We start from the raw sequence: 44,474 nt of genomic DNA, 5'->3' as shown, positions 1-44,474 counted from the left end.
TACGGCTCGACGTACTCCCACTCCTCATCGCTCAGTTGCGCACGCGTCATACATCCCTGACTACCGGAGCCGCCCTCGCCAGGAGGGCGAATCCCGCACATTGATCACGACCAAATACAAGCCCTAGGGCAGGTTGCGCGCCATGACGATGCGCTGCACCTGGTTCGTGCCTTCGTAAATCTGCGTGATCTTCGCGTCGCGCATCATCCGCTCGACGGGGTAGTCACGCGTGTAGCCGTAGCCGCCGAGGAGCTGCACGGCGTCGGTGGTGATCTCCATCGCGGCGTCGGACGCGTAGCACTTGGCCGCCGCACCGAAGAAGGTCAGGTCCTCCTTCTCGGCGCCCTGCGAGACGCGCTCGGACCTGGCGGCGGCCGAGTAGGTGAGCTGGCGGGCCGCCTCCAGCTTCATGGCCATGTCCGCGAGCATGAACTGCACGCCCTGGAAGTCCCCGATGGGCTTGCCGAACTGCTTGCGCTCCTGGACGTAGCCCTTGGCGTAGTCGAGTGCGCCCTGCGCGATGCCGAGTGCCTGGGCCGCGATGGTGATGCGGGTGTGGTCCAGGGTCTTCATCGCGGTGGCGAAGCCCGTGCCCTCGGCGCCGATCAGGCGCTCGGCGGGGATGCGGACGTTGTCGAGGTAGACCTCGCGGGTGGGGGAGCCCTTGATGCCGAGCTTCTTCTCGGGGGCGCCGAAGGAGACGCCCTCGTCGTCCTTCTCCACGACGAAGGCGGAGATGCCCTTGGTGCGCTTGTCCGGGTCGGTCACGGCCATCACCGTGTAGGTGTCCGAGACGCCCGCGTTGGTGATCCAGCGCTTGACGCCGTTGAGGACCCAACTGTCGCCGTCCCGCACGGCCTTGGTCTTCATGCCGCCGGCGTCCGAGCCCGCGTCCGGCTCGCTCAGGCAGTACGAGAACATCGTCTCGCCCTTGGCCAGCGGCGTGAGGTAGCGCTTCTTCAGCTCGTCCGATGCGGAGAGGATGACGGGGAGCGAGCCCAGCTTGTTCACGGCCGGGATGAGCGAGGACGAGCCGCACACGCGCGCGACCTCCTCGATGACGATGACCGTGGCGAGCGCGTCGGCGCCCGCGCCGCCGTACTCCTCGGGGACGTGAACGGCGTGCAGGTCGTTGGCGACGAGTGCGTCCAGCGCCTCCTGCGGGAACCTGGCCTCCTCGTCCACCTCGGCGGCGTACGGCGCGATCTTCGCTTCAGCGAGCGCGCGCACCGAGTCGCGGAGCATGTCGTGCTCCTCGGACGGCCGGTAGAGGTCGAATTCAGACGCCAAGGTGTCTCACTCCTCTGAGGGTGTGCATGCTAGTTACCGTTAAGTAACTCAATTTTAGTGGGCGAGGGCCGAGGTGGGGTACGTGAGGTTCGCGACAGGAGAGGCCCCGTTATGCTCGCGGGCAGCGTTCTGCCGTAGCAAGGAGTAACCAGCATGGCTTCGCCCAAGATCACCGTGATCGGCCTCGGATACCTCGGCGCCACCCACGCCGCCGCCATGGCCGAGCTGGGCTTCGAGGTGCTCGGCCTGGATGTGGTGCCCGAGAAGATCCGCAAACTGGAGCAGGGCACGGCTCCCATGTACGAGCCGGGGCTTGAGGAACTGCTGCGTATGCACGTTCCCGGCGTCGAGGGCTCCACGGGACGGCTGCGCTTCACCGAGTCCTGGGAGGAGATCGGCGAGTTCGGGGACGTGCACTTCGTGTGCGTCAACACCCCCCAGAAGCATGGCGAGTACGCCTGCGACATGTCCTACGTCGAACGGGCCATGGACTCCCTCGCGCCGCATCTGACGCGCCCCGCGCTCGTCGTCGGCAAGTCGACGGTCCCGGTCGGCAGCGCGGACCGCATCGCCGACCGCATCGCCGCGCTGGCCCCGGCGGGCGAGGACGCCGAGCTGGCCTGGAACCCGGAGTTCCTGCGCGAGGGCTTCGCCGTCCAGGACACGCTGCACCCCGACCGCATCGTCGTCGGCGTGCGCGGGCCGCGCGGCGAGGAGACGCTGCGCGAGGTCTACGCGCAGCCCATCGCGGAGGGCTCGCCCTTCCTGGTCACCGACTTCCCGACCTCCGAGCTGGTCAAGACCTCGGCCAACTCGTTCCTGGCCACCAAGATCTCGTTCATCAACGCCATGGCGGAGGTCTGCGAGGCCGCAGGCGGCGACGTGGTCAGGCTCGCCGAGGCCATCGGGCACGACGACAGGATCGGCAAGAAGTTCCTGCGCGCCGGCATCGGCTTCGGCGGCGGCTGCCTGCCCAAGGACATCCGCGCCTTCATGGCGCGCGCGGGCGAGCTGGGCGCCTCCGAGGCGCTGACGTTCCTGCGCGAGGTCGACTCCATCAACATGCGCCGCAGGTCCCAGATGGTCGAGCTGACCCGCGACGCGGTGGGCGGCACCCTGCTGGGCAAGCGCATCGCCGTGCTCGGCGCCACCTTCAAGCCCGACTCGGACGACGTACGCGACTCGCCCGCACTCAACGTCGCCGGACAGCTCCACCTCCAGGGCGCGCAGGTCACCGTCTACGACCCCAAGGGCATGGACAACGCCCGCGCCATCTTCCCCACCCTGGGCTACGCGGACACGGCGCTGGAGGCGGTACGCGCGGCCGACGTGGTGCTGCACCTGACGGAGTGGAACGAGTTCAAGGAGCTGGACCCGGGGGAGCTGGGCGACGCGACGGCCACCCGCCACATCCTCGACGGCCGCAACACCCTCGACCCCGCGCTGTGGCGCAAGGCGGGCTGGACGTTCCGCGCCCTGGGCCGCCCCACGGCATGAGCCGCGCCGCGTTCCCGTGAACCACGCCCCGCGCCCCGAAGGGGCGCGGGGAACCGCGCGACCAGCCACAGCGAACCCGCAGCCGGCAACGCACCCACAGCCGACGACACACCCACAGGGGCACACGCTCACTCGCCCCTGCGCGCCCGGTAGGCCCGCATCTTCGCGCGGCTCCCGCACAGGTCCATCCGGCACCAGCGGCGCCGCGCGCCCGGGCTCCTGTCGTAGTACACCCACAGGCAGTCGTGCGCCTCGCACGCCTTCAGCCGCTCCCAGGTGCCGTCCGCAGCCGCGGCGGCGATGCCCGCTGCCACCTGGGCCGTCAGCGCCGCGAGCCCGGTCAGCCCGGGGGCCGGGCGCAGCGCAGCCGTACCGTCGGCCCCGAGGCGCAGGACGAGCGGCGCGCGGGACAGCTTCCGCTCCAGCACGGCCTCGAACCCGGCTTCCGCACCGGCGTCCTGGGGCACCGTGCCGCCCGTGTGCGCGAGACAGGCGGCACGCAGTGCCTCCCGTAGCTCCCGCAGCCCCTCGATGTCACGTGTGCCGAGCCGGATTCCGGTCAACCCGTTCTCACGTGTGAACCGGTCCAGGTCCCCGGGCGACGCCAGGCCGTCCGCACCCGTCTCGACGTCCAGGGTGTTCACCAACTCCTGTACGAGGGCGAGCGGTTGCGGTGCCTGTCTGTCTCCCACCCTTGCCACGTTACCGGCACGCCGCCATCATGAGGTAACCGTCCTCGTTACCGCTTGAGTCTCTATGGTGGTAACGGGCGCCATGGCGCGACCGTACACGGGCACACGGAACGCACCACCGAGGAGAGGAAACACGATGGCCATCGCCAAACTGGGCGTTGTCGTCCTGGACTGTCCCGACACCCGGCGGCTCGCCGAGTTCTACGCGAGCATGCTCGACTGGAAGATCGACCCCCACAGCGACTCCGAGTGGACCGAGGTGGTGGATCCCGACTCCGGCAGGCGGCTCGCCTTCCAGGAGTCCCCGGGCTTCATCCCGCCCCAGTGGCCGAGCCTGGAGCACGCCCAGCAGCTCCACCTCGACTTCGACGTGGCCCCCGAGAAGATCGACGAGGCCGAGCGCGGCGTCCTCGACCTGGGTGCCCGCCTCGTGCAGACCAACGACGAGGGACGGGACTTCCGCGTCTACCTCGACCCGGCCGGGCACCCCTTCTGCCTGTGCCTCACGGACAGGGGCTGACCGCGGGCACGCGCCGCTTCCGTACGGGTCCCGGCACGAGACTCGGTACGAGGCTCTGGAGGAAACACGAGTGGCCGGACCCCCGGTGGGGCCCGGCCACTCGTGTGTGCGCTCGGCTCAGCGGTCCGAGCTGACGGTCACCTTCTCGTCGTTGTTGAGCTGGTCGACGAGCTGCTTGACCTTCGCCTTGTCCCAGGCGAGGTTGCCGCCGGGCGCGGGGCCCGCGATCGGCATGTTCATCGACTTGCCCTCGCCGCCGGAGACGCCCTTCATCGCCCAGAACATCGAGGCGACGTTCCACAGGCTCATGTCCTTGTCGACCTTCAGCGTGTCCAGGCCCGCACCCATCGTGGGGTAGAGCTTGAACGGGTTGAGGACGGTGGACGGCGTCGCCGCCTGGTTCGCCAGCGCGGCCAGGAACTTCTGCTGGTTCTTGGTGCGGTCCAGGTCACTGCCGGGCAGCGCGTACCGGGTACGGACGAACGCCAGCGCCTGCCTCCCGTCGAGGGTCTGCGTGCCCTTCTTCAGGTCGGCGCCGGACTTCTCGTCCTTGATGTCGCGCGGAATGTCCATCTCCACGCCGCCGACGGCGTCCACGATCTTCGCGAAGCCGCCGAAGCCGATCTCCGCGTAGTGGTCGATCTTCAGCCCGGTGTTGTGCTCGACCGTACGGACCAGCAGCTCGGGGCCGTCCTGCGCGTAGGTCGCGTTGATCTTCGTGTGCTTGCCCTGGCCCTCGTAGTGCTTGCCGCTGTCGGAACCGGTGAAGGAGGGAACCTCGACGTCCGAGTCGCGCGGCAGCGAGATCATCGTATTCCCGCTGCTGCCGACGTGCAGGATCATGATCGAGTCGGTACGGCCCTCGTCCGTCGGGCCGCCCGTGTGCAGGTCCTTCTTCTCCTGGTCCGACATGCCCTCGCGGCTGTCGGAACCCACGATCAGATAGTTGGTCCCGTCGCCGCTCTCGGGGCGGTCCTCGACGATGCCGAGGTCCACCTCCTTGCGCAGCTTGGAGTCGGCCCAGAAGTACGTGCCGATCGACCAGACCAGCACGACCACGACCAGCACGATCAGGCCGATCTTGATTCTGCGGCCCCAGTTCGGGCGCGGCCGGTCGTCGTACGGGCCCTGCCCGTCGTCGCGTCCGCCGCCCCCTCCGTACACCTGGCCCGTGTTGTACCCGGAGTCGTACCCCTGCTGTCCTCTGGACTGGGGGGGTACACCCGGCCTCTGTGTATGGGGCATGACACGTGTGGGGTCGGGCCGGGGCGCGTCGCTTCCGCGTCCCTCCCGGCCCCGGGGGCTGTCCGTCCAACCATCGGGCCACTGATTCATGCACGGAAGTGTGCCTGTCCAGGGGGGCGCGAACACAGGGCGGGTACCGCTTCGGGTGCAGGCTGTAGCAGTTCTGATGCAAATACTCAGGTCGGAGCGCCGTCATCTCCCCGCATAAGGTGGCGGGCGTGACCGACCAGGCCCTTCAGGCAGAAGGCGAGCTTCCGGGCAGGCCGGCGTCACCGCGGGCCGGTGACCTCGCCGGATCACGAGGTCGGGGCCGCCCGCTTATGGTGGTGACATGACTGATCAGGGCCCTATATCGGCGGGGGACGACCTCCCCGGAAAGCCGACATCGGCGTCACGTACGACGCTGTCGCACATCATGACGGCGGGTGACACCAACCTGTACGGGACGGTGCACGGGGGCGTGGTCATGAAGCTGGCCGACGACGCGGCAGGCGCGGTCGCGGGGCGGCACTCGGGCGGGCCCGCCGTGACGGCGTCCATGGACGAAATGGCGTTCCTCTCCCCGGTCCGCGTGGGCGACCTGGTCCATGTGCACGCGCAGTGCAACTGGACGGGACGGACATCCCTGGAGATCGGCGTGCGCGTCATGGCCGAACGCTGGAACGAGTCGACCCCCGCGACACAGGTCGGCTCCGCCTACCTCGTGTTCGCCGCGGTCGACGAGAGCGGAAAGCCGCGCTCCGTCCCACCGGTGATCCCGGAGACGGACCAGGACAAACGCCGTTTCCAGGAGGCCCAGATCCGCCGCACACACCGCCTCGCCCGCCGCCGAGCCATCCGCGACCTGCGCGAAGGCCGCACCGACGGGTGAGGGGCGGCGCCGGGGCGGCGAGCGCTGACGCGGGGCCCGGGGGAGCGCCGCGCGAGAGGTTCGGTCGGCGGCCGGAAATGAACTGAACGAGTTTTAGCCACGTTTGCACGGGGTCTAGCGGATACAGGTGGAATCACCAGGATGTCTGGTGTCCCGCGAGCCTTGAACCGGTGACATCGCCCGGCCCAGGTCCGTACGTCCACCAAGGGGGGACCCATGGCGAACGAACTCAAGTACGGCGATCAGATCCATCTGCAGAACGGCTACAACGGCTGGCAAGGTGGCTACCTCGACACCATCGGCCACAGCACCGAAAGCGGTGCCAAGTACAACGTGGCGACCGCCGACACTCCCACCCGCGGCAAGGGCACCGGCACGTGGGAGATCCTCTCCGCGACGGGCAAGGCCGCAGGACAGCCCGTCACGAGCGGTGACCTCGTCCACCTGCGCAACCTCTACGGCGGCGACGGCGGATACCTGGACACCAACAACCACGCCAGGGCCGAGCAGAAGAGCGCCGGAGCGAAGTACGACGTGTCCACCTCCCAGGCCAAGGACCGCGCAGCGGGTACCGGCCGCTGGCGGATCTTCGCCCGGACGTCCGCGCCCGCCGACCAGAACGTCCGGGTGGGCGACGTGGTCCTCCTGTGGAACATCTACGGCGACAACGGCGGCTTCCTGGAGACCAATCACCACAGCCCCGTCCAGGGCGCCAAGCTCGACCTGTGCACCAACGCCTACTTCAACCGCAGCTCCGATGTGGCCGATTGGAAGATCCACAAGGCGTGAGCCACGGCGTGAGTCCGCTCAGTGACCGGGCCCGGCCGCCACTGGCGGCCGGGCCCACCTGCTGAGCGGGAGCGTCAGCCGCAGCCGACCTTGTCGCCCCGGATCGGGGCGCCCTCCTGGGTGTTGGCCAGGGACGTGGCGCGTACGGGGCGTACGCGCTGGGAGGTGTCGGCGACGGTGACCTTCATGCGGGGGCCGTGGCCCTCGGACTTGGTGAGGGTCGCCCCCGGCAGTGCGGTCGCCAGGGCGCGGGCCGAGCGGTCCCAGCCCGGGTCGTAGGTGATGGTGGTGCCCTCGGAGGAGCCGGAAGGCGCGTTGCCCGGGGTGCGGGTGGTCGCGAAGCCCGTGTCGCGGAGTTCGCGGTCGATACGGCGGCCGAGGCCGCGCTCGCCCGTGGCGTTCTCCACCTCGACGCGGATGTCACGCGGAGGGACCTCGACGCGCGCCGTGACGCCGGGGCGCGGCTTGCGTACGGCGAGCGGGCGGTCCTCCCTGACGGCCGTGAACAGCTGGTCGGCCTTCTTCCTGTCCCACTTGACGGTCGAGCCGAGCCCCGGCACCGGGTGGTCGTGGTCGGCGAGCGGTACGGAGGCGAACTCCGAGGACGCGGGGCTGAATCCGCGCATCGCCTGGCCGAGCGCCAGCATCTGGTCGCTGCCGAACCCCCGGTCGGCGCGGACCGATTCGAGCAGGGTGCCGGCGACCCTGTTGAAGCGGACGGGGTTCATCAGCACGCCGCTGTCCGTCGCGCGCGAGATCACCGAGGCGAGGAAGCGCTGTTGGCGCTTCATCCGGTCCAGGTCGGAGCCGCCGTCGAGGTGCCGGGCGCGTACGTACTGGAGGGCCTGGCCGCCGTTGAGCCGCGTGGTCCCCTTCGGGAGATCGAGACCGGAATGGCTGTCCTTGAGGGGTTTCGTGGTGCAGACCGGAACCCCGCCGAGGACGTCGACCGTGCTCATGAAGCTGGTGAAGTCGACCTCCAGGTAGTGGTCGATGTGCACATTGGTCATGCCCTCGACCGCACGGACGGTGAGCGAGGGCCCGCCTGTCGTATAGGCGGAGTTGAGCTTTCCGCCCTGTGCCGGGAGCCGTTTGCCCGTGGACCTGTCCCTGTGCGCGGGGAGGCGGGTGTAGGAGTCGCGCGGCAGGCTCACGACGCTGGCCCGGCCGCGGTCGGCCGACAGGTGGACGAGCAGCAGGGTGTCCGTGCAGTCGCAGGCGGTGCCACCGAGGTGGTACTTCTCCTTCTGCGAGGCGGAGATCGTGTCGCGTCTGTCGGTGCCGACGACGAGGATGTTGGAGCCGTTGCTGCCCTCGGGCCTGTCGGTGAGGCCATGGAAGGGGTCGACCCTGCGTACGTCCGCGTTCAGGCCCGTGACCATGGCGTGCCCGATGCCGGCCGCTGTCAGCAGCAGCACGGACAGCCCGGTGGCGATCCGTACCCCCCAGCGCGGGCGGCGCCCCTTACGCGCGGGACCACCGCGGCCCGTACCGCCGGGTCCCGTACCGCCCGGCCCCGTGCCCCCGGGCCCGTTGCCGCTGTTGCCGCCGTATCCCGCACCGCTGCCATATCCCGCACCGCCGTACCCGGCGCCCCCGCCACCCCGGCCGCCGTTGCCCCTGCCGCCGGGGCCCGTACCGCCGTTTCCCGGTCTGCCGCCGGCCGGGGGACGGGGCCGTGCGGTGCGGGTGCCGGGGGTGGAGGGCCGGGGCCAGGCTGTGGGGGGACGGGGGGACTGTGCGCGGTCGGGCAAAGGGAGATCACCTTCTTCGCGGGCGGGACCCGCCGGACAGTACTCCCGGTGACGCCCCGCTGACTTACGGTCTCCGCACCGTAGGCCAGTACGATCTGCGCATCGCGGACACACGCCGCCCCGGCCGCCGCCGGGCACCCGGGCGGGGTGCGGGCGGTGCGGGAGGTTCCCCCGTTCGCGGTACCGTGAGGCCGTGAATCGCGTGACTCAAAGCTCCTCGAAGCCCTCCGGGGCCTCCGGAAATACCGCCCCCGACGCGCTCCCCGCCGTCTCCGTGATCATGCCGGTCCTCAACGAGGAACGGCATCTGCGCACCTCGGTCCAGCACATCCTGGAGCAGGAGTACGCGGGCGAGATGGAGGTGGTGATCGCGCTCGGCCCCTCGGCGGACCGTACGGACGAGATCGCGGCCGAACTCGTGGCCGAGAACGCGAACCGTTCCTGGGGGCGCGTGCAGACGGTGCCCAATCCGACCGGCCGCACGCCGGCGGGGCTGAACGCCGCGATCAAGGCGTCCCGGCACCCCGTCGTGGTCCGCGTCGACGGCCACGGCATGCTCTCGCCCAACTACATCGCCACGGCCGTACGGCTCCTGGAGGAGACCGGCGCCGCGAACGTCGGCGGCACCATGCACGCCGAGGGCGAGAACGCCTGGGAGCACGCGGTCGCAGCCGCCATGACGTCGAAGATCGGTGTGGGCAACGCCGCGTTCCACACGGGAGGCGAGGCGGGCGAGGCCGAGACCGTGTACCTGGGTGTCTTCCGGCGCGAGGTGCTGGAGCAACAGGGCGGCTACAACGAGGAGTTCATCCGCGCCCAGGACTGGGAGCTGAACTTCCGCATCCGCGAGGCGGGCGGGCTCATCTGGTTCTCGCCCGAGCTGCGGGTCTCCTACCGTCCCCGGCCGAGCGTGCGCGAACTGGCCAAGCAGTACCGGAACTACGGCCGTTGGCGCCATGTGGTCGCGCGTTACCACGCGGGCTCCATCAACCTGCGCTACCTCGCGCCGCCGGTGGCCGTGTGCGCCATCGCCGCCGGTGTCGTGGTGGGTGTCGCGGTCACCCCGTGGGCCCTGGTCGTGCCGGGCGGCTATCTGGCGGCCATCGTGGCGGGCTCGCTGCCGGCGGGCAAGGGCCTGGGGCTCTCGGCGCGCGCACAGATCCCTGTCGCGCTCGCCACCATGCACATGTCGTGGGGGTGGGGCTTCCTGACCAGCCCCAAGAAGCTGGCCAGGAAGGTGATCGCGAGCCGTCGCGCACCCGTCCTCACCACACGTAGTTCGGGTTGACCTCCATACACGCCTTCTTGTCGTTCCCGTTCAGCGCGTCCGCGCTGTCCGGTGCCTTGTGGTCGTCGGGGTCGTCCTGCGAGCCCTTGGCGCCGCCGCCCTTCTCGCCCTTCGGGTAGGCGGCGCCCTCACGCCAGTCGGCGCCGACCACCAGCGTGACCTCCTGCGCGGCCGAGGAGTGCTTGACCAGCCGCTCGGGGATGCCCAGCGTTCTGGCGACGGCCAGCGCGTCCCCGCGCTCGCTCTCGCGCGGGTAGCTGATGGTCGTGTCCGCCTGCGACTTGGGCGTCTGGTCGGACACAGCCCGGCTGAAGCCCTTGCGCGTCAGGGTGCCCGCGATGACGCTCGCGCGTCCCGTGACGGGGCGCTGGAGCGAGGTGCCGGTGCCGTTCATGACGCGTACGGGGAGAGTGGCCTTGGGCTGTGAAGGTGCCGTGGGCTGGGCCTTCTTGCTCGCCTCGGCCTTCTTCTTGTCCTTGCCGTCGAGCGCGACATCGTTGCGTACGAGCGAGAAGATCTTGTCGGCGTCGTCCTGCTTGGGCAGCACATAGCCGTTGGGCCCGTACTCCCACGGCATGGTGGCCATGGTGATGCGCTTGGTGGGGACGCGCTTGAGGTCGTTGCCCAGGTCGTAGAGCTTCTTGACCGAGCCGATGTGCTCGTCGACCGTGAGCGCCTTGGTCGCCGCCTCGGCCAGGTCGCGCAGCTTGCCCGGATCGGTGAGCTTCGTACCGGACTTGAGCTGGCGGACCATCGCGTTCATGTACATGTGCTGCGCCTTGGCGCGGCCTATGTCGGTGCCGTCGCCGAAGCCATGCCGGGTACGCAGCCACTGGAGGGCCTGCTCGCCCTTGACGACGGAGTCGCCCTTCTTGAGCTTCAGTTGCGACTTGGGGTCGTGAACGTTGTTGTTCACACAGACCGGGACGCCGCCGACGGCGTCGGCCATGGAGACCACGCCCTCGAAGTCGATCATCATGAAGTGGTCGACCGGGATGCCTGTCATCTCCTCCCAGGTGGCGACCGTGCAGCCAGGACCGCCGTGCTGGAGGCTGGTGTTGATGCGGTCGGTGGTCTTGGGGTAGACCTTGCCGTCCTCGCCGTCCGTGCACTTGGGGATCGTCGCCTTGGTGTCACGGGGTACGGAGACGACCGACATGTTGCTGCGGTCGGCCGAGACATGGAGCAGCATCTGCACATCGGCGAGCGGCGGCCTGTCGCGGTCGGCGCGGGAGCCGCCCAGCTTGATGTTGGCCTTGGACGCGCGCGAATCGGAGCCCAGCAGCAGGATGTTGAGGGGCGTCTGGCCCGCCGCGTTGGGGTCGGTCCTGTCGAGCTTGCTGTCCCCGAGGTTCAGCGGGTCCTTGTCGAGGTTGTTGTTCAGATGCCGGTAGTAGAGGTAGCCCCCACCAGCGGCGGCGAGTATCAGCAGCGCCAGGACGATGACGAACCAGCGGAGCACGCGTCTTTTGCGTTTCGGGCGGCGTCCGTCGTCCACCGTGCTGTCATCCACCGTGCTGTCATACCTGTCGTCGTGGCCGCCGTTGTCACCCGCTGCATGCGCGTGCCGGCGGCGGCCGGCCTGGCCTTCTGGTCCGCCAGGTCCTGGCGTCTCGGCGTCCGTGCGACGCGTGGGCGGGTCCTCCGCGTAGAGGCTCTCGTCCCATCCCCGGTCTGCGGCCGTGGGCGCGCTCTTGCGCGCCCCCCTGCCGCGGATGCTGTGCTGCCGCACGGGACCTCCCCGTCGTGATCAGGTTGTGCTTCCCCCGGGGGTCTGGCGGGACGTGCCGGAGGGGTAGTTATCACTTCGCACACATGTTTTTGTCGTCCGCGTTGACCTTCTTGACGCCTGCCGGAGCCTTGTCGGGTGAGGTGATGGGCTCTCCGGCGCCGGAGTAGTCCCGGCCGAGGGTCAGCTTCATGCCGCCGTCCGAAGCGGGGCTCTCCGCGACCCTCTTGAGCGCCGAGGCGGGCAGACCCATCATGTCGGCGACGCGGGCCGCCTGTCCTTCCTGGTCGGGCGCGTACTCCAGCTTGGTCTTCTTCACCTGGGGCGCGTTGTCGCCGACGGACGCCTTGCCCGCGCCCTCGCCGAGCAGCCAGCCCGCGGTCTCGCGGGCCGCGCCCGCGGGGCCGCCGCCGTTCCACACCTGCACCTCGACCTCGGACGCCGGTGCCTTCTTGGCCTGGGAAGCGGCCTTGCGCTTCTGGTTCTTCTTCACCTGGGTCATCGACTTGTCGTCCCTGACCATCTTGAACAGCGGCTCCGCCTTGGCCTTGTCGAGTACGACGGTCGCCGGGTCGTCCGGGTTGTCGAGGACGGGCACGGTGGTGAAGGTGATGTTCTTGGTGTTGACCCGCTTGAGGTCGTTGGCCAGGGACATCAGCTTCTTGACGCTGCCGATGCCGGTGTCGACCGTCAGCGCCTTGGTCGCCACATCGCTCAGGTCGAACAGCTTGGACGGGTTGGTGAGCGTGTCACCCGACTTCATCTTGCGGATCATCGCGCTGAGGAACTGCTGTTGCAGCCCGATCCTGCTCAGGTCGCTGCCGAAGCCGACCGAGTGCCGGGTACGAACGAACGCGAGGGCCTGCTCGCCCTGCACGACGTGCTTGCCCGCCTTGAGCTTCAGATGGGACTTGGGGTCGTTTATGTCCTTGCCGGCGCAGACCTCGACGCCGCCGACCGCCGTTGACAGCTCCTTGACGGCGTTGAAGTCGGCCATCATGAAGTGGTTGATCTTCACTCCGGTCAGCTTCTCGACCGTGCGCCAGGTGCACCCCGGGTCCCGTTCCGACTGCCCCAGGCTGGTGTTGAACCGTGCCTGTGCCTGGCCGGGGATGCTCTTGGTGGAGCCGTCCTTCTGCTTGGTGGGGCAGTTGGGGATGCTGGTGATCATGTCGCGCGGGATGGAGAGCGCGGTGGCGTTGGAGCGGTCCTTGGAGACATGGAAGAGGAACGTCGTATCCGCGTGCCCCACGCTGCCGTTGTCGCCGTAGCCGGTGTTGCCCTTGCCCTCGCGTGCGTCGGTGCCGATCACGAGGATGTTCACGGGCCCGTCGCTGACGGCGTCGTTGTTCATGCCGACATCGACCTTGTTGATGTTGCCGTTGAGGCGCTGGTAGTAGGCGTAGCCGCCCACGCATCCCGCGATCAGCAGCAGTCCCAGTCCGCCGCAGCTCCAGCACAGAGCCTTCTTCTTGCCGGACATCCGCGACTTGGCTTTTCTGCGGCCGTGTCCGCCGCCTTTGCCCTCCGCGTGCCCGGACTTGGTGTTCCCGCGCGCCCGGCGCTGCGAGGGCAGCCGGGGTTCGCCACCCGGCCCCTGCCCGTCGTCGTCCGTGGCCGGCTCGGCGGGGGAGGGGCTCTCGTGCCGGGCCGAGGATCGTCTCTGGCGGGGCGCGGAGGGTCGCTGGGTGCCGTACTGACTCGGGGAGTCGTCGGCGGCGTTCAGTCGCAGCTCGTAGCTGCCGGTGTTCGGGTTGAACACCCACTGATCCGCGGGATCGATATCTCCCGCTTGCCCACGGCCTTGCGCGTCCACGATTGCGTAAGTCCTCCATTTAACCGGCTGCTGCTGCCGCTCCGGGACTGACCGGAGCGCTCACACTATCCGGCAGGTTCTGCGGGTAGCGACGTCGGTGACACATTCCACGAACCCAGAAACGGTCAATTCGCCTCATTCTCAGCCTCATTCGTGGAGCAGATGTCGTGCGCGGCTGTCGTTCCCCGGTATGCCTGACCTGGTTCGCGCTTCCCGTCTCCGCCGGTGTCTGTCTCTTCACCGTTCTCCTTCTTCTTCTCCCCTTCTCCGTCGCTCTTGCGATCCCCGGATTTCTCGTCTTTCTGCGCTCCGTCACGCTCTGCGGACTCCGCGTCAACAGCCTCTCGCTGCTCGCCGCGTACGCGTACCTGGCGGTCGTGGCGGAGCGCGGAGAAGAGCCGGTCGGCTTCGGGCTGGACCAGTTCATCGCGATTGATGTCCAGTTCGTACGACTGTCGGGGCACCGTAAGAAAACGCACGTGGTCTTCCGGGATATCCCGCACGCTCCGTGCGAGTTCGTACAGCTCAGTGAGGGAATCCAGCCCTGAATCGGCGGTGAGTGCCGAGGTCGCCGCGTCGAGGACCGGATAGACCTTCCCCGGATTCAGCAGCACACCGTCGCTGCGTACCTTCTTGACCAGAGATCCAAGAAACTGCTGTTGCCGGTCGATGCGTTCCGTATCGCTGCCGTTGCCGAGGCTGTGCCGTGCACGTACGTATCCGAGCGCGTCCTCGCCGTGCAGGGTCTGCCGTCCGGCGGGGAGGTCCAGCTTGGCGTCCTTGTCCCGTACCGACTCCGGCAGGCAGACATCCACGCCGCCCACCGCGTTCACCAGCTTCTTGAAGCCGCGGAAGTCGAGTACGAGGTGGTGGTCGATCCGCACGTGGGTCATCTTCTCGACCGTACGGATCGTGCAGGCCGTACCACCGTCCTGGAACGCCGAGTTGAACTGCGCGAACCGCTTGTCGCTGCGCGAGCCGTCCTTCAGGGTGCAGCGCGGTATGTCCACCATCAGGTCGCGCGGGATGGAGACCCCCGTCGCGCTGCGCCGGTCGCCGGCGATGTGCAGCAGGATCGCGGTGTCCGAGCGCTGACTGCCCTCGTCACGGCCGTACTTGCCGTTGCCGTCACCCCTGTTGTCCGAGCCGAGGACGAGGATGTTCTGCGCCTCAACGACGCCCTCGACGGGCGGCGGTCGTTCCTTCTCGTACTCCGCCAGTTCATGGGCCGTGTTGAAGTCGGTGCGGATGTTCCCGTCGAGCTTCTTGTAGAGGGACCAGCCCGTCGCCGCGGCTGCCAGGACGAGGACCGAGGCGGAGAGCGCGACCCAGCGCAACCAGCTCCGCCGACGGCGTGGCCGGCGTGGAAGAGCGGAGCTGGAGGAGGCCGCGGGATCAGCCGTGCCTGAGTCGTCGTCAGTGGTGCCCGGGTCGGTCACGGCTGCGTCATCCCTCACATATCGGCGGCGGCTGGGCGTACGAATGTGCGGGCGCGCGCCGGTCACGTAAGACAGACGTCCGAAACGCACGCATGGTTGTACGCATTGCCGATCATGAGGTCGGGCAGGGGTGCGGGGCCACCGTCAATCGGCGGTGTGGGTGATGCGTTCACTTTCCTTGCGCTTGTCGAGGGACGCGGCATCCAGCGCGCCCAGCCGCGGGGCCAGCACCACGGAGGCTCCGGCCGCCAGGGGCGCCAGCAGCCCCGAGCTGACGCCCTCCCAGCCGTCGTACGGCAGCGCCGACAGCAGCCGCGAACCGGCGCTGAGCCCGAGCGACTCCGCATCGGCGCGGGCGCGGGCCACGGCCTCGGCGCCCGTCAGCTCCACGCCGCCCGGCAGGGCCAGCGCCGGATCGTCCGGGCCGACCGGTGTGAACGGCGCGAACCTGTCGCCCTGGCCCGGCACCTCAACGGCGTAGTCGAGGAAACCCTCGGGCGGCTGCGGGAACCGGCCACCGAGCGGACGCAGCGCCAGCGCGACCCGCTCGCCCGGACAGGCGCGCGCCTCCTCCAGGGTGTCAGGGCCGCTCACCACCAGATCGGCACCGGCCGCCTCGCCGCCCACGTCCGCCACCACTCCGGCCGAGGAGCAGGCCAGCAGCCATACGGCGCTCTGCCAGTGCGCGGGCAGCAGCAGCGCGAGCCGGTCGCCGGGCTCGGCTGCCAGGTCTCCCTGGAGCAGATTCGCCGTCTTCGCCACCCAATTGGCGAAGGTGGCGACGGAGAGTTCGACGCGCTCGCCCGTCGCGTCGTCGTAGAAGGTCACCAGAGGGCGGGACGGATCGGCGGCCAGCGCCGTACGCAGCAGGTCGGCGGGGGTGTGCTCGGTGGCGTTCATTCGCGCAAGCGTACGCGCGGGCCGTGGCTGGCGGGGCGTCAGCGCGAGGCCGGGCGCTCGGGTCTGAGTGCCTGTGAGGGGGTCGAGGGGAGCGGTCCGGCTCTGTTCTGAATGGACAGAAATAGGGCGATATGCCCACGATCAATAACATGCGTGCGAATCTTGCAACCTCGATCGGTGTCGCCACCGCCGCCGCCCTGCTGCTTCCCCTCGCCCCCTTCGCCCCCCTCGCTGCCGCCACCGGCGACCAGGCCGCACCCCCCGACCCCGCCCGCACGGCCGGGGCGCCCGGAGCGGCCGGAGCGACGGGAGGAGCGGGCGAGGCGGAGGGAAGAGCGGGCGAGGCCCAGCCGTCCGGAGGCACCCAGTCCCTGAGCTTCACGGCCGGTGACTCCACGTCCAGGACCCAGGGCGGAGGTGCGGAGCCCGGCACCCGGGAGATCGGCGCCCGGACCGTACGCCCTTACGCGCTGCTCGGCGTCGTGTGGGAACGCGGCGACGAGGAACTCCACGGCACCGTCCGCGTCCGCACCCGCGACGCGAACACGGGGCGCTGGTCCGGCTGGCACGAGCTGGAGACCCACCCCGCCGACGCCGCCGGAGCCGAGGGCAAAGGTGCCGCCGACAGTGAAGTCCGGGGCGCCACAGCCCCGTTGTGGGTCGGCGATTCCGACGGTGTACAGGCCCAGATCGTGTCCGAACGCGCAGCCGGCCGCGCCCTTCGAGGTCACCAGCACACGAGCGCGGGCGCCGCGGCCCCAGGCCACCCCCGCACGGACCGGGCCGCCCTCGCGGCCAACCTCCCGGACGCCCTCCCCAAGGGGCTCAGCCTGGAACTGATCGACCCCGGCCCCGAGCCCCCCACCTCGCAGGCCCCCGCCTCGCAGCCCTCCACCTCGCAGAGCCCGGCGCCCAACGCCCCCACCTCGCAGAGCCCGGCGCCTAATGCCTCGGTCCCGCAGAGCCCGGCGCCCAACGCCTCGGCACCGCACGCCCCGGTTCCGCAGGCACCCGATACGGCTGGCCCCGATACGGCTGGCCCCGATACGGCCGGCCCCGGAACGGCTGGCTCCGAATCGGCCCGCCCCCAGGTGGCCCGTCCCGAAGCGGCCCGTCCCGACGCGGGCAACGCGCAGCGCCCGGCGCCGGGTCCTTCCGCGGGCGGGAGCGAGAGTGCCGTTCCCAAGGGGTCCTCGGGAGCCGGGTCGGACGCCGCCGGGACCGAGGGCGCCGGGGCCGAGGACGACGCCGACGCGGCCGAGCGGCTCGCCGCGTCGGAGGCCGCGCGCGGTGCGGCGCTCCCCGAGCTCACCCGGGAGGCGACGGCCGCCGAGTACGCCTCGTCCCGCCCCTTCATCGGCCCCCGCCCGCGCATCGTGACCCGTAAGGGCTGGGGCGCCAACGAACGTATCCGTGAGTCGGGTCACGCGTACACCAAGACCGTACGGGCCGCGTTCATCCACCACACGGCGATGAGCAACAAGTACCGCTGCGCCCAGGTCCCCTCGATCATCCGTGGCATCTACCGCTTCCACGTCCTGAGCAGCAAATGGCGGGACATCGGCTACAACTTCCTCGTCGACAAGTGCGGCACCGTCTACGAAGGCAGGTCCGGCGGTGTGGCCAAGCCGGTGATGGGAGCCCACACTTACGGTTTCAACAGCAACAGCACGGGCATCGCCGTACTCGGTTCGTTCAACAAGGCGTCCCCGTCCGCAGCAGCCGTCGACGCGATCTCCCGGCTCACCGCCTGGAAGCTTGGCCTCTTCGGCATCAACCCGGGCGGAAGGACCACGTTGGTCTCCGGGGGCGGCACCAAGCACAAGAAGGGGAAGAAAGTCAGTTTCCGCACGATCTCCGGACACAGGGACGGGTTCAACACCGCGTGCCCCGGCGCCCGCCTCTACGGCAAGCTCGGCGCCGCGCGCACCACCGCGGCAAAGTTGCAGGGCCGCTGAGCGAGCCGCACGGCTCTGACCAGCGCCGCGCTCCACCTGCCCGGACGTGTGCACGGGGCCGCCGAAGTGTCCAGGCGCGTCTGCATACACTGGCCGCCGCCCGCCCGACGGGCTGGCAGGCGGACCCCGGCAGGAAGCAGAGACAACACGTGACAGAAGCGATCCTTCTGGTCGGGGGCAAGGGCACCCGGCTGCGTCCGCTGACGGTGAACACACCCAAGCCCATGGTTCACGCCGCGGGCGTGCCCTTTCTCACGCACCAACTGGCACGCGCCCGCGCGGCAGGCGTCGACCATGTCGTGATGGCGACCTCCTATCTCGCCGAGGTCTTCGAGCCGTACTTCGGGGACGGCTCCCAACTCGGCCTGCACCTGGAGTACGTCACCGAGGAAGAGCCGCTCGGTACGGGCGGCGCCATCCGGAACGTCGCCTCCCGGCTGTACTCGCGCCCCGACGAGCCCGTGCTCGTCTTCAACGGCGACATACTCTCCGGGCTCGACATCCGCGCCCTGGTGGACCAGCACACGCAGGCGGGCGCCGATGTCTCCCTGCACCTCACCCGCGTGACCGACCCGCGCGCCTTCGGGCTCGTCCCCACGGACGGTGCGGGCAGGGTCACCGCGTTCCTGGAGAAGCCGCAGACCCCCGAGGAGATCGTCACCGACCAGATCAACGCGGGCGCCTACGTTTTCAACCGCTCCCTGATCGACACCATTCCGGCCGGCCGCCCGGTCTCGGTCGAACGGGAGACCTTCCCCGGCCTGCTCGCCGCGGGAGCGCATCTGCACGGAATGGTCGACTCCACGTACTGGCTGGACCTGGGCACCCCCCAGTCCTTCGTACGCGGCTCGGCCGACCTCGTCCTGGGCCGCGCACCCTCACCCGCCGTCCCCGGCCGGTGCGGCGAGCGGCTGATACTGGAGACCGCCGAGGTCGCGGGCGACGCCAAGCTCACGGGCGGCTCGGTCGCCGGCGCCCGCGCCGAAGTGGGCTCGGGCGCCCGCATCGACGGCAGCGCACTGCTGGAGGGCTCGGTCATCGCGCCCGGCGCCCGCATCCGCGACTCCCTCATCGGCGCCGGAGCCCGCATCGGCGCCGGAACGGTCCTGGACGGTGCCGTCATCGGGGACGGTGCCGTCATCGGCGAGGACAACGAGCTGCGCGGCGGCATCCGCGTCTGGTGCGACGCCCGCATCCCCGCGGGCGCCGTCCGCTTCTCCTCCGACAGCTGAACGGGCACCCACGCCGGAAACCAGCACACCCGGGGGCCGGTCTTCGGCCGGCCCCCGGGCCCGGAAGCACCACCCCGTCGCCGGACAGGCGACACCAGCGACACCGGCCCACCAGCGCACCGGTCCACCAGCAAACCCGGCCCCGGGACTGTCGGTCCCGGGGCCTACGCTTGCGCTCGTGCCACACACCCGCTCCTGGACCCCACCCGGCCCGTACGCGCTGCGCAGCAGCCTCGGCGTGCTGGGGCGCGGTCCCTACGATCCGACGTTCCGGGTCGAGGGCGGTTCGCTGTGGCGCGGCACCCGTACGCCGGCGGGTCCTGCCGCGCTGCATCTGACGGTGCGCGGCGGTGAGGTGTGCGCCGAGGCGTGGGGTCCCGGGGCCGCGTGGGTGCTGGACGGGTTGCCCGCGCTGCTCGGAGCCGAGGACGACCCCGCGGCGTTCGTGCCGCATCACGACCTCACCCGCGAGGCGCACCGCCGCTATCCCGGGCTGCGCCTCATCCGCACGGGCCGCGTGCTGGAGTCCCTGATTCCGTCGGTACTGGAGCAGAAGATCACCGCCGAAGAGGCGTACCGCGCCTGGCGGTTGCTGGTCCGCCGCTTCGGTGAGCGCGCCCCAGGTCCGCACCCCGACCTGTGGGTGATGCCCGACGCGCGCGGCTGGCTCCGTATCCCCTCCTGGGAGTGGCACCGCGCGGGCGTCGACCACAAGCGTTCCTCCGCGATCATCCGCGCGGCGCAGCGCGCGGGCCGCATGGAGGAGGCGGCGCACATGGGGCTGGAGGCCGCGCTGGCCCGGCTGCAGGCGATACCGGGCATCGGCCCCTGGACGGCGGCCGAGGTGCTCCAGCGCAGCAACGGCGACCCGGACGCGATCACGGTCGGGGACCTGCACCTGCCGCGCCAGGTCGGGCACGCGCTCACGGGGCGCAGGGACGCGGACGACGAGGAGATGCTGCGGCTGCTGGCCCCGTACGCGGGCCAGCGTCACCGCGCTTCCCGTTACGTCCTGCTCGCCGGCCCGCGCATGCCCCGCAGGGCTCCCCGTTTCCCGGTCGGCAACATCGCCCCGCTGTGAGGCGTGGGCCCCGCCGCGCCCCTCACCCGCTGACGATCCTCATGCGCTGATCACCTGCGGAAGATTCACCTGCGGAAGTTCACCTGCTGACGATGAAGTCCTCCGCCGACCGCGCGGGCCGGTGGCGCGGCGCGCTCGCCGGGTGGCCGACGGCGACGGCGCCCATGGGGTCCCAGTGCGCGGGCAGTTCGAGCACGTCCCGTACGACGTCACGGCAGAACATCGTCGAGGAGACCCAGGCCGAGCCCAGCCGCTCACCCGCGAGCGCGACGAGGAAGTTCTGGATGCCCGCGCCGTTGGCGACGACGAACATCTCGCGCTCCGCCGCCGAGCGGCGCTCGTCCGGATAGTCGTGCGACCCGTCCGTCACGAGACAGGGCACGGCCAGATACGGGGCGTTGCGCAGCACGTCACCGCGCCGCACCCGCTTGGCGACGCTCTCCTCGCTCTTGCCGTCCCGCCGCAGGTCCGCGATCCACGCGTCCCGCATCGCGTCGAGCAGCCGCACCCGCGACTCCTCGCTCTCCAGCAGCACGAACCGCCACGGCGTCGTGTGATGCGGCGCGGGCGCCGTCAGGGCGGCTGCGACAGCACGCCGTACGGCCTCTTCGTCAACGGGCTGGTCGGTGAACTCGCGTACGGTCCGCCGCAGCGTCACCGCCTCGCGCACGGCCTCCGAAGTGCCCAGCCGGAACATGTCGTTGGCGGCGTCCCGCACCAGCATCCGCGCCGAGTCAGCACGCGGACCGACACGGACGCCGGGGCCACGGGACCCGTCGGATCCACCGGACCCGTCGGGGCCGACCGGATCACCCGGGGCCTCGGCGCCCACGCCGCTGACGTAGCGCGCCAGGCCGCGCATCACGGCGACGGGCAGCCCGCTGGCCTTGCCCTTCACCAGTTCGCCCGCACCGGCCAGTTCGTCACCGACGGCGGTGACCGTCACACCGAGCGGGTTGCCGTGCGTATCGACGCTGCCCCGCAGGTCCTCCAGGACCCGTACGCCGGCGGCGCCGATGGCCACATCGGTCTGCCCCTCGCGCCACGGCCGCCCGAAGGTGTCGGTGACCACGACGCCGACGGTGACCCCGAGCGTCTCCCTGATGCCCTCCCGTACGCGCCGCGCGGCGGCGTCCGGGTCCTCGGGCAGCAACAGCACGGTTCCCTTGGGGGTGTTGGAGGCGTCGACCCCGGCAGCCGCCATCACGAAGCCGTGCCGCGACTCCACGATCCGCGCGGGCCCGCGCCGCGCGACCACGCGTACGGTCTCCGCATCGATGGCCGCCTCGCGGTCGTCCGCCTCGACGATCCTGCCCTCGGCCTTGCTCACGATCTTCGACGTCACGATGAGCACATCGCCGTCCACGAGCCCGCGCCCCCGCCCGCCCGAGGGCGAGTCCACATCCGCGCCGCCCGTGGCGACGGCGTCGGCGATGAGCTTCACCAGGTCGTCGCCCGGCCGCACTTCGGGGATACCGGCCAGCGCCCACACCTCGTAGGAGGTGGCCCCGGCTGTGTTCCCGGCGTTCCCGCCGTTCCCGGCGTTCCCGCCGTTCCCGGCGTTCCCGGCGTTCTCGGGTGCGGTCACGCCCGTACCTCCTCGGCCAGCTCCAGCGCCTGCCGTGCCATCAGCGCCGTCGCCTCCGTGTCCTTCATCATCAGCGGTACGGCGCGGCATCTGATGCCCGCCTCCTCGACGGCCTGTACGGAGCCGGCGTCGACCGTGTCGACCAGCCATCCGTCCAACAGCCCCGAACCGTAGTGCTGCGCGACCGCCGCAGCGGTCGTCTCGACGCCCACGGCGGACAGCACCTTGTCGGCCATGCCGCGCACGGGCGCGTTCCCGACGATCGGCGACAGCCCGACGACGGGTACGTCGGCGTCGGCGATGCCCTCCCGGATGCCGGGCACGGCCAGAATCGTGCCGACGCTCACCACGGGGTTGGACGGCGGGAAGAGCACGACATCGGCGTCCGCGATGGCCTCCAGCACGCCGGGCCCCGGCTTGGCGACGTCGGCGCCGACGGGCACCACGGCGTGCGCCGGGACGGAGGCACGCAGCCGTACCCAGTACTCCTGGAAGTGCACGGCCCTGCGACCGCTCTCGGCGTCATCCCCCGAGGAGCCGTCCAGGTCCGCCGTGTCGATCAGCACATGTGTCTCGACCCGGTCGTCCGTCATGGGCAGCAGCCGCACCCCGGGGTTCCACCGCGCGCACAGCGCCTCGGTGACCGCGCTGAGCGGGTATCCGGCGCCGAGCATCTGAGTACGGACGATATGGGTGGCGAAGTCCTTGTCGCCGAGCCCGAACCACTCGGGTCCGACGCCGTAGGCGGCCAGCTCCTCCTTCACGGCGAAGGTCTCCCCGGCCCGCCCCCAGCCCTGGTCCTCATGGATGCCACCGCCGAGCGTGTACATCACGGTGTCGAGGTCGGGGCAGACCTTCAGCCCGAACAGATGGATGTCGTCGCCGGTGTTCCCGATGACGGTGATGTCCGCTTCCGGCGCCGCCGACTTGAGCCCGCGGAGGAAGCGGGCACCGCCGATGCCCCCGGCCAGAACCACAATGCGCTGCATGGGCACAGTCTCGCAGCCGGGAGCCCGGCCCCGTCACCTGGCCAGGGCATCGCGCGCCTCCGCGCGGCCCACGGAGCAGTGCATCGGCATCTCGGTCAGCCCGGGGAAGTAGACGTGCACACTCACGGCCGGTTCCAGACCGTCGTTGACCACTTCGTGCACATAGCCGGGCGCGAACACCCGTACGTCCCCGGAGGTGAGCCCGCGTGCCGACCGCCCGTGCTCGGTCAACTCGCCCTCAAGGACGCCGAAGACGCCGGAGGAAGCCCCGTGGTCGTGCCGCCCGCTGCCCTGCCCCGGCAGCCAGCTGAGCAGCCACACCTCGTATCCGGGCCCTGTGCGCAGCCGGTGGTACCAGCGCGAGACCGGGTCGTAGCGCACGAGCGGCGCCCAGGAGGCGCGGTCGGCGGAGAGGGTGCGGACGAGCCCGGCGTAGCCCGCCACGGTCGAGGGGTGCGCGGGGGTCGCGGGAAGGAGGTGCGGGATCGCGGTCAGGTCGCCCGCGATCTCGTTGTCGCTGTTCACGTGCGGATACGCCCTTGTACTGGAGAGGAACGCCGCGCGTGCGCGGCCCGGCTGTCGGAGGAGGAGCGCTCAACAACAGCGACAGCGACAGGACTCCATGACATCCGAGGCGGCGGGGGAGCACCGGCCCCCGTCGGACCGCGCGGAGAGGTCTCCGCCGGCCGTTCGGAACTCAGAGGTCGCTGGCATGCGGCCAAGCAGAGCGGGCCGCACGCCCCGATGTCAACCGGATGTCCCGTTCGGGCGCGATGTTCACCGCTTCTGGTTGCCCCGTGCGACGAAAGGTTTGTGCGGGTTCTCCGGGGAGAGGTGGCGCACCAGTCGTGCCGACGAACGCCGTTGCGCTTCTGTGATCCGAATGTGATCAGGGCCATCCGGGGGGTACGCCGGAACGTGGCCGCAGGTCACCGCGTTCTCCGGGAAGGAGACGGGCAATTCGCCCAGCCTCCCGGCGCGAGTGTCATAGTTCGTGGTGATTTGAACACTTACTGCGAAGGCTTGGTTCCGCCGAGTGAATAACGGGCTCAATAGCAGATCTCGGCTTGACTGGCCCGGATCGGCACACTTGTAATTTCACTCGTGTCGTTCAAGCCGGTTCGATAACGACAGCATCACGGGGACGCAAAGACGGACGAGGGGCGCGCACATGACCGAGCTGTTCCAACAACTGCTGGTCGAAGAGGCGGACGAAGAGCTCGGCTGGCAGGAGCGCGCCTTGTGCGCGCAGACCGACCCCGAGTCGTTCTTCCCCGAGAAGGGCGGATCGACCCGAGAGGCGAAGAAGGTCTGCCTCGCCTGCGAAGTCCGCTCCGAATGCCTTGAATACGCACTCGCGAATGACGAGCGTTTCGGCATTTGGGGCGGACTGTCCGAACGTGAACGTCGCCGCCTGAAGAAGGCCGCTGTCTGACCCAGCTGTATGAGGTGACCGGCACCCGTCGAGCGGGCATCGCCGGGACCGGCGGAGGCAGTTGCACGGAGGCGCCGGACGGGCTGGGGCGAGCCGTTAGTGTGGGGCCGTCCGAGACGCACCACCCCTTTTACGAGGCGCGTGCGTCCACCGCATCCGATCGCGTCTTCCGGGGGCTTGCAGCCTTACGCGGCACCGCCGCGAGGCCCCCGCACCCCGGGGAGGGCCCCTACCTCGATGTCCGTGCACAGCCATCCGGCGGCCCATTACGAGGCGGCCACAGCAGGGTTGGCCCCCACCCCATCGGTGACGGCTCCCACCACTTCACCCGAGTTCCCACGGCACGTCGTCACCGCCGTTCTCGTGGCACACGACGGCGCCCGCTGGCTGCCTGACGCGCTGTCAGGACTGCTCGGCCAGGAACGCCCCGTGCAGAACGTCATCGCCGCCGACACCGGCAGCGCCGACGACTCGGCCGGACTGCTCACCGAGGCACTCGGCGCCGACCACGTGCTGCACATGGCACGCCGCACCGGATTCGGCACCGCCGTCGAGGAGGCGGCGCGCACCGCGCCCGTCCTCACACCCGACGACCTCCCGTATCTCAAGCGCCCCAGCGGCTGGGACCCCGTCACCCGCACCTGGCGCGACGACGCCTACGACATGCCTGAGCTGCCGCACGGCGAACCCGTGCAGTGGCTGTGGCTCCTGCACGACGACTGCGCCCCCGAGGCGGACGCGCTCGCCCAGCTGCTCCGCGTCGTCGACGCCGACCCCTCGGTCAGCATCACGGGCCCCAAGCTGCGCAGTTGGTACGACCGCAGGCAGCTCCTGGAGGCGGGCGTCTCCGTCGCCCACAGCGGGCGGCGGTGGACCGGGGTCGAGCGGCGCGAGCAGGACCAGGGCCAGCACGACCAGGTGCGGCCCGTGCTCTCCGTCTCCTCCGCCGGAATGCTCATCAGGCGCGATGTCTTCGAACAGCTCGGCGGTTTCGACCGCAGGCTGCCGCTGATGCGGGACGACCTCGATCTGTGCTGGCGCGCACACGCGGCGGGTCACCGCGTCCTCGTCGCGCCCGACGCCGTCATGCGCCACGCGGAGGCGGCCTCGCGTGAGCGCCGCCCCGTCGACTGCGTCGGACGTGCCAGCAAGGGCGCGAGCCCGCACCGCGTCGACAAGGCCGGCGCCGTCTACACGCTGCTGGCCAACGCACCGGCCGCGCTGCTCCCCTGGGTCCTCGTACGGCTCGTCCTCGGGACGCTGCTGCGTACCCTCGCGTATCTCGTCGGCAAGGTGCCGGGACAGGCGCTCGACGAGATCGCGGGACTCTTCGGCACCCTCCTGCGCGGCGGACGCGTACTCGGAGCCCGTGGCAAGCGCGGGAAACCGGCCGTCACGCACAAGGAACTGCGCCCCCTCTTCCCACCGCCGGGCGCGACACTGCGCGCGACGGCCGAGCAGGTCGCCAGCAACTTCGGCGGACGCTCCGAACCCGAACTCATCTCCGGAGGGCGGCACGGCGCCGTCGAGTCGGGGCCGGGGGACGAGGACGCCGACTTCCTGGAGGTCGAGCAGTTCGCGCGGCTCAAGAGGCTCGCGCAGAAGCCGGGGCCCGTACTCTTCGCCGTTCTCCTCCTCGTGTCCGTCGTCGCCTGCCGCGCGCTGCTCGGCGGCGGGTCGCTGGCCGGAGGCGCCCTGCTCCCCGCGCCCGACGGGGTCTCCGAACTGTGGTCGCGCTACATGGACGGCTGGCATCCCGTCGGCACGGGCGGCACCCAGTCGGCGCCGCCCTACCTGGCGATGCTCGCCACCGTCGCGACCCTCCTGTTCGGCAGTACGGGCCTCGCGCTCACCCTGCTCCTGGTGTGCTCCGTCCCGCTGGCCGGGCTCACCGCGTACTTCGCCTCGCGGCCCCTCGTCGAGTCACGGCTCGTGCGGGCCTGGGGCAGCGTTGCCTACGCCTTCCTTCCGGCGGCGACCGGTGCCCTCGCCGGAGGCCGGATCGGTACCGCCGTGCTCGCCGTGCTGCTGCCGCTGCTCGCCCGCGCCGCAGCCTCGGCCGGCGGGCTGCGCGGCAAGCCGGGCTGGCGCTCCGCGTGGGCCTACGCGCTGCTGCTGACCTTCACCACCGCCTTCACCCCCGTGGTCTGGCCGATCGCGCTGCTGCTCACGGTGGTCCTGGTCGCCGTACGCAGGGGAGAGGGCAGCTCGCTCGCCGGAAGCGCGCTGCGCGGCCTCGCCGTGCTGGCGACCCCGCTGGCGCTGCTCGCGCCCTGGTCGCTGTCGCTGCTCACCGATCCGGAGCGCTTCCTGTCCGAGGCCGGGCTCCCCTTCGGGAACGGCACCGCCTCGCCGGTGGACCTGCTCACCCTGTCGCCCGGCGGGCCCGGTACCACGAACGGGCTCTTCCTCGTCGGCCTGGTGCTCGCCGGGCTCGCCGCACTGCTGCGCGCCGAGCGGCAGTTGGCGATCCGTTCCGCCTGGGCAGCCGCGCTCGCCGGACTCCTGTTCGCGGGGCTCTCCAACGGCTCGGCGTGGGCGGGCCCCGCCACCCTCGTCTACGGTCTCGGGCTGCTCAGCGCCGCCGCCGTCGGTGCGGACGGTGCCAGGGAGCGCGTCGCGTCGCAGAGCTTCGGCTGGAAGCAGCCCGTCGCGGTCCTCGTGGCGGCTGCGGCCGTCGCGGCGCCGCTGTTCGCGGCCGTCGGCTGGATGGCCGGTGGTGCCGACGGCCCGCTCTCGCGCCGCGACCCCGTACAGGTTCCCGCCTTCGTCGCGGAGGAGAGCCGCACCTCCGACCAGGCCCGCACGCTGGTGCTCGACGGCGGGGAGGCTTCCTCGCACATCTCGTACACCCTGGTGCGCGGTTCGGGCGCCCGGCTGGGCGATGCCGATCTGGCCTCGTCGGACGCGGGCGACAGGCGGCTCGACGGTGTCGTCTCCAACCTCGTGGCGGGCTCGGGCGCCGACCAGACAAGCCAGTTGGGCGGCTATGCCGTCCGCTACGTCCTCCTGCGCGACGGCGCCTCCCGCGAGATGAGCAGGGTGCTCGACGCGACTCCTGGCCTGACCCGGCTCAGCCAGGAGGACGGCAGCGCGCTGTGGCGGGTGGACCAGCAGGTCTCCCGGGTCTCGATCGTGCCGGGCGACGCGGAGACCGGCGCAGCCGGTGCCGTGACCGCCCCACGCGCCGTCGCGGCAGGCCCCGTCGAAGCGCATACCAAGCTGCCCTCCGGCCCCTCGGGGCGCGTCCTGCGCGTCGCGGACACGGCGGACAGCGGGTGGCGGGCCACGCTCAACGGCAACCGGCTGAAGCCGGTCACGGTCGACGGCTGGGCGCAGGGGTTCGAACTCCCCACCGAGGGCGGCACGCTCGACCTCACGTACGAGACCCCGCTCACGCACACCGCGTGGACATGGGCGCAGGGCTTCCTGATGCTGGTCGTTCTCGTCCTCGCGCTGCCAGGGCGCAGCCGCGACGTGGACGACGATCTTCCGGAGGCACCGCTCGTCGAGGAACAGCCCGCCACGGGCGACGGCCGCCGCGCGCGCAGGCTGCGCGCACAGGCGGCGGCCGAGGAGTCACCCGGCGACGACGCACCCCACGAGGACGGCGCCCAGCCCTTCGGTGACGCGCCGCCCCCGCCTCCGCAGGCCCCGCCCGCTGTCCCCGAACAGGCGCCCTACGACCAGGGATACGCCGACCCCTACGGCCAGCAGCCGTACGTCCCGCAGCAGACCCCGTACGACCAGACCCCGTACCAGCAGCAGTACGACCAGCAGCAGTACGAACAGCCCTACGACCAGCAGCAGTACGAACAGCCCTACGACCAGCCGTACCAGCAGCCCTACCAGCAGTCCTACGACCAGCAGCAGCCGCAGCCCACGTACGAGGAGTGGCAGGCCCAGCAGGCAGCGGCCCAGCAGGCAGCCGCGCAGCAGTACGCGGCCCAGCAGGCGGCCGACCCGTACGGATACCAGCAGGGCGGCTACGACGGCCACAACGGCGGTTACGACCCGCAGTACGGCAACGGCAACGGGAGCGAGCAGCAGTGAATCGCACCATCCTCAGCTTCGCCGGCACCGTCGTGGCGCTCGCCGCCGTGACCGGGGTCGCCGCCGTCGCCGCACCCGGCGACGCGCCCAAGGAAGGTGACAGCGCGTCAGCGGCCTCGCACAAGCCCGTCGAACGCTCCTCACTGGTGTGCCCCCAGCCGAACGAGTCGGATGTCGCGGAGACCACCTACACCGCGTTCACCCCCAAGGGAGCCGACGGCAAGAAGGGCAGCGCCGAGCTGCACGCGGCCGAACTCGCCGACACGGACGGCCCGGACGTGCCCGGCGAGAGCGACAAGGGCAAGGGCGGCAAGGGCGACAAGAAGGACAAGAAGGGTGAGGGCAAGGGGAAGAAGGAGAAGGGGGCACGGGCGGAGGACGAGAAACCGACCGTTCCGCTGAGCGCTCCCGGTACCCCCGTCACCTCCACCATGGACAGCGCCGGAGCACCCGCGCTGGTCGGCACGGCCGACGGCCCCTTCGCGCCCGGCTGGACCGTTCAGCAGACCACCACCGTCAGTGTGGGAGCGGGGCGCGGTCTCCAGGGCTCGGCCTGCTCGGCCCCCGACACGTCCTTCTGGTTCCCCGGCGTCAGCACGGCGGCCGACCGCCAGGACTACGTCCACCTCACCAACCCGGACAGCTCCAGCGCCGTCGTCGACCTGGAGCTGTACGGCAAGAACGGCAAGGAGAAGGCGGGCGCGGGCTCGGGCGAGGGCATCACCGTGCCGCCCCGCTCCACCGTGCCCGTCCTCCTGTCGACCCTCACCGCGAAGCCGGTGACCAACGTGACCCTCCACGTCACGGCACGCTCCGGCCGGGTCGGCGCTCAAGTGCAGGCGCAGGACACCAAGTTGGGCGGCGACTGGCTGGCCCCGGCAGCCGAGGCACGCCCGCGCGCCGTGCTGCCCGGTGTCCCCGGTGACGCCACCTCCGTACGGCTGGTCGTCTTCGCTCCCGGCGACGAGGACGCCGACCTCAAGGTGCGCCTGGCCGGCGCGAGCAACATGATCAGCCCGGCCGGATACGAGACGCTGCACGTCAAGGGCGGCATGACGACAGCCGTCGACCTGAAGGACCTCACCAAGGGCGAGCCCGGCTCCCTGGTGCTCTCGCCCGCCGAGGACGGCCCCGACGCCACCCCCGTGATGGCGGCGCTGCGCGTGACGCGCGGCAAGGGCTCCGACCAGGAGACGGCCTTCATCCCGTCCACGGCACCCGTGGAGAGGCGGGCGACGGCGGCCGACAACCGCGACGGCGGCTCCACCCTGGCGCTGACGGCGCCGGACGCCGCGGCCAAGGTCCGGGTGACCGCCTCGGCGGGGAGCGGCGGCGGCAAGCCCAAGAGCACCACGGTCACGGTCAAGGCCCACACCACCAAGTCCTTCTCCCCGCCGAGCCCCGAGGGCGGCAAGGGCGCGTACGCGGTGACCGTCGAACGCCTGTCGGGCGGCCCGGTGCACGCCTCCCGGATGCTGGCCCGCAAGCAGGACGGGGTCCCGGCCTTCACCATCCAGGCACTGCCCGACGACCGCAGCACGGTCGCCGTCCCCCGCTCCGAGCAGGACCTGTCCGTGGTGAACGACGGCAAGTGACCGCGAGGCGGCGGGCCAGCCGGGCCGCCGCCTCGCGGGCCGGCCCCGTGCGGTCCCGGTTCGTGCGGTCCCGGTTCGGGCTCAGCGGTCGCGTGCGGGCCGCTCGTACCCGGCCTCGCGGCCACGCGCGGCCGGCACAGGCCGCACCGCGCGCATGCGGTCGGCCTCCGCCCCGCCGTCGGCCCAGGTCGTACCGCCGTCGATCCCGGCCGTACCGTCGGTCCTGCCCCTGCCGTCGATCCCGCCCGTACCGTCAGTCCTGGCCGTAACGCGGGTCGACCGACTCCGGTGCGAGGCCCAGCAGTTCGGCCACCTGCTCGACCACGACCTCGTGCACGAGCAGCGCCCGTTCGTCCCTGGTCCGGGTGCGGATCTCCACGGGGCGCCGGAAGACGATCACGCGGTCGGGGCGTTTGCCGTCGCCCTCGGCGATCCGGCCCAGCGGTACCGCCAGGTCGCCCTCCATGTCCTCGTGCAGCTCACCGTTGTCGGTGCGCGGTACCTCCTGCACGGCGAAGTCGACGCTCGCGAGCTGCGGCCAGCGCCGTTCCAGACGGCTCACCGAGTCGCGTACGAGATCGTCGAAGGCGTCCGCGCGACTGACGGCGAGCGGCACTTGGGGCGGCGCCACCGGTCCGCGCATGCCGCGGCCGTGGCGGTCTCGGCTGCGCGGGCGCGAATCCGGCCTGCGCGGCGGTACGGGGCTGTTCATCACGTCCGAGCGTAGCCCTCCGAGGGCCCGCGCGGGGTGTGGCGGGCACGCCGTCGCATGTCGGCGAAGGGCGCCTCACCGGCCTTCTCCTGATGTCCCGTGACCGGGTTTCCGGCGCCTCCGTACGCTCCGCGCCGCGCGCCGCACGGACGCCGCTTCCAGCGGGGGCGAGCCGCCGTTCCGGCCGCCGCACGCGCCTTTCAGCAGATCAGGCGTTTCCGGCGAAGCGGGACGACACGGCAGGGTGACCTGAGGGAGAGTCGTCGCAGCCCGCTCAAGAGTGCGGTACGGTCCATCGTCGTGAGCCCTGTACGTCGCTGTTCGCGCACCGCTTGCGGTCGTCCCGCCGTCGCGACGCTGACGTACGTCTACGCGGACTCGACCGCCGTTCTCGGCCCCCTCGCCACCTACGCCGAACCGCACTGTTACGACCTGTGCTCCGAGCACTCCGAGCGGTTGACGGCACCACGCGGCTGGGAGGTCGTCAGGCTCGCCATCGACGCGGCGTCGGCCCGGCCCAGCAGCGACGACCTCGAAGCCCTCGCCAACGCCGTACGTGAAGCAGCCCGTACGCCGCCCCGCCAGGAGCCGCCCTCGGCCCGCCCCTCCGACGCGCTCGGCGGTCCCGAAGGACGCGACGCCGATCCCATGGAGGTCGCCCGGCGTGGCCATCTGAGGGTCCTGCGCTCGCCGGAACCGTAGACGGCCCCGCCGCCGTCGGAGCGCACCGGGCGTTCCGGGTAGATTTGGGGGCCGTTGACGAGTGACAACCCCCATGAGAGGGCTGGCCGTGGCTGACCTGTCGGAGATCGTGAAGGCGTACGACGTGCGCGGTGTGGTGCCTGACCAGTTGGACGAGGCACTCGCGGAACTGTTCGGTGCCGCCTTCGTGCGCGTGACCGATGCGGCGGCCGTCGTCGTCGGGCACGACATGCGCCCCTCGTCCCCCGGTCTGGCAAGGGCGTTCGGGCTCGGCGCCAGCAGGCAGGGCGCCGATGTGACGGAGATCGGGCTGTGCTCGACCGACCAGCTCTACTACGCGAGCGGGGAACTCGACCTGCCCGGCGCGATGTTCACAGCCAGCCACAACCCCGCGCGTTACAACGGCATCAAGATGTGCCGCGCCGGCGCCGCACCCGTCGGCCAGGACACGGGGCTCGCCGAGATCCGCGCCCTGGTGGAGGAGTGGTCGGAGGCGGGCGCCGTCCCCGGTACGGACAAGCCTCAAGGCACCCTCGTCCAGCGGGACATGCTGGAGGGCTACGCCGCGTATCTGCGCAACCTCGTCGGCCTCTCGGACATCCGCCGCCTCAAGGTCGTGGTGGACGCGGGCAACGGCATGGGCGGCCACACCGTCCCCACCGTGTTCGACGGACTTCCGCTCGAACTCGACGCCATGTACTTCGAGCTGGACGGCACCTTCCCCCACCACGAGGCCAATCCGCTCGACCCGAAGAACATCGTCGACCTCCAGCGCCGCGTGCGCGAGACCGGCGCCGACATCGGGCTGGCCTTCGACGGTGACGCCGACCGCTGCTTCGTCGTCGACGAGAACGGCGACCCCGTGGCCCCCTCCGCGATCACCGCGCTCGTCGCGGCCCGCGAGCTGGCCAAGGACCCAGGGGCCACGGTGATCCACAACCTGATCACCTCCTGGTCCGTGCCCGAGGTGGTCAAGGAGAACGGCGGCACGCCCGTACGTACCCGCGTCGGCCACTCGTTCATCAAGCAGGAGATGGCCAGGACCGGCGCGATCTTCGGCGGCGAGCACTCGGCGCACTACTACTTCCGCGACTTCTGGAACGCCGACACCGGCATGCTCGCCGCGCTGCACGTCCTCGCCGCGCTCGGCGGACAGGACGGCACCCTCTCGCAGCTCGTCGCGCAGTACGACCGTTACGCCGCCTCCGGCGAGATCAACAGCACCGTCGACGACCAGACCGCGCGCGCCGCGGCCGTCAAGGCCGCCTTCGCCGACCGCGACGACACCACGCTGGACGAGCTGGACGGCCTCACCGTCACCGCGCAGGACTGGTGGTTCAACCTCCGCGCCTCCAACACCGAGCCGCTGCTCCGGCTGAACGTCGAGGCCAGGGACGCCGCCACGGTGGAGCGCGTACGCGACGAGGTGCTCGGGATCGTACGGGCCTGACCCCGCCACCGGCCGCCTGACCTCGTACGGAACCGTGGGGGACGGTACGGGACCCCGTACCGGTTCGATCTTGCCCGGGCTTTTCCGTACCATCCGGCCGTGCGGGTACGGCGGCAGCGGGGCGGCACCAGAGCGGTCCGGGCACGACGCGTCCGCGACGGACGGCCGGCCAGGACAGCCCGGTCGGACGCCGCGGACGCGCCCAGCCCGGACCGGTCTCCTCGGTGGCACGGTGCCGGCCCCCCGGCGGTACCCTGACCGCACAGTCAGCCACGCCCCGCCCTGGAGGAACCCCATGCCGCTCGAAGCCGGTCTCCTTGAGATCCTCGCCTGCCCGGCGTGCCACGCGCCGCTCCGCGAAGAGGGCGACCAGCTGATCTGTACGGGCGGCGCGGAGTGCGGTCTCGTGTACCCGGTGCGTGACGGCATCCCCGTCCTGCTCGTGGACGAGGCCCACCGCCCCGACTGACCCCGGAAGGGCTGCACACCGCAGCCGAAACGGAGGCAACGGAAGATGCTCGACGAGTCGCTCCTCGAAGCGCCCGAGGCCCTCGCCCGCGCCGACGCGCGTGGCCTCCTGCGCGGCGCAGCGGGAGCGGGGGCCCGCGTCAGGACAGGACTGCGGCACGCCACCGAGGCGGGCCTCGACAAGCTCCAGCCCGAAGGCCGACCCCGTGCCGTGCTCGTCGCGGGGCCCGGGCCGGCGACCGCCTGTGTCTCCGACCTCCTGGGCGCCCTCGCCAACGGCGCCGTGCCCGTCACCCGGCTACGCCCCACCGGCGATCTGGCCGCTGCCGGTGCGCTGCGCTGGTCGCTGCCCGGCTGGGCCGGCCCCGTCGACCTGCTGCTGCTCGTCACACCCGACGGCACCGAGCCCGGCCTCGCCGCGCTCGTCGACCAGGCGTACCGCAGAGGCTGCACCGTCGTGGCCGTCGCGCCCTCCGGAGCACCGCTGGCCGACGCGATCGGTGAGACGCGCGGCCTGGCCGTACCCCTCGCGCCGGGCCCGTACGACGCCTACGAGTCGCCCGACACCCCCGAGCAGCCCGGCGGCCTACCGGGCCTCCGGGAACAGGGCCCCGTGCAGCTGCTCGCCGGGCAGCCCGTCGGTGCCCCCGGCGTCTTCTGGGCGCTGCTCACACCGCTGCTCCTGCTCATCGACCGGCTCGGGCTGGCACCTAGCGGCCCTACGGTCATCCAGTCGCTCGCCGAACGCCTCGACCACGTGGCCGAGCGCTGCGGCCCGGCCATCGCGACGTACAGCAACCCCGCCAAGACCCTGGCCGCCGAACTCGCCGGTGCGCTGCCCCTGTTGTGGAGCGAGGGCGACATCGCCGGCGCCGCGGCGCGGCACTGGTCCGCCACCTTCGCCGCGCTGCCCGGCAGACCGGCGCTCGCCGCCGAACTGCCCGAGGCCATAACCGCGCACGGGGCCCTGCTGGCGGGCGCCTTCGCCGCCGGGGCCGACCCGGGCGACTTCTTCCGCGACAGGGTGGACGAGCCCGAGTCCCTGCGTGCGCGCGTCGTTCTGCTCCGTGAGGGTGCGCCGGGCGGGGACTCGGCGGCTGTGGCGGCCCGCGATCTCGCCTACGCCAACGACACGCCTGTCAGCGAACTGGAACCGGCCGAAGGCAGCAACTCACTGGAAGCGGCGGCCGAACTGATCGCCACCGCCGATTTCGCCGCCGTTTACCTCGCGCTCGCCGACAGCGACTCACCTTGGGCGTGAGCGCCGCGACCGGACCGGACCCCGGCCCGCGCTGAACGGGCCCTGGCCCGCGTTGAGCAGTACCCCCGACCTCGTCAGGTAAGAGCCGAGCAGCACCCCGAACCCCGTCGGACAAGAGCCGAGCAGCACACCGAACCGGCCAGGCAAGAGCCGAGCAGACCCCGAACCCGTCAGGCAGGACAGGAAACGCACATCCCATGGATCGTCTGGAGAACACCGTCCGGCCCTACGCGTGGGGCTCCACCACCGCCATCCCCGAACTCCTGGGCGAGGAACCCACGGGCGAGCCCCGTGCGGAGATGTGGATGGGCGCACACCCGGGCGCACCGTCCCTCGTCGACAGGGGAGCGGGCAGCACGCCGCTCTCGCACGTCATCGCCGCCGACCCCGAGGGCGAACTCGGCACGGCCGTCGTCGCGGCGTACGGGCCGCGGCTTCCGTTCCTCCTCAAGCTGCTCGCCGCCGCGTCACCGCTCTCCCTCCAGGTGCACCCGGACAACGACCAGGCCGCGCGGGGCTTCGCCGACGAGGAGGCCAGGGGGGTGCCCCTCGACTCCCCTGAACGCAACTACAAGGACGCCAGCCACAAGCCCGAACTGCTCTGCGCGCTCACGCCGTTCGAGGGACTGTGCGGTTTCCGGCACCCCAAGGAGGCCGCCACTCTCCTGGAGCGCCTCGGCGTCAACGCCCTGAAGCCGTACGCCGACATCCTCCGCGCCCGCCCCGAAAGCGAGGCCCTGCGCGAGGTGTTGACCGCCGTACTGACGGCCGACAGGGACGAGACCGCCGAAACCGTGGAGGAGGCCGCCGCAGCCGCGGCCGGTATCGCTGCCGAAGGCGGCCCCGGCAGCGGGGAGTACGCCGCCTACGCCGGCATCGCGCACCACTACCCCGGCGACCCCGGTGTGCTGGCCGCCATGCTGCTCAACCACGTCAGCCTCCGTCCCGGAGAGGCCCTCTACCTCGGCGCCGGCGTCCCGCACGCCTACCTCAGCGGCCTCGGCGTCGAGATCATGGCCAACTCCGACAACGTCCTGCGCTCCGGGCTCACCCCCAAGCATGTGGACGTGCCCGAACTGCTCCGGATCGTCCGCTTCGAGCCCGCGGATCCGGACATCCTGCGGCCCGAGGCCGAGCCCGGCGGAGAGGAGATCTACGACACTCCCGCCGGCGAGTTCCGGCTCTCCCGCCACACGCTCGTACAGGGAGCCGAACCCCGCGTCCTCGAAGCGCCGTCCGCGCAGATCCTGTTGTGCACGGCAGGCGCGGTCCGTCTGCGCCAGACCGGCCCCGAAGGCACCGAACTCGCCCTCTCTCCAGGGCATTCCGCCTACGTCCCAGCAGGCGAGCGGGTTCAGGCCAACGGTGAAGGTACGCTCTTCCGCGCCACAGTGGCCGTCTGACCCAGCGGCTGCCCCACAGGAGGAAGGGACACTCAACGCGTGAGTGCATCAGGCGGAACGAAGGCGATTGTCGCCGCGCTGGGCGCGAACATGGCCATCGCCGTGGCCAAGTTCGTCGCAGCGGCTTTCAGCGGCTCGGCCTCGATGATGGCCGAGGGCGTCCACTCGGTCGCCGACTCCGGCAACCAGGCGCTGCTTCTGCTCGGCGGCAAGAAGGCCAAGCGGGAAGCCAACGAGGAGCACCCGTTCGGATACGGCCGCGAACGGTACATCTACAGCTTTCTCGTCTCCATCGTCCTGTTCAGCATCGGCGGTGTCTTCGCGCTCTACGAGGGCTACGAGAAGATCAGCCACCCCCACGCCGTCGAACACTGGTACTGGCCGGTGGGGGTCCTCGTCTTCGCGATCATCGCCGAGTCCTTCTCCTTCCGCACGGCCATCAGGGAGTCCAACGAGGTACGCGGCTCCCTGAGTTGGGGCCAGTTCATCCGCCGCGCGAAGGCGCCCGAACTGCCCGTCGTCCTCCTGGAGGACCTCGGCGCGCTCGTCGGCCTCGTCCTCGCCCTGGGCGGTGTCGGCCTGGCACTGCTGACGGGCGACGGCGTCTGGGACGGCGTGGGCACCATGTGCATCGGTGTGCTGCTCGTCGTCATCGCGATCGTGCTCGCGGCCGAGACGAAGTCGCTGCTGCTGGGCGAGTCCGCCGACCCTGTCGAACGCGGCAAGATCCACGAGGCCCTCGTGGCCGGCGAAACCGTCACCAGCGTCATCCACATGCGCACCCTCCACCTCGGCCCCGAGGAACTGCTGGTGGCCGCGAAGGTCGCCGTTCAGCACGACGACACCGCGGGGGAGATCGCCGAGGCCATCGACGCAGCCGAGAAGCGCGTCCGCGAGGCCGTGCCCATCGCACGCGTGATCTACCTGGAGCCCGACATCCTCCGTACGCCCGTCCAGAAGAAGACCGACGGAGCCCCTGCTGCTCCCGGGTCCTCAGAGTCCTCCGGGTCCTCCGGGTCCGATTGACCGGTCACGGTAGCTCTGCCGTACGGAGTCGCTTACGGCGGTCCGTGCGGCGTATGAGACATCCGTACGAGACATGCCGTACGCGGTGTCTCGTACGCGGTGCCCCATACGGGGCAAGCGGTACGAGTGACGGCGTACGCCACGGCCCGCCCCCGCACACTGCGGAGGCGGGCCGTGGCTTGTCCGTTCGCTGCTCGTCGTCGCCTGTCACCCGTCGTCGCCGGGGCCGTCGCCTGGGCCGGATCGATCCGTGGCAAGGACCGTGGCAGGGACCGGCACGTGGACCGTCAGCCGATCTCCGAGAGCAGCGTGAGTACGGCGTCCTTGCCGGAGGCTTCCAGCAGCCGCTGCCGGAACTCCCCGTCCATCAACTTCCGTGACAGCAGCGCCAGAATGCGCAGGTGCTCGTCCCCTGCCGCCGCCTCCGGCACGGCGATCATGAACACCAGCCGGGCCCTGGTCCCGTCCAGCGCGCCCCACTCGATGCCCTCGGGCGCCCGCGCGAACCCGACGACCGGCGCCGTGACGGCGTCCGTCTTGGCGTGCGGGATCGCGATCTCCTCGCCGAGCCCTGTGGTGCCCTGCGCCTCACGGTCCAGCGCGGCACGCACCAGCGCGTCGGAGTCCGCCACGCTGCCGCTGCGCGCGAGCAGTTCGGCCATCTCCCGGATGGCGGCTTCCTTGTCCGCGGCGGCGAGCCGCTCGCTCACGGTCCGCGCCGTGAGGTACCCGGACAGCGCGCTGCCCGTACGACCCGCGTCGCCGCCGCTTCCCCCGCTGCTGTCGTGGTCGCTTTCGTGATCGTGGTCGCCCGGCGTCGGCGTCCGCGCGGTGCCGTGCTGTTCGGACGGGGGCTGCGGCTGACCGGCGTCGGCGCCTTCCGCCCCCTCGCCAACGGGCTTCCCGCTCTCCACCGCACCGGCGGCAGCGGACCCGGTGTCAGGAGCAGCGGACTCCGCCTCAGCTGTCCCGCCGGCACCCGGCCTCGACTCCGTGGCCACTGCCCCGGCAGCCGCCGGCCCGGCGCCCGCTGCCGAGACGGAAGCCGCCTCCGGTTCCGCCTTAGCCCTCGTACCCGCTGAGACGGACGCGGCACCGGCACCGGCACCGGCGCCCGCTCCGGCTCCGGCAGGTGCGTCACGCCTCGCGCCTATGGTCATCAGTCCGGCCGTTGCCAGACCGGTCACCGCGGCGCCCGCGACGACCGCCACGAAGAAGAGCGCGACCCCGTCGATCGCCCCGAGCACCGCGACGATCGGTCCACCGTGCGGAACGTTGTCCCCGATCGAGGCCAGTCCCGCGATCCCGCCCGCGACCGCGCCACCCAGCATGTTGGCCGGAATCACCCGGGCCGGACGGGCCGCGGCGAACGGGATCGCGCCCTCGGTGATACCGAAGAAGCCCATGAACAGCGCGGCGTACCCCGTCTCCCGCTCCTGCGCGGTGAACATCCTGCGCCGCAGCAGCGTGGCGAGCCCCTGGCCCAGCGGCGGTACCGGAATGGCGGCGGCGCACATCCCCATCACCTCGGGGCTCTTGGAGACCAGCCCGGCCCCGAACAGGAACGCCGTCTTGTTCACGGGGCCGCCCATGTCGAAGGCGATCATCAGCCCGAGCAGTACGCCCAGGAGCGCGGCGCTCGCCCCCGTCATCCCGCCCAGGAAGTCGGTCAGGTTCTCGAAGACCCAGGAGATCGGCCGCCCGATGACGTAGATGAAGAACAGCCCGAGCGCCGACGTCGCCACGATCGGGATCACGATGATCGGCATGATCGGCCGTATGAAGCGGGAGACCGGAACCATCTTGATCCAGCGCACCAGATACCCGGCGAGGAACCCGGTCACGATCGCCCCGATGAAGCCGGCGCCCGACTTGGAGTCGTACAGCTCACCGGTGTTGGCGATCCAGCCACCGATCATGCCCGGCACCAGCGCGGGCCTGTCCCCGATCGCGTAGGCGATGTAGCCGGAGAGGATCGGCACCATGAGCGTGAAGCCGATGGTGCCGATGTCGTTGACGTGCTTCCAGAAGCTCCCGTCCGGAATGACCAGCCCGCCGTCCGCCTGCGGGTCGCCGCCGAGCGCCAGCGAGACCGCGATCAGCAGCCCGCCGACCACCACGAACGGGATCATGTAGGAGACGCCGTTCATCAGCGCCTTGTACCCGACGCTCCGCTCCCGCCCACCGGCTCCCGCGGAGCCAGCGGGCATCGCGCCGTCCCCGTTCCCGCCGTCACTGTCGCCCCCGCCCGGGCCACTGTCGCCGCCGTGGGCAGCGGCGGCCGAGGCGCCCCGGTACACGGGCGCCTCCCGTACCCGGTCGATGAGCCCGCCCGGGTCGCTGATGCCCTCCGAGACACCGACGACGAGCAGCCTCTTGCCTTCGAACCGGCTCCGGTCGACGTCCTTGTCCGCGGCGATGATGATTCCGTCAGCGGCTCTGACATCGTTGTCGGTCAAGACGTTCTCGGCGCCGATGGACCCCTGGGTCTCCACCTTCATGGCGACACCGCGCGCCTCGGCGGCCTGATCCAGCTTCTCGGCCGCCATGTACGTATGGGCGATACCGGTGGGGCAGGCGGTGACGGCGAGCAGTTTCAGCCCCGTCTCCGGTGGCGGGACCACCGCACCGTCGCGGGGGTCGGCAGGACTGGTCACGTAGGAACTCCTTGATCGGCCGTACTGCGTGGGGGAAGCGCTCCCTACAGGGGCGAGGGGTGCGCGCAAGGCACCGAATCAGCCGTGCGCTGCGAAGCGCAAGCGGCCGAAAACCGCCCCAGTGTCGCCCTTGCCGTCACCCGAGGCAATCCGTTCGACTGGACGGGCGGTGTAGATTCGTAGAGCACAGACGTCGCTGCTGATGGCGGTCGGGCGGTCCGTTCCGCGGGCCACCGAGGGAGAGAGGGCCTCCGACGGACTGAGCTGCGAGCAGGGGACGAGTGTGTCCGGAGAACATGTGCGCTCAGCACGACAGGCATGCTCACCTCCCGCGCCGCAGCACGGACCAGCCAGCCATATACCTCGACATCGAGGAGCAGCTCGTATGACCACGACCTCCACGAACGGCCAGGACTTCAAGGTCGCTGACCTCTCACTCGCGGCCTTCGGCCGCAAGGAGATCTCGCTGGCCGAGCATGAGATGCCCGGCCTGATGGCGATCCGCAGGGAGTACGCCGCAGACCAGCCCCTGGCGGGTGCCCGCGTCACCGGTTCCCTGCACATGACCGTGCAGACCGCGGTGCTCATCGAAACCCTCGTCGCCCTCGGCGCAGAGGTCCGCTGGGCCTCCTGCAACATCTTCTCCACCCAGGACCACGCCGCCGCCGCGGTGGCGGTCGGCCCGAACGGCACCCCGGACAACCCCCAGGGCGTCCCGGTCTTCGCCTGGAAGGGCGAGAGCCTGGAGGAGTACTGGTGGTGCACGGAGCAGGCCCTCACCTGGCCGAACGCCGCCACCGGCGGCCCCAACATGATTCTCGACGACGGCGGTGACGCCACCCTCCTCGTCCACAAGGGTGTCGAGTACGAGAAGGCAGGCAAGGCCCCCTCGGTCGACACCGCCGAGAACGACGAGCACCGCGTCATCCTTGAGGTCCTCAACCGCACCCTGCGCGAGAGCCCCCAGAAGTGGACGCAGCTCGCCTCGGAGATCCGCGGCGTGACCGAGGAGACCACCACCGGTGTCCACCGCCTGTACGAGATGCACCAGGCGGGCTCGCTGCTCTTCCCGGCGATCAACGTCAACGACGCCGTCACCAAGTCGAAGTTCGACAACAAGTACGGCTGCCGCCACTCCCTGATCGACGGCATCAACCGCGCGACCGACGTCCTCATCGGCGGCAAGACGGCCCTCGTCTGCGGCTACGGCGACGTCGGCAAGGGCTGCGCCGAGTCCCTGCGCGGCCAGGGCGCCCGCGTGCTGATCTCCGAGATCGACCCGATCTGCGCGCTCCAGGCAGCCATGGACGGCTACCAGGTCGCGAGGCTGGACGACGTCGTCGACACCGTCGACATCTTCGTCACCACGACCGGCAACAAGGACATCATCATGGCCTCGGACATGGCCAGGATGAAGCACCAGGCCATCGTCGGGAACATCGGCCACTTCGACAACGAGATCGACATGGCCGGTCTCGCGGCCATCGACGGCATCGTCAAGGACGAGGTCAAGCCGCAGGTCCACACCTGGACCTTCCCGGACGGCAAGGTCATCATCGTGCTGTCCGAGGGCCGACTGCTCAACCTGGGCAACGCGACCGGGCACCCCTCGTTCGTGATGTCCAACAGCTTCGCCGACCAGACGATCGCCCAGATCGAGCTGTTCACCAAGCCGGAGTCGTACCCGACCGACGTCTACGTGCTGCCCAAGCACCTGGACGAGAAGGTCGCACGCCTCCACCTCGACGCGCTCGGCGCCAAGCTGACGACGCTCCGCCCGGAGCAGGCGTCCTACATCGGCGTCCCGGTCGAGGGCCCGTACAAGCCGGACCACTACCGCTACTGATCCGCCCAGATCCAGCGGCCGGAAGCTGACCCGGTCCCAGGCCCCCGCCCTCGGGTGGGGGCCTGGCCGTATCCCCGACCGCATCCCACCCCCGGACGACGACGATGCCCCGCGGCCGATATTCGCTCCACGATCCGCACGATCACACCCCCCTCGGTGAAGAGCACTTCCACTGCGCCACCGGCCCCTCCGGCTGGCGCTACGTCTCCCAGCTGACCACCCCCTCGGGCGAGCACGCGGGCTCCGTCGACCTCACCCTCGACGAACTCGGCCGCCCCCTCAGACTCCAACTCCACGCGGCCAGTTGGCAGGTCAAGGGCGCCGCACTGGACGGCGTCACCTGGGTCCGCACCGACCCCAGCGGCGTACATGCCCAAGAGGGCAACGTCGCCGCACACTCCTTCACCGGAGCGTCCCCCGCGTTTCTTGTCGCGACCGCGCGGCTCCTGCGTCCGGCCCCCGGCGAAAGGGCCACCCGCGTCCGCCTCGTCGCACTCACACCCCCCGTCCTCGCTCCCCGTACTCTCGACCAGTCCTGGGCGCTGCTGGACAGCGAAGCACACGCCACTGACAACGGCCCGCTGACCGTGGAGAATTACCAGGTCAACGACCTGGAGACGGGGGAGCAGCACGCCGTCCACCTCGCCGGCGACGTGGTACTGGCGGCCCCGGGGATCGAGCTGGAAGACCTCGAATCCCCACCCTCGACGTTTCCCTGAGCCCGACACCTGAGCCCTCAAGCCCTGGGCGAGAGCCCTACGTCGGTGGCACGAACCCGGTGCGGCGCTGCGGAGGCCCGCTCTCCCCACCGTCTGCCGGCTCGACCGTCCCGGGTGCGACGGCGCCCCGCGCCGGCACCCCGCCGGACGGAGCCTCCGCGGGCGCCTGCCACCCGCCGTGCCCCGCCTCACCGGCCGCCGTACCAGGCCGGATCTCCGCAGGGCCGTTGAGATCGGCGGGCGGCCCGGAGAAGGCCCGCCGTGCGTCCCTCGCCTGCCGTTCGGCCACCACCCCCGCCAGATAGACGGCCGCCGTCATGCCCTCGGGCGCCGGCGCCCCCGTCCAGGCCCGTACGTCTTCCGCCAGCCGCTCCGCCATGGACCGGCTCACCCCCGGCTCCAGCTGCCCGGCGCGCATCAAGTACTGCCGCACAGCGAGCCACAGCCCGTCAGGCACCCGCGAGAGGTCCACCTCGCTCAACTGTCCCGCGAGCCAAGGAGGCGGAGGCGGCACCGACAGCCCCCGCGGCACAGGTACCCGCTCCCGTACGACCAGGGTCCCGGCGAACACGTCTCCGAGCCGCCGCCCCCGCTCCGACACCAGCGAGGCGACGCAGGCGATCACTCCGAAGAGCAGCTGGATCTCCACCACGCCGATCGCCCCGCGCACCAGCGCGTGCCGGAACCGGATCGGCCCGCCGTCCTCCCGTACGACCCGCAGCCCGGCCGCCAGCTTCCCCAGCGACCGCCCGCCACTCAACGTCTCCACCGCGATCGGCGCGCCCACCAGCACCAGCAGGAACAGTCCCACCTGCACGGCAGCGAGCGCGGCGGCGTCGAGCGAGGCCGTTGCCATCAGCAACGCCAAGGACAGCAACAGATAGACGGTCCAGGCCAGTAGGAGGTCTATGAGGACTGCCAGCCCCCGGCTGGGGAGCCGCGCGGGCCGCAGCCCGAGCACGACAGCGTCCCCCGTGACAAGCTCGCTCACCGCGCACTCTCCCTCGTATCGGCCGCTCGATCATGCCTTGCCCCAGGCATGACTGACAGTCTCCCAGTACTCCTGCCCCACCCCGGATGCTCGCCATCTGCCAAGCTCTCCCCATGGACCTGGATGTCTTTGTCTCGGCCCACAGCGCCGAGTGGGACCGGCTGGACGCACTGCTGCGCCGCCACCGCCGCCTGTCGGGCCAGGAGGCGGACGAGCTTGTCGCGCTCTACCAACGCACGTCCACCCACCTCTCCCAGATCCAGTCGAGCGCGCCGGACCCCGCCGTCACAGGCCGTCTCACCAGCCTCGTGGCCCGTGCACGCAGCGCCGTCACAGGAGCACGTACGTCCTCATGGCGCGACGCCGCCCGCTTCTTCACCGCGGGCTTCCCGGCGGCCGTCTACAGATCGCGCAACTGGTGGGTACCGACAGCGCTGCTCTCCGTCGTCCTGGCCGCACTCATCGCCTGGTGGGTCGGCACCCACCCAGAAGTCCGCTCCACCATCGGCGCCCCCGACCACCTCCGCGAGATGACCCGCCCCGGCGGCCAGTACGAGACGTACTACTCCAGCCACCCGGCCACGTCCTTCGCGGCTCAGGTATGGACGAACAACGCACAGGCGGCTGCCATCTGCCTCGTCTTCGGCGCCCTACTGGGCCTCCCGGTGCTGTGGGTCCTCTTCCAGAACGTGCTCAACCTCGGCATCGGCATCGGCCTCATGGGGTCCGCAGGACGGCTCGACACCTTCCTCGGCCTCCTGATCCCGCACGGCCTTCTGGAGCTGACCGCGGTCTTCGTCGCCGCCGGCACAGGACTGCGCCTGGGATGGACGGTGATCGACCCGGGCCCCCGCAGCCGCCGAACAGCCCTGGCGGAAGAGGGGCGTTCAGCCATCGGCATGGCCATCGGCCTGGCTGCCGTCCTCCTCGTCTCCGGCGTCATCGAAGGCTTCGTCACCCCCTCCGGCCTCCCCACGTGGGCCCGCATCCTCATCGGCATCGCGGCCGAACTGGCCTTCCTGGCCTACGTGTACGTCGTGGGACGACGAGCGGCACATGCCGGAGAAACAGGGGATGTGGCGGCATCAGACCGGCCCGCCGGGGTACCCGCAGCTCCGTGATGTGCGAGCACCGCCCGGAAGCTGCTACTGTCCTCTTCGCCCCGGAAAACCGTTGACACGGAGGACCGCGGGCAGTAGATTCGAACAGTTGCCTAGAGCTGGACGAGCTCGGCAGCAACAGTTAGTCTCTTACTCGCTTCGAAACGAAATCCGGAAACGGAATTCAAGATGAAGCACTCCGAACTTCTAGCAGATTCAGTCTGATAGAGTCGGAGACACCGAAAGGGAAAGCCCGGAGGAAACCCGGAAGGGAATCCAAAGGAAGCGTCCGTTCTTTGAGAACTCAACAGCGTGCCAAAAGTCAACGCCAGATATGTTGATACCCCGACCTGCCAGTTGATCTGGTGGGTTGAGGTT

At 70.8% G+C, this 44,474-nt stretch carries 34 protein-coding genes; 20 read left to right on the top strand and 14 right to left on the bottom strand.

Annotation, left to right across the window (positions count from 1 at the left end; all coding sequences use genetic code 11):
* Positions 1-123 precede the first annotated feature (123 nt).
* Positions 124-1,290 carry an acyl-CoA dehydrogenase gene (locus NMN56_RS38905; RefSeq protein WP_274047338.1) on the bottom strand — a complete coding sequence of 389 codons (1,167 nt, stop codon included), beginning with the start codon at positions 1,288-1,290 and terminating at the stop codon, positions 124-126.
* A gap of 153 nt (positions 1,291-1,443) precedes the next feature.
* Between NMN56_RS38905 and NMN56_RS38900 the strand changes: the two genes are divergently transcribed.
* Positions 1,444-2,787, top strand: a complete 1,344-nt coding sequence (locus NMN56_RS38900; protein ID WP_274047337.1) for a UDP-glucose dehydrogenase family protein — start codon at positions 1,444-1,446, stop codon at positions 2,785-2,787.
* A gap of 128 nt (positions 2,788-2,915) precedes the next feature.
* Here NMN56_RS38900 and NMN56_RS38895 read toward each other — a convergent pair whose 3' ends face one another.
* Complete coding sequence (locus NMN56_RS38895) at positions 2,916-3,479, bottom strand: CGNR zinc finger domain-containing protein (RefSeq protein WP_274047335.1); 564 nt, start codon at positions 3,477-3,479, stop codon at positions 2,916-2,918.
* A gap of 136 nt (positions 3,480-3,615) precedes the next feature.
* Here NMN56_RS38895 and NMN56_RS38890 point away from each other — a divergent pair, with 136 nt between their 5' ends.
* Complete coding sequence (locus tag NMN56_RS38890) at positions 3,616-3,999, top strand: VOC family protein (RefSeq protein ID WP_274047334.1); 384 nt, start codon at positions 3,616-3,618, stop codon at positions 3,997-3,999.
* A gap of 117 nt (positions 4,000-4,116) precedes the next feature.
* On the opposite strand, the gene NMN56_RS38885 is transcribed toward NMN56_RS38890, so the two are convergent.
* Positions 4,117-5,334: an LCP family protein gene (locus tag NMN56_RS38885; protein WP_274047333.1), complete on the bottom strand. Its 1,218-nt coding sequence runs from the start codon at positions 5,332-5,334 to the stop codon at positions 4,117-4,119.
* Between the two features lie 241 nt (positions 5,335-5,575).
* Between NMN56_RS38885 and NMN56_RS38880 the strand changes: the two genes are divergently transcribed.
* Both NMN56_RS38880 and NMN56_RS38875 read left to right on the top strand, forming a co-directional pair.
* Complete coding sequence (locus NMN56_RS38880; RefSeq protein WP_274047332.1) at positions 5,576-6,115, top strand: acyl-CoA thioesterase; 540 nt, start codon at positions 5,576-5,578, stop codon at positions 6,113-6,115.
* Between the two features lie 216 nt (positions 6,116-6,331).
* The gene (locus NMN56_RS38875) at positions 6,332-6,904 is read left to right on the top strand and encodes a hypothetical protein (RefSeq protein ID WP_274047331.1); all 573 of its coding nucleotides are present in this window, start codon (positions 6,332-6,334) and stop codon (positions 6,902-6,904) included.
* A gap of 74 nt (positions 6,905-6,978) precedes the next feature.
* Here the strand turns inward: NMN56_RS38875 and NMN56_RS38870 are convergent, their stop codons facing one another.
* Positions 6,979-8,658, bottom strand: coding sequence for an LCP family protein (locus tag NMN56_RS38870; RefSeq protein ID WP_347178822.1), 1,680 nt, complete (start codon positions 8,656-8,658; stop codon positions 6,979-6,981).
* A 202-nt stretch (positions 8,659-8,860) separates the two neighbouring features.
* Between NMN56_RS38870 and NMN56_RS38865 the strand changes: the two genes are divergently transcribed.
* Positions 8,861-9,946 (top strand): glycosyltransferase family 2 protein, encoded by a 1,086-nt coding sequence (locus NMN56_RS38865; protein WP_430542827.1) that lies wholly within the window; start codon positions 8,861-8,863, stop codon positions 9,944-9,946.
* Here NMN56_RS38865 and NMN56_RS38860 read toward each other — a convergent pair.
* From NMN56_RS38860 to NMN56_RS38845, 4 genes are all read right to left on the bottom strand, one after another.
* On the bottom strand, positions 9,924-11,678 hold the full coding sequence (locus tag NMN56_RS38860) for an LCP family protein (RefSeq protein WP_274047330.1): 1,755 nt from the start codon (positions 11,676-11,678) through the stop codon (positions 9,924-9,926). The two genes, NMN56_RS38865 and NMN56_RS38860, sit on opposite strands and share 23 nt — an antisense overlap.
* Positions 11,679-11,748: 70 nt before the next feature.
* Complete coding sequence (locus NMN56_RS38855) at positions 11,749-13,491, bottom strand: LCP family protein (RefSeq protein ID WP_274047329.1); 1,743 nt, start codon at positions 13,489-13,491, stop codon at positions 11,749-11,751.
* Between the two features lie 125 nt (positions 13,492-13,616).
* Positions 13,617-14,930: an LCP family protein gene (locus tag NMN56_RS38850; RefSeq protein ID WP_274047328.1), complete on the bottom strand. Its 1,314-nt coding sequence runs from the start codon at positions 14,928-14,930 to the stop codon at positions 13,617-13,619.
* Positions 14,931-15,074: 144 nt separating this feature from the next.
* Positions 15,075-15,830 (bottom strand): TIGR03089 family protein, encoded by a 756-nt coding sequence (locus tag NMN56_RS38845; protein ID WP_274047326.1) that lies wholly within the window; start codon positions 15,828-15,830, stop codon positions 15,075-15,077.
* A gap of 149 nt (positions 15,831-15,979) precedes the next feature.
* Here NMN56_RS38845 and NMN56_RS38840 point away from each other — a divergent pair, with 149 nt between their 5' ends.
* The 3 genes from NMN56_RS38840 to NMN56_RS38830 all read left to right on the top strand — a co-directional run bounded on the left by NMN56_RS38840 (position 15,980) and on the right by NMN56_RS38830 (position 20,101).
* Complete coding sequence (locus NMN56_RS38840; protein ID WP_274047324.1) at positions 15,980-17,788, top strand: N-acetylmuramoyl-L-alanine amidase; 1,809 nt, start codon at positions 15,980-15,982, stop codon at positions 17,786-17,788.
* A gap of 149 nt (positions 17,789-17,937) precedes the next feature.
* Complete coding sequence (manB, locus tag NMN56_RS38835) at positions 17,938-19,020, top strand: mannose-1-phosphate guanylyltransferase (RefSeq protein WP_274047322.1); 1,083 nt, start codon at positions 17,938-17,940, stop codon at positions 19,018-19,020.
* Between the two features lie 178 nt (positions 19,021-19,198).
* Positions 19,199-20,101, top strand: coding sequence for a DNA-3-methyladenine glycosylase family protein (locus NMN56_RS38830; RefSeq protein WP_274047321.1), 903 nt, complete (start codon positions 19,199-19,201; stop codon positions 20,099-20,101).
* 79 nt (positions 20,102-20,180) lie between these two features.
* Here the strand turns inward: NMN56_RS38830 and NMN56_RS38825 are convergent, their stop codons facing one another.
* The 3 genes from NMN56_RS38825 to NMN56_RS38815 are packed head-to-tail and all read right to left on the bottom strand — an operon-like array spanning position 20,181 to position 23,203.
* Complete coding sequence (locus NMN56_RS38825; RefSeq protein ID WP_274047320.1) at positions 20,181-21,779, bottom strand: coenzyme F420-0:L-glutamate ligase; 1,599 nt, start codon at positions 21,777-21,779, stop codon at positions 20,181-20,183.
* Positions 21,686-22,678, bottom strand: coding sequence for a 2-phospho-L-lactate transferase (gene cofD, locus NMN56_RS38820; RefSeq protein ID WP_274047319.1), 993 nt, complete (start codon positions 22,676-22,678; stop codon positions 21,686-21,688). Before cofD ends, NMN56_RS38825 begins: the two co-directional genes overlap by 94 nt.
* Before the next feature lie 33 nt (positions 22,679-22,711).
* Positions 22,712-23,203, bottom strand: a complete 492-nt coding sequence (locus tag NMN56_RS38815) for a cysteine dioxygenase (protein ID WP_274047317.1) — start codon at positions 23,201-23,203, stop codon at positions 22,712-22,714.
* A gap of 646 nt (positions 23,204-23,849) precedes the next feature.
* Between NMN56_RS38815 and NMN56_RS38810 the strand changes: the two genes are divergently transcribed.
* The 3 genes from NMN56_RS38810 (at position 23,850) to NMN56_RS38800 (ending at position 29,761) form a co-directional block, all read left to right on the top strand.
* Complete coding sequence (locus NMN56_RS38810) at positions 23,850-24,113, top strand: WhiB family transcriptional regulator (RefSeq protein ID WP_004952403.1); 264 nt, start codon at positions 23,850-23,852, stop codon at positions 24,111-24,113.
* A 237-nt stretch (positions 24,114-24,350) separates the two neighbouring features.
* Positions 24,351-28,166: a glycosyltransferase family 2 protein gene (locus tag NMN56_RS38805; protein ID WP_274047315.1), complete on the top strand. Its 3,816-nt coding sequence runs from the start codon at positions 24,351-24,353 to the stop codon at positions 28,164-28,166.
* On the top strand, positions 28,163-29,761 hold the full coding sequence (locus NMN56_RS38800) for a DUF5719 family protein (RefSeq protein WP_274047314.1): 1,599 nt from the start codon (positions 28,163-28,165) through the stop codon (positions 29,759-29,761). Before NMN56_RS38805 ends, NMN56_RS38800 begins: the two co-directional genes overlap by 4 nt.
* Positions 29,762-30,014: 253 nt before the next feature.
* Here the strand turns inward: NMN56_RS38800 and NMN56_RS38795 are convergent, their stop codons facing one another.
* Positions 30,015-30,473: a metallopeptidase family protein gene (locus tag NMN56_RS38795; RefSeq protein WP_274047313.1), complete on the bottom strand. Its 459-nt coding sequence runs from the start codon at positions 30,471-30,473 to the stop codon at positions 30,015-30,017.
* 300 nt (positions 30,474-30,773) lie between these two features.
* Here NMN56_RS38795 and NMN56_RS38790 point away from each other — a divergent pair, with 300 nt between their 5' ends.
* The 6 genes from NMN56_RS38790 (at position 30,774) to NMN56_RS38765 (ending at position 36,783) form a co-directional block, all read left to right on the top strand.
* Positions 30,774-31,175, top strand: a complete 402-nt coding sequence (locus tag NMN56_RS38790; RefSeq protein ID WP_274047312.1) for a DUF3499 domain-containing protein — start codon at positions 30,774-30,776, stop codon at positions 31,173-31,175.
* A gap of 88 nt (positions 31,176-31,263) precedes the next feature.
* On the top strand, positions 31,264-32,625 hold the full coding sequence (locus tag NMN56_RS38785; protein WP_274047311.1) for a phosphomannomutase/phosphoglucomutase: 1,362 nt from the start codon (positions 31,264-31,266) through the stop codon (positions 32,623-32,625).
* 295 nt (positions 32,626-32,920) lie between these two features.
* Entirely contained in the window at positions 32,921-33,094 is a 174-nt protein-coding gene (locus NMN56_RS38780; protein ID WP_274047310.1) for a Trm112 family protein, read from the top strand.
* A 45-nt stretch (positions 33,095-33,139) separates the two neighbouring features.
* Positions 33,140-34,354: an SIS domain-containing protein gene (locus NMN56_RS38775; protein WP_274047309.1), complete on the top strand. Its 1,215-nt coding sequence runs from the start codon at positions 33,140-33,142 to the stop codon at positions 34,352-34,354.
* A 197-nt stretch (positions 34,355-34,551) separates the two neighbouring features.
* Entirely contained in the window at positions 34,552-35,757 is a 1,206-nt protein-coding gene (gene manA, locus NMN56_RS38770; RefSeq protein WP_274047308.1) for a mannose-6-phosphate isomerase, class I, read from the top strand.
* 39 nt (positions 35,758-35,796) lie between these two features.
* A complete protein-coding gene (locus NMN56_RS38765; RefSeq protein ID WP_274047307.1) occupies positions 35,797-36,783 on the top strand; it encodes a cation diffusion facilitator family transporter in 987 nt (328 codons plus the stop codon).
* 287 nt (positions 36,784-37,070) lie between these two features.
* Here the strand turns inward: NMN56_RS38765 and NMN56_RS38760 are convergent, their stop codons facing one another.
* A complete protein-coding gene (locus tag NMN56_RS38760) occupies positions 37,071-39,440 on the bottom strand; it encodes a fructose-specific PTS transporter subunit EIIC (RefSeq protein WP_274047306.1) in 2,370 nt (789 codons plus the stop codon).
* Between the two features lie 385 nt (positions 39,441-39,825).
* Between NMN56_RS38760 and ahcY the strand changes: the two genes are divergently transcribed.
* Positions 39,826-41,286 (top strand): adenosylhomocysteinase, encoded by a 1,461-nt coding sequence (gene ahcY / locus NMN56_RS38755; RefSeq protein WP_274047304.1) that lies wholly within the window; start codon positions 39,826-39,828, stop codon positions 41,284-41,286.
* A 104-nt stretch (positions 41,287-41,390) separates the two neighbouring features.
* A complete protein-coding gene (locus tag NMN56_RS38750) occupies positions 41,391-42,005 on the top strand; it encodes a hypothetical protein (RefSeq protein ID WP_274047303.1) in 615 nt (204 codons plus the stop codon).
* 37 nt (positions 42,006-42,042) lie between these two features.
* Here NMN56_RS38750 and NMN56_RS38745 read toward each other — a convergent pair whose 3' ends face one another.
* The gene (locus NMN56_RS38745) at positions 42,043-42,996 is read right to left on the bottom strand and encodes an RDD family protein (protein ID WP_274047302.1); all 954 of its coding nucleotides are present in this window, start codon (positions 42,994-42,996) and stop codon (positions 42,043-42,045) included.
* A gap of 113 nt (positions 42,997-43,109) precedes the next feature.
* On the opposite strand from NMN56_RS38745, the gene NMN56_RS38740 reads away from it, so the two are divergent.
* Entirely contained in the window at positions 43,110-44,117 is a 1,008-nt protein-coding gene (locus tag NMN56_RS38740; protein ID WP_274047301.1) for a stage II sporulation protein M, read from the top strand.
* Positions 44,118-44,474: the final 357 nt, after the last annotated feature.

The sequence above is a fragment of the Streptomyces iconiensis genome, from assembly GCF_028657195.3.
GTDB lineage: Bacteria > Actinomycetota > Actinomycetes > Streptomycetales > Streptomycetaceae > Streptomyces > Streptomyces iconiensis.
This window is presented reverse-complemented; position numbering and strand designations above follow the sequence as displayed.

Bases quoted from the DNA above. Each gene is read 5' to 3' on its own strand.
- NMN56_RS38775 (WP_274047309.1), top strand. From the start codon at position 33,140: ATGCTCGACGAGTCGCTCCTCGAAGCGCCCGAGGCCCTCGCCCGCGCC.
- NMN56_RS38780 (WP_274047310.1), top strand. From the start codon at position 32,921: ATGCCGCTCGAAGCCGGTCTCCTTGAGATCCTCGCCTGCCCGGCGTGC.
- NMN56_RS38810 (WP_004952403.1), top strand. From the start codon at position 23,850: ATGACCGAGCTGTTCCAACAACTGCTGGTCGAAGAGGCGGACGAAGAG.
- NMN56_RS38740 (WP_274047301.1), top strand. From the start codon at position 43,110: ATGGACCTGGATGTCTTTGTCTCGGCCCACAGCGCCGAGTGGGACCGG.
- cofD (WP_274047319.1), bottom strand. From the start codon at position 22,678: ATGCAGCGCATTGTGGTTCTGGCCGGGGGCATCGGCGGTGCCCGCTTC.
- NMN56_RS38885 (WP_274047333.1), bottom strand. From the start codon at position 5,334: ATGAATCAGTGGCCCGATGGTTGGACGGACAGCCCCCGGGGCCGGGAG.
- NMN56_RS38880 (WP_274047332.1), top strand. From the start codon at position 5,576: ATGACTGATCAGGGCCCTATATCGGCGGGGGACGACCTCCCCGGAAAG.
- ahcY (WP_274047304.1), top strand. From the start codon at position 39,826: ATGACCACGACCTCCACGAACGGCCAGGACTTCAAGGTCGCTGACCTC.
- NMN56_RS38900 (WP_274047337.1), top strand. From the start codon at position 1,444: ATGGCTTCGCCCAAGATCACCGTGATCGGCCTCGGATACCTCGGCGCC.
- manA (WP_274047308.1), top strand. From the start codon at position 34,552: ATGGATCGTCTGGAGAACACCGTCCGGCCCTACGCGTGGGGCTCCACC.
- NMN56_RS38805 (WP_274047315.1), top strand. From the start codon at position 24,351: ATGTCCGTGCACAGCCATCCGGCGGCCCATTACGAGGCGGCCACAGCA.
- NMN56_RS38840 (WP_274047324.1), top strand. From the start codon at position 15,980: ATGCGTGCGAATCTTGCAACCTCGATCGGTGTCGCCACCGCCGCCGCC.
- NMN56_RS38845 (WP_274047326.1), bottom strand. From the start codon at position 15,830: ATGAACGCCACCGAGCACACCCCCGCCGACCTGCTGCGTACGGCGCTG.
- NMN56_RS38825 (WP_274047320.1), bottom strand. From the start codon at position 21,779: ATGCCGCGCCGTACCGCTGATGATGAAGGACACGGAGGCGACGGCGCT.
- NMN56_RS38875 (WP_274047331.1), top strand. From the start codon at position 6,332: ATGGCGAACGAACTCAAGTACGGCGATCAGATCCATCTGCAGAACGGC.
- NMN56_RS38890 (WP_274047334.1), top strand. From the start codon at position 3,616: ATGGCCATCGCCAAACTGGGCGTTGTCGTCCTGGACTGTCCCGACACC.
- NMN56_RS38750 (WP_274047303.1), top strand. From the start codon at position 41,391: ATGCCCCGCGGCCGATATTCGCTCCACGATCCGCACGATCACACCCCC.
- NMN56_RS38795 (WP_274047313.1), bottom strand. From the start codon at position 30,473: ATGAACAGCCCCGTACCGCCGCGCAGGCCGGATTCGCGCCCGCGCAGC.